The following is a 56,856-nucleotide window of genomic DNA, read 5'->3' on the forward strand; positions in this document are numbered from 1 at the left end:
TTTCCTATTTTATTTATAAAATACGGGAATAATGCAGATTGAGATTTACCGTTGGGTGGGGGCGGGTTTATTTAGATTATGAATTACCGTCAGAGATTTGTGGTGAACCCGCCCCTACGATACAAATCAAATTATTTCCTATTTTATTTATAAAATACGGGAATAATGCAGATTGAGATTTACCGTTGGGTGGGGGCGGGTTTATTTAGATTATGAATTACAGTCAGAGATAGTTGGTGAACCTGCCCCTACCAGGTTTTATTGATTATTGCACCTCAATTTCTTCACAAACCAATTCAGCAATTTTTTTCGCCGCCCCCGATTCTCCTCGAACCGCACGCAAACGATCGCCCATTTGTGCTAATTTATCAGGATGGCTCAAATAGTCGATCGCCAATTGAGCAATTACTTCCGGTTCCAGCTTCCCAATCAACTCCGGCACAATCTCTTCCTGTGCCCAAATATTCGGCCAAGCATAAAGCTTTCCCTTTCCCAATTGCCAGATTAGCCAATTAATCGCCGTAGCAAAAACTGAACCGACTAACGGTAAATTTGCCAGCAATCCCGGCAAACCATCCCACGCTTTCATCGCATCCAATTGCTGCGTCGGAATCAAAACAATCATCGGTACAGCTAAGGAACCCAATTCCGCAGTATTCGCTCCCACAGTAGTTAAACACAGGCTGCATTCTGATAGCAAATCGTAGGCGGGCGTCTGCGTCCAAAGTTCTACTTGCAAGTTATTTTCTGTCTGCAAAAACGGCGTTTCTGTTAAATGAAGTTCGGCGCTAGCGTTCTCAAATAAATGCAGGCAAGGATTTTGTTTCGGATCGGCAAAACGTGCTAGAGTTTGCACATCTATCGTAGGAGCAACGGGAATTACAAAGCGAGTTTGAGGGCGAAGGCGATGGATGGATTGGGCGATCGACAAACATAACGGTACACCTAAAGCTAATTTAGCCGCTTTAGAACCGGGCAACAATCCAATTAATTCTATTTTCCGTAGGGGCGGTGCCCCCGTGCCAGCCCTGCCCGATTTCCCGTTCCCTACTTCCGCGATCAAATCTCCGACAACTGTAAATTTCTTAGCATATTTTTGGGGAATTTTAGCAAAAACTTGTGGTTTCATCGCCGCAAATTTATCAATCCAGCGATACCAGCGCGCGTCCCATTCAGCATAAATAACAGTGCGATATTTTAGCCTTTTTCCAATAACAACCGTAAAAAATTGATCGCCGCCTAAAAACAAAACAACTCCTGTTTCATACCAATCCCAATTTCCAGCAGTTTTGCCCGATAATAAGAATGGAAAAAAATGCTCCGGTGCTTGCACTCTGTCAACTTCTGGGTAGGAAGATGCGATTTGTGCTTCTTTCCCGGTGGCGTGCGGACAGGGGGACAGCACCACAGAGATTCGCGCTTGAGTGCCCGCGTTTGCCAATTGCTGGCGCAAAGCTTGCACGGCGGGACGCACCCAAGTTGCCAATTCTCCGGGGCCGTTGGAGAGGATTAAAATATCTACTGCCATAGGATTTAAGATTTGAAAGGATGCAAGGGAGAATTTATGACAAATTTAATTGATGCCGTCAAGACGGGTGATGTTGCCGCTGTAGAAAGTGCGATCGAACAGCGTGCAGATATCAATGCCAAAGATGAGGAAGGTGCGACGGCTTTGACAACTGCGGCTGAGGCTGGCAATTCGGCGATCGTCAAAAAATTGCTGGCGGTTGGTGCGGATGTCAACAGTCAGGATAATGACGGGTGGACGCCGTTAATGAGTGCCGCTGCTGCCGGACATACGGAGATTGTACAGCTTTTGCTGGAGGCGGGGGCGGATGTGAATGCTAAAACTAATTTTGGTTTGACGGCTTTGATGAGTGCTGCAGGTAGCGGGCGCACTCAAGTTGTGGAATTTTTAATCGATAAAGGAGCTGATATCAAAGCGTATGATAATAATACTTGGACTGCCTTAATTTGGGCGTCTTCCGAGGGTCACAAAGATGCGGTTGAGGTTTTGAAGCTAGCGCGCGATCGCCATTAGAACTATTGCCAAAATACAATGCACCCCACCCCAACCCTCCCCTTAGTAAGGGGAGGGGGCAAGATTATTCTTGTTTCCCCCCTTAATAAGGGGGGACTAAGGGGGGTGAATTTGACTTTTGCCAGATATAATAGATTAAAAACTTAGAAACCGGGTTTATTCGAGAAACCCGGTTTCTGGAGGGTACAATTAATGAATAAATTTGCCCTTTTCCTATCATGGTACTGTTCGATCGAGAAATGCGTTTGCCAACTAGCGCCGAACTTCCTTCTTCGGATGATACTCCTGTGGATAACGAAAATCAAAACTTTCTTCCCAACTTACTGTTATTCTTGCTCAAATTTCACTGGCTGCAGCGGAACGACTGGTTTTTTGCCGTGGATATGGGAGTTTATCACACGACGTGAGTAAGTCATCTGGTTCCAATCGTTCCTGACGGCTTCTTGAGTTTGGGTGTCGAAAGATTCAAAGGCGATACTTTGCGCCTTAGTTACGTCCTGTGGGAAGAAAATAATATTCCCCCGATTTTTGCCCTAGAGATTGTTTCTCAAACTTACGGCGGTGAATACGATAAAAAAATTGATATTTATGCCCGGTTGGGCGTGCTGTACTATGTGATTTACAATCCCTACTACTGGCGACGAGACCAACATCAACCGTTTGAAGTTTATCGTTTGGTAAATGGCGAGTACGAACAGCAAATTGGTGAACCTTTCTGGATGCCGGAAGTGGGTTTAGGCATTGGTCGAGGTCGTTACAGCGATGGGGAAACACCGTTGGAGGTTTTGTACTGGTTTGACGAACGAGGTAGTAGGTATTTGACGGCTGAAGAATTGGTAGATCAATATCGCGATCGCTTCGGCGAGTTGCCGGAATAGGCAAGTGCGATCGCCCATTTTTTGAAAGTGCGATCGTAGCAACAGCACACCAATGCCACCCCCGAATAGGTGCGATAATTCTATCCAATTAAAAGTGTTGCAAAAGGCGATTCTGGTAATAGATTCAACTTGAGATTTCCGCCACCTTCAATAACCGCGATCGTGTCAAAGCGACTAACTTGAGTAACTCCATTTTGAAAATCGGTTGGAAAGCCGTTCGTTTGGATAGCTAAATCTCGATTATTGTTGATCGGAACAATCAAGAATTGCTCTAAATCATACCCTGCTAGCTGGATGCTGTCCTGACCTTGGGTAAAGTTCCGAATAGTAGCAAAACCCGACCCGATGTAGAACTGTGCGATTCCGGCCGGGTTCCCCTTACTGCCTACTAAAGGTGTACCAAGTACAAATGTATCGCGGCCACTACCGCCAAGGAGAGTATCGAATTCATTGTTGCCGTCACTTTCATAATTTCTACCGGAACCAAAGCCATTACCTGTACCTAAACCTACTTCAACTCCAATTAATTCAACTTTCCCCATCCCGGAACCAGTCAGGATGTCATTCCCGGAAGTTCCGACAAAAGTAGCAGACCGATTTGGCTCGTTTTTGCCGAAATTGACGTAATGTTCGCGACCAGTTTTCAAGGCTCCCGATTCTACAAACGGCAGAATGTCGAGGTTTTTTTGTAAGTATTCCGGTTCCAATAAAGAAGTCCCAAACTGACCGTCTTTGATGCCGAATTCAATGAAATGCTGGTAGCCATTTTTAAAAGTTCCATTCTGAATAAACGGCTGCAACTGTCGGTTATTTGCTACATAAAACGCTTCGTCATACTCAGCGGATACGCGAGTGCGACCTTCTTCGTAACCGAACTGGATAAAGTGGTCTAGCCCGGTCGCAAAAGGCGCATTTGGGTTGTTGGGGGTGCGGACTAAGGCAGCGATGTCGGGGTTGCCCGCAAGGTAAGTAGCTTCGTCAAAATATCGCGATACTTTAGTTAAGCCCCCGGCTTGACCGAATTTTTCAAAGTGTTCTTTTCCAGATTGGATAACTCCTGCATCAATGGCTGGTTTCACCCAAGGATATTGAGCAAGGTAGTATTTTTCGTCAAAAATTGCGTAATTAGCCATGTTTTCCCACTGCGGCTTTAATGAGCTGTTTATGCAATTTATCAATAATCTGAAACTGAGACAATTACCTGATCGGGTGATTTTTTCCAAGTGTCAGTCAAATCTCATTTAAGCTCTATAAAGATGTCGTAATTCATCGTTGTTTATTGGAGAAAGTAAAGTGCGATCGCGGAATGCGAGTTGTTGGCATAGGAAAGTGCGATCGCACTCCCCAGCAGCAATCAGGCAAATCCTGAATACCTTCGATATTTCTACCCAAGTAAAGCTCTAAAAAAACTAGAGTCTGGTAATGGATTCAACTTGAGATTTCCGCCACCTTCAATAACAGCCAGCGTGTCAAAGCTACTAATTTCTGTAACTCCATTTTTAACGACGGGCAAGCCGTTGGTTTGAATAGCTAAATCTCGATTATTGTTAATGGGAAACACCAATAATTCCTCTAAGGAAGTCCTTACTAGCTGAATATTATCCTGACCTTGGGTAAAGTTCCGAATTGTCGCAAAACCCGGCCCGATGTAGAACTGTTGGAGGTTCGACAAGCCCCCCATCGTGCCTAGTGGCAACTCTGACAAGTCGCCGAGCACGAATGTATCGCGACCGCTACCGCCAATTAGAGTATCGAATTCATTGCTGCCGTCACTTTCATACCGTCGAAGGCCCCTAGGGGCTTCTACTTCAACTCCAATTAATTCGACCTTCCCCACCCCTAAACCAGTGAGGATGTCATTGCCGGAAGTTCCGACAAAAGTCACCGGCCGACCGGTCGGATCGAATTGCCCAACCTTGAAATAGTATTCGCGAGGGGTTTTCAAGGTTCCAGATATGATCAGCCCAGCGGCCTCGTTATTGAAGAATTGTGGTTCAAAGAAAGAAGTAGGCAACCGACCGTCTTTTACCCCGAATTGAATGAAATGCTGGTAGCCATTTTTAAACGTTCCATTCTGAATAAACGGCTGCAAATCTCGGTTAGTTGCTACATAAAACGCTTCGTCATACTCAGGCGATACGCGAGTGCGACCTTCTTCGTAACCGTATTGGATAAAGTGATCTAAGCCTGTAGCAAAAGGCGCATTTGGATTGTTAGGAGTGCGGACAAAGGGTTTAAGGTCTGGATTTCCCTCAAGGTAAGTTTCTTCGTCAAAATACCGCGAGATTTTTGTGAGGCCGGCGGCTTGACCAAATTTTTCAAAGTGTTCTCTTCCAGATTTGATGATGCCTGCATCAATGGCTGGTTTCAGCCACGGATATTGCGAAAGGTAGTATTGTTCGTCGAAGATATCGTAATTCATAGTTGGCTGTTTAAAGTAAAGTGCGATCGTACTTTTTTATAAAACCATCGCCCACCACCAATAAAAAATCATTAATCATCAGCCTGAGCTAATGACTAATGACCAATGACTAATGACCAGTGACCAATGACTATCCAATCAAGAAAGTACCATTACCGTTAGATTCTTGGAAGCTTAAACCCAAGCTTGCTCCTCCTTCAATCACGCCTAGCACGTCTCCAAAACGCTGGATTGACAAATTGCTACCAACCGGAGTCAGGCTGTAGCCGTTTAAAGAAGTTCCTTGCAGTTGGATAAAATCGCTTTCTATGTCGAAGTTGCGAATGGTAGCTTGACCGTTACCCAAATACAGCGGTGTCGGGGTGACATTCCCGGCTGTAGCAGGAACTCCGAGTACGAATCTATCAGCTCCCGGACCACCAATCAGGACATCGAATTCATTTGTGCCAAAGCTTTCATACTGCCGATTGCCTTGGGGATCAATACCTACTTCCACTCCCACAAGTTCGACATCGCCCACGCCCACACCAGTTAAAACATCGTTGGTACGGGTGCCGACAAAAGTCGCGTCGCGGGCAGGCTCAAATTGTCCAAAATTGAAAAAGTGTTCGCGCCCTGTTTTCAAGTTTCCAGAGTTGACAAACGGCACGATGTCGGGGTTTTCTTTTAAGTATTCCGGTTCAAAAAATGAAGTCCCAAACCGACCTTCTTTTGCCCCGAATTGAATGAAATGGTCGAAGCCTGATTTGAAAGTTCCGTTTTGAACGAACGGTTGGAGTTCAGAGTTGTTTGTTAAATAAAAGCTTTCGTTGTATTCGGGTGATACTTGGGCGCGGCGCTGTCCTTCATCGTAACCGAACTGGATAAAGTGATCGAGGCCTGTAGCAAAAGGTGCGTTTGGGTTGACTGTGCGGACAAAGGCTGCGAGGTCTTGATTCCCAGCAAGGTAAGCATTTTCGTCAAAATAACGCGATACTTTGGTTAGACCGCCGGCTTGACCAAATTTTTCAAAGTGTTCTCTCCCAGATGAGATGACTCCGGCGTCAATGGCTGGTTTGACCCAAGGATATGAAGCCAGGTAGAATTGTTCGTCGAAAATTGCGTAGTTAGCCATGTTTTCCCCCTAAAGTTTTGATGAGTTTGATCGTGAATATTCATTAGTTTTCGATGAACTGGAGCGCCGATCAGGAATTTACACCAAACGGACGTTATAAAATGGTTTTAAGTTCCTGGTATAATATCACTTTTTGTGACTCAGCAATTATCCGAAGGCTACATTATGCCTTCAAAAATTATACCTTTTTCCCCTCAGTTAATTGCTCTATCGCAAGTGTGATCACTTCTACAAAAGTGGGAACTTTTTTCAGGATTTTTTTCTCAATTTTTTGTTAATTTTAAATTATTTTTATCCTAATAATTAATCGTATACATATAATTACAATAAAGTCAAGTAAACTTTTGTAAATAAAAATTGGAGTATTTGCTCAAGGAATTTATAAAAAAATGTAACGAAAATTTGACCTAAATTTGTCGAATTGTGTCATGTGCAGGCTCAAATCGCCTAATGGCAAGCGTTTTCTGGTAAAAATGCTTATGGGATAAAAAAATTCCCGATTCCCGAAAACAGCATCTTAAAGGAGCCTAACCGGATGTTCACTCACGTCAAGCCCACCATTCGCCACGTTGTGCCGGAAAACTTGCAGGGGCGATCGCTCATGAAGGTGGTCTATGTCGTACTGGAACCGCAGTATCAAAGCGCCCTGTCGGCAGCGGTTCGATCGATAAACCAGAAAAATCCGAATTTGGCAATAGAAATCAGCGGCTACCTGATCGAGGAACTCCGCAGCCCGGAAAATTACGAGGCCTTCAAGCGGGATGTGGCGGATGCCAATGTATTTATTGCTTCTCTAATTTTCATCGAAGATTTGGCAGAAAAAGTTGTAGCGGCGGTGGAACCGCTGCGCGACAGCTTGGATGTCGCCGTCGTCTTCCCGTCGATGCCAGGGGTGATGCGACTCAATAAAATGGGCAGTTTCTCGATGGCACAGTTGGGACAAAGCAAAAGTGCGATCGGCGAATTCATGAAAAAACGGAAGGAAAAATCCGGGAGTTCCTTCCAAGACGGAATGCTGAAACTGCTGCAAACTTTGCCGAAAGTGCTGAAATATTTGCCCATCGACAAAGCCCAAGATGCCCGCAACTTCATGCTGAGTTTCCAGTATTGGCTGGGAGGTTCCCAAGAAAACTTGGAAAACTTCTTGCTGATGCTGTCACATAAATATGTCTTCAAAGGCCAGTCACAGCCGACTTTCCAAGAACCTGTTGTCTACCCAGACATGGGAATTTGGCATCCTTTGGCATCGTCGATGTTTGAAGATGTAAAAGCATATCTGACTTGGTTTAATGCCCGTACAGATATTTCTGCGGATCTCAAAGATCCCCTCGCACCCTGCATTGGTTTAGTGTTGCAACGCACTCACTTAGTCACAGGTGATGACGCGCACTATGTAGCAATGGTGCAGGAATTGGAGGCAATGGGGGCGCGGGTGGTGCCGATTTTTGCCGGCGGTTTGGACTTCTCGAAACCTGTGGAAACTTTTTTCTTGGAAGTCGGGGCAAAAGGTGTGACACCTCTGCCGATTGTTGATGCGGTGGTTTCTCTGACTGGTTTTGCTTTGGTGGGCGGCCCGGCGAAACAAGATCACCCGAAGGCGATCGAATCTTTGAAAAAATTAAATTGCCCTTACATGGTGGCTTTGCCGCTGGTTTTCCAAACGACGGAAGAATGGGAAGATAGCGATTTAGGCTTGCACCCGATTCAAGTTGCTTTGCAAGTTGCGATTCCTGAGTTGGATGGTGCGATCGAACCGATTATTGTGTCGGGACGTGATGGCGCAACTGGCAAGGCGATCGCCCTGCAAGATCGAATTGAAGCAATTTCCCAGCGCGCCATGAAATGGGCAATGCTGCGCCGCAAACCAAAATTAGATAAGAAAGTTGCGATCACAGTTTTCAGTTTTCCTCCAGATAAAGGCAACGTCGGAACAGCAGCTTACTTGGACGTTTTCGGCTCGATTTACGAAGTATTGAAAGCCTTAAAAGGTAATGGTTACGACTTGCCAGAATTGCCGGATTCCGCCGAAAAACTGATGCAAGAAGTCATCCATGACGCAACAGCCCAATACCAAAGTCCCGAATTAAATATTGCTTACCGGATGTCCGTAGCTGAATACGAAGAATTCACTCCTTACTCGGAACGGTTGCAAGAAAATTGGGGGCCGCCTCCGGGACATTTGAACAGCGACGGACAAAATTTGCTGATTTTTGGCAAACATTTTGGCAATGTGTTTATCGGAGTGCAACCTACTTTTGGATACGAAGGCGATCCGATGCGGTTGTTATTCTCTCGTTCTGCTAGCCCGCACCACGGTTTTGCTGCTTACTATACATATTTGGAGCGCATTTGGGGTGCGGATGCGGTGCTGCACTTTGGCACTCATGGTTCGCTAGAATTCATGCCCGGTAAGCAGATGGGAATGTCTGTCGATTGTTATCCTGACAGTTTGATCGGCAAGATTCCTAACCTCTATTATTACGCTGCTAATAATCCGAGTGAGGCAACAATTGCTAAGCGCCGCAGTTATGCTGAAACAATCAGTTATCTGACTCCTCCGGCTGAAAATGCTGGGTTGTACAAAGGTTTGCAGGAACTCAGCGAGTTAATTGCTTCTTATCAAACTTTGAAAGAGACTGGGCGCGGTGTGCCGATTGTGGATGCGATCGTCGAAAAATGCCGTTTGGTGAATTTGGATAAGGATATCGCGTTACCTCCCGAACAAGAACGAGGGGTTGCTGCGGATATGACTGCCGAGGAACGGGATAATTTAGTTGGCTTGGTTTACCGCAAGTTGATGGAGATTGAGTCGCGGTTGTTACCTTGCGGTTTGCACGTGATCGGTAAGCCGCCGACTGCTGAAGAGGCGATCGCAACTTTGGTTAACATTGCCAATTTAGACCGGGAAGAAGACGGATTAATCAGTTTGTCGCGGATTATTGCTCAAAGTCTCGATCGCAATATTGACGAGATATACACCAACAACGACAAAGGCATTTTAGCAGATGTTGAATTGTTACAAAACATCACCTTAGCCTGTCGGGATGCTGTTGGCGCTTTGGTGAAGGAACAAACCGATGCTGAGGGTCGAGTTTCGCTGGTTTCCAAGTTGAATTTCTTCAACATGGGCAAGAAAACACCTTGGATTGAAGCCTTGCACGCAGCGGGTTACAAAAAGGTCGATCCAGAACTGATTAAACCGCTGTTTGAGTATCTAGAATTCTGCTTGCAGCAAGTTTGCGCCGATAACGAATTGGGCGCATTATTGCGCGCCCTAGAAGGCGAATACATTATCCCTGGCCCAGGCGGCGATCCGATTCGCAACCCGGATGTTTTGCCGACTGGGAAGAATATGCACGCTTTGGACCCGCAGTCAATCCCCACCACAGGGGCGATTAAGTCTGCTAAGGTTGTAGTCGATCGGCTGTTAGAAAGACAGCGCGTTGATAACGGCGGAAATTACCCAGAAACCATCGCCGTTGTGTTGTGGGGAACCGACAACATCAAGACTTACGGCGAATCCCTCGCCCAAGTAATGTGGATGGTGGGAGTGAAGCCAGTTCCCGACGCTTTGGGCCGGGTAAACAAACTCGAATTGCTTTCTTTAGAAGAGTTGGGACGCCCTCGGATCGACGTAGTAATTAACTGTTCTGGCGTATTCCGCGACTTGTTCATTAACCAAATGAATTTGTTAGATAAAGCCGTGAAAATGGCAGCGGAAGCCGACGAACCGTTAGAAATGAATTTCGTCCGCAAACACGCATTGAAGCAAGCGGAAGAAATGGGAATCAACCTGCGACAAGCAGCAACCCGCGTATTTTCCAATGCCTCTGGTTCCTATTCATCTAACGTCAACTTGGCGGTGGAAAACAGCACTTGGGAAAGCGAAGCCGAGTTGCAGGAAATGTACTTAACTCGCAAATCCTTCGCCTTTTCTTCCGACAATCCCGGAACAATGGAACAAGACCGGAAGATTTTTGAATCATCCTTGAAAACTGCGGAAGTCACCTTCCAGAACTTGGATTCTGCGGAGATTTCGCTAACCGACGTGTCGCACTATTTCGACTCCGATCCGACTAAATTGATCGGCAGTTTGCGCGCAGATGGGAAGAAACCGGCTTCCTTTGTTGCTGATACAACCACAGCCAACGCGCAGGTGCGGACGCTATCAGAAACCGTGCGTTTAGATTCGCGGACTAAGCTGCTGAATCCGAAGTGGTACGAGGGGATGTTGTCCCACGGCTATGAAGGCGTGCGGGAGATTTCTAAGCGTTTGGTGAATACGACTGGATGGAGTGCGACGGCGGGCGCTGTGGATAATTGGGTGTATGAGGATGTCAACACTACGTTTATCCAAGATGAGGAGATGCAGAAGCGTTTGCTTAACTTAAATCCTCATTCGTTCCGCAAGATTGTCAGCACTTTGCTTGAGGTGAATGGCCGGGGTTATTGGGAGACTTCGGAGAATAATTTGGACAGGTTGCGTGAGTTGTATCAGGAGGTGGAAGACCGGATTGAGGGGGTAGAATAAACCTCCTAATTTCGGACGCTCGCCTTTAATCTGTAGGGACACAGCATTGCTGTGTCCTTATATTTTTGGGAGGGTTTTGATGAGTAGGAAGCGATCGCCCTCAAGACTGACTTGATATGTTACCATCGTTAATAAAGGTCGTTTAGCCACGAGAAAATACCGCTATGACTACCCTCACCCTCAACCTCAATCCAATTATTAAGCTAACAGACGATCAGTTTTTTCAACTCTGTCAGGAGAATGAAAATATTAGATTGGAACGCACAGCGAAAGGAGAATTAATTATCATGTCACCAGCAGGAGGAGAGACGGGAAACAGCAATGCAGGATTAACAGCACAGATTTGGATTTGGAATGAGTCACATAAATTGGGTAAAGTGTTTGATTCCTCAACCGGATTCAAACTTCCCAATGGGGCCGATCGCTCTCCTGACGCTTCTTGGGTAAAATTAGAACGCTGGAATGCACTAACTTCTGAACAACAAAAGAAATTTCCCCCCCTTTGTCCTGATTTTGTCGTTGAGTTAATGTCTCCCAGCGATAGTTTGAAAGAAACTCAGGATAAGATGAAAGAATATCGAGATAACGGTGCTGTTTTAGGTTGGTTAATTAATCGCAAATCGCGGCAAGTAGAAATTTACCGTCTGAATCAAGAAGTTGAAGTGCTAGAATCTCCAGCAAATGTATCAGGTGAAGATGTTCTCCCCGGATTTATTTTGAATCTTGAATCAATCTGGTAATGTACGCGCGTGCGAAGCTATCCTGCAGGGAATCGCACCTGTCCAATGTTCAATAGAGTAAAATAGAGTTAAAGTTCTCGTGGAGTATTTGCAATGGTTCAAACCCTGGCGTACAGTAAAGAAGAGCTTGCAGGTTCTCACCTGGTTTTACATGATATCAGTTGGGAAACCTACGAACACTTGTTAGAAATATTTGCGGAACGTTCAACGCCGCGCATGACTTACTACCAAGGGACTTTAGAACTAATGGTACCTTCACCAGAACATGAGAGGTATAGCTGGACTCTCTGTCGGCTAATTGTAGCGCTGTCTGAGGAAATTGGGATTGAAATTATGGGATTAAAATCATCTACTTGGCGTTCGGAACCCAAAAAAGCTGGTAACGAAGCTGATGAATGTTTTTATATCCAAAATGAAGCTTTAATGCGGGGAAAGTTAACTATCGATCTCAAAAATGACCCGCCGCCAGACTTAGCTGTGGAAATGGATTTGACTAGCTCATCTATCAATAAAATGGCGGTTTATGCGGAACTTAAAGTGCCGGAGGTTTGGATTTGGAAGAAGGGGAAACTAATAATTAATATTTTAAATGATACGGGTTATGTCGAGTCGGAAACCAGTTTGGCATTTGGCTCGTTTCCTGTCAAAGAACTGGCACAGTTTATGCACCTAGACTCAGACAAGGGAGAGAATGCGAGAATTAGAGAGTTTCGGGAATGGGTGCGATCGCACTTACAGCATATTCCAGGTTTGTGAAGTACACCTCAGAAACCGGGTTTCTTTACAGTTCTAGCCTTTAAACTGATTCTGTTCAAGAAACCCGGTTTCTCTGTACTACACATATATGGAATATGCTGTAAATTAAATCCGGGTTTGTTACCTCGACATCTTGCACCATTTTTAATAACCTGTAGGGGCGGGTTCGCCAATAGCCTGAAAGATTGCAGACAGATTAAATAAACCCGCCCTCGTCCCCTACTCCCCACGAATAACCCTGTCTGGTAAAATAAAGACGGCGGTTGAAACCGCTTCTACACCAACAAAGTCCGGATGGTGCGCGGACTAAGAATACTGAGTTTTCACATACTGTTTCACCACTGAATTCAAACTAAACAAAGTTATCTCTTCCTGTTCCTGCGTATCTAATAAAAACCGATTTCCAAGAGATCGCACTGCATTTACTATTTCTGACGGCGAAAATGGTATTTTGTTGAAAATTTGCGACACAGCAACGGGTTCAAGTTGATTAGCCAGGTGAACCATCACTGCTAACTCTGCCGCAGTCAAACGCCCAAAAGGTTGAGATAACTGAGATTGCAACCCTTCATCTAAAATCGGCATCTCGCAGTGCAAAAATTCAGAAACTCTCCCCCCAAATAACTCTTGAATCAGCGTTGCAGTGAACTCCAACCACAGAGGATTGCCTTGATAAATGTCAATCAAAGTTGACCATGTTTCCTCATCGAATAACTTTTGGGAGTTCAAAATTTCTTTAGCTGCTTCTCCCAAACTTCCCAATACAAAACATCGCACGGGATGATGATCTTTTGATAATCTGGCAATTTCTCTGGGTTTTTCCCAACTATTCAATATCAAACTACTTTGATGACAGACTTCGGCAATTAGTTTAAAAAATAACTGATAATCTTCATATCCAGTTTTATATTGTCCCGCTAGTTGCCCGCTGCCGAAAAGCATCTGTACGTCATCGAGGACAATCAGACAGCGGTTTTTTCGCAGGTAATCGAGGATTTGGGCAATTTTGGTTTCGATGCTTTGGGGAATTTCTGATTGTTGGGAAAAGATTTGCAGCAGGTTGGTGAGGGTTGGATCGAGGGTGGGGGAAAAGCGGAGGCTGCGATAGATGACGTAATCGAATTGGGTTTTGATGCGATCGATCAGGCTTAGGGAGAGGGTTGTTTTGCCGATGCCGCTAATACCTAAAATGGTAATGAGGCGAATCTCTTGATTAATTACCCAATCTTTGAGAGTAGAGAGTTCGTTATTTCGGCTGTAAAAATAGGGAAATTTAGGGGCGTTATTGAGGTGAAGTTTAGGGCTAAATATTTTTTGCTTTGAGGGTGAGTTATTTTTGGGATGATTAGTTTTGTTACAGACGCTAATGTTATTAGTAACCCCTACAATACCACTAACAATTACACCAGAAACTTGATTAAAATTTGTTTTTTCTAAAATAGCTTTAACGTTAGCTTTTCTAACCTTTTCTCCTAATAACTCAGACAAAAGTTTCCATAAATCAGAAGCGGTATCACCGACATGACTTTCACTATATCCAGATTTGATAGCAATTTCAGAATAAGTTTTATCTTGTAAAGTACCTTCTAAAACAGATTTTTGTATAAAATCCAGATGTGACCCTGTTTTCTCAAAAAGTAGCTCATCTAAAATATCAACAACCTGGGCTATGTTCATAAATTAAAAAGATGTGATAATTTTAGTCATTATATCATAAGTTTCCTAAGTTTCCTAAGTTTCCTAATTTAATTGTCATTATTAAGTCCCGAAGTTTCCTAAACAGGTACTTGGTTGATGTAGTTTAGAATATTTTAAAACGTATGTATCTTACCACACAGGAGTTTTTTAAATGAAAATTAAAACTTTTGTAATATTAGGTTCCCTGTTTGCCAGTTTGGGATTTTTTTCAGCAACAACAGTATTAGCTCAAGGCAAAATTGTAAATTATCAAGGGAAACAATATCTTGTACTACCAAAAAGTGAAGAACTAGGACCAAGTGTGCGCTGTAGCCGTGATGGTGAAAGCTGCTATTCTTTAGGTATAGTTGATTGCAACGAAACGGCGTGTATATATGGATTGTCTCTGATCACTACGAGAACTATATTTCATAACCCTATCCATGCAGATGCTTGCTGGCGTGTCGGTTCTACCTATGAATACATCCTTGCAACCAGTGGTGTTGACTGTAGAATATATGGAGTGTCTAATCGAGTAATTCAAGAAAAAATGAGGCAGGGAGAAGATACTAAAAGAAGATTAGATGATGCTTATCGAAGGCTTCGAGAATTAAGCAATTAATCAGGTGACTTTGCACTAAATTACCTTCAGATTCAATAGGGTGATCCGTCCCTCAAACTAAACGTAGATTGATGTTTGCGTAGTTCAAATAAAATCACAGGCGATCGCCCTGATTTTCCCAAAGTGCGATCGCCCTTATCTTCCCAAAGTGCGATCGCCCTTATTTTCCCAAAGTACGATCGCCCATCTCTTCCTCAAGTGCAATTAAACTTGACCAGGCAAATCCAACGCAATTAATAAAGCTTGATTCAGCAGAAGTATTGCTTCATCACTAAGCATTCCTCGTAAACTCAATAAACGAGATTTAGATAATACCCGTACTTGATCTGCCATAGCGATAGAATCATTGGTTAATCCACCGTCGGGAGCTTTAATTAATACCTGAGTGGGATAAACTCGTTTACCAGTTTGATAAGTAGTGCAGGGAATAGCCAAAACTACAGGGCTATATGTATTGATTGTAGCTCGACTAACGATGATAACAGGACGGGTTCCTCCTTGTTCAGAACCCTCAACAGGTTCAAGTCTAGCATCATAGACTTCTCCCCGGTTCATACAGGAGATTCTCCCAATTGCAACGCTTCCCAACTCGCTACCGCAAACTCAGCCTCCATCTGTAGCACTTGAGCTTGATACTCTGGATCTTGTACCATTTCAATCAGTGCTGCATCAATTTCCGATCGTTTACCCTGAGTTTGGGTTGTTACCCGATCGCGCATCAATGCTGACAATACTTCTAAAAGCTGCTGTTGCTCGTCAGGAGTGAGATTTTGAGCCTGACTCAGTACCTCGCTATAAGTAGACATAGGCTTTATGTTGAGATTTTTTGGCTGATTGTTATTATAGCAATTTAGGATCGAGGGAAGTGCGATCGCCCTTATTTTCCCAAAGTGCGATCGCCCTTATCTTCCTCAAGTCCGATCGCCCTTTTCTTTCCAACACCAAACTAATTAACACCCTATCTAAGCGGTTTTCTAAACCGATGTCCATCAGGTTCTACAACCACAAATGCCCCTTTTAGTTCTACTTCAGAGTAATTTTCTATAACTCCTCCTAGTTCCTTATGAACTTCATTTAACGCAAGCACGCCCGAATATCATCCATTTCCAGATCGGGATAGTAGTCTCGGATAATTTCTCCAAAAGAAAGCCCTTCATTTAGTAATTCGAGAACGCTCTGTACAGTAATGCGCGTACCCATTATGCAAGGCTTACCGAAGTGAATTTGAGGGTTGACGGAGATTCTGTCCATTTTGACCACGCAGCTCTATGTCTCTTCTATTTTAAGTCATCAGGTAGGCGATCGCAACCTGTATTTTTTCACCAGTGGCATTATTTACCAATCAGCCGATCGTACTCTGCGTGCGTACCAATCCAAAACCACAAAATACCTGTTTTAATTTCAATACCCAACGCCCGATAAGCTTGTCCGGCCCTTACAGACCAATAATTACCAACCTTCTTAAAATGCAGAGAAGGATGAGACGGATCTGCCTTCAGCAACTCATAACACTGATCTGCTGTAGCTTGTACACTTGATGGCAAAGCATTGTAACAATCCCAAAACTTTCTCCTTCGTATAGTGCATTAAATCGCTCGATAATTACCACTCTCACAATCTGCGATCGCTTCTGCTGCTAAAGCATCCAGTTTACCCTCAGCAATATCTTTCTCTAACTGAACATCCCATCGTTGGTAATCCAAATTTAGAAACCACTCTAACAACTCTCCAATCTTGTTGGGCGGAAGTTGGAGAATCGCATTTTCTATCTGTTCAAGAGTCAACATAGGCTATCTTAACTTACACTAAAGTTCGTTGATTTTTTTGCTGGTTATTTATTATATCTCAATTCGGGATTCGGGGAAAAGCGATCGCCCTTATCTTCCCAAAGTACGATCGCCCTTATTTGTAAACATCCCCCCTAGAATTAATCGCAGTCACAACATATACTTGGTTTTCCCTGTCTTCTACAAAAAGTATCCGATATTTACCCACTCGCAGCCTTAATTCAGGACGACCTTTAAGTTGCTTAATGTCAAGCCCTCTATCGTCACTTACTAAAGTATCTAAAGCATTGACAATTCGTACTTGGTCATCCGGTTGCATTCGCGATAAATAGCGTTCTGCTGCTTTCAGGAGAATGTAGTCAGTCAATTTTTTTCTCCAAATAGCTTCAATTTGAGTTCTTGGGAGGATATCCCCCGATCGCGACCAGCTTGGTAATCTTGCCAAGCAGCCTCGCTCTCTGCTATTTCTTCTGCTGAAATTACTTCATCATCTTCGGCAACTTCTTCCCGTAACTGAATCATCTTTTTCAAGTCTTCTAATAACCGCAGTTGGTCTGCAAGCGTGAGGCTTTTAACTTGATTCAGTACCTTGCTATAAGTAAACATAGACTTGGTTGTAAGAGTTTTTGCTTGCTCTCTATTATATCTCCATTTAAAATTATGGAAAAAGCGATCGCCCTTTTATTCCCAAAGTTCGATCGCTCTTATACTATCTTGCACAATTTGTTAGCTGTTGCGAATTCACCTCAAAGGCGATCGCAAACTCCGCTTGCGGCAGCAATCTTTTGATAATCCGCAAGTGTTCCTCGGCATCGTTTCGGCGGCGAAAACGCGCCACAGTCAGGCGTTGCAGGTTGGGCAGGTGGCGGTAAATCACCCACGGGTAAAGTTGTTGTTTGTAGTTCATCCTAGTTCTGCAATAGATTGCGGACAAAATGAGACACTAGAAAGGCAGGACAAGTTAACCCCTAACTAGCTTTTAGTGGTTTGTCCTCTCTTAGTTACTTTAACGCCATTATGACGCGCCATTAATTGTATGTCAATATGACGCGCCAAATTTTATGAAAAAAGACAGAAGGCCTCAAGATAGTGATTCACCAATAGAGACGCTGAGAATTGAGCGGACGCAGCTTTCTCAGGCGGAATTTGCGGTGCAGTGCGGTATCCCCTTGCGAACTTATCAGCGGTGGATTTCCGGCGAAACAGAAGCAAAACCAACGCCTCGGCAGTGGAAAACCATGATGCGATTGCTACAAATTGAATCAGCCCTGGAAATTCCCGATGATTTCGGACCGATCGCTGTGAAGGAAAATGAAGATTAGAAAACCATCGCTTTCTGGGCGATCGTACCCGGTATTATGACAAAGCGAAGACAACCTCAAGAAGAAGCTGGCGAATCACCGCTGAAAAAGCTCAGAGATGAGTTAGGAATGTCCCAAGAAGAATTTGCTAGGCAAATTGGGACATCGGTACGCACTGTGAGTCGCTGGGAAGCCGGAGATAACGTGCCGACATTCACAATTGCCCAGATGAAAGCTTTGGCAAATTTTTTGCGATCGCGCGGGTTAACTCTTGATGACCACGAATTTCAAAGGTGGTACCCGCCACGTGATTTATCCGTGGAATCAATCCAAAATCTCAAACTTGTGCTGAGCGAAGTCGAAGTATCGAAAATCAGAAGAGCCCCCGCATTTATCCGTGGGGTCGCCTCTAAAATCTAAAATCTAAAATCTAAAATCGATTGACTTGCCCGATCGCTTTGGCCCGCCTGAGTGAGTATCCGATCGCCCTTTATGCTATCCTATAAGTATATACGCTTTGTATATACAGTTTTAGGCACTTTGAATATGACTATCTCGCCCAAACGACTTGAAGAATTAGAAAATATTCCAGAATCTGCGATCGATACATCTGATATTTCTGAATTAGATGCGAGTTTCTGGTCACAAACAAAACAGGTAAAACCACTGACCAAACAAGCTATTTCTTTAAGAGTTGATAGCGATGTATTAGATTGGTTTAAAAGCCAAGGAAAAGGCTATCAATCTCTAATGAACGCTGTGCTGCGCTCTTATGTTGAACATCACGTAAAAAGCAGTGAATAAATAAATGTGCGATCGCCCTGATCTTCCCAAAGTGCGATCGCCCATCTTTCTTAAACCTCAAACGGGTTAATCAGTGTGAGTTCAGCAATCCACAGAAAATCCCCTATATTTCTTGTTACTAAAGTTCTGTCATATACCAAAGCCGTTGCCGCAATAATAGCATCCCCAAGTGTCATGCTCCTTATCTCTCGCAACAGCACTGCGCGATCGAGTACAGTGTTAGAAATTGGTACAACCTCCACCACACCAAAGAATTCCTCAAAGTACAATCTATACTCTTCAGTTAGCCGATGATAACCCAAGACTTCAAGGTAACTTATTGCCGACACAATTATGTCATTTTCGCCAATAAAATGCCTAATCTGCGAGTTTTCTGGCTGGGAAGCGTAGATAATAATATTACTGTCTAGCAACATTCATTATTCATCCCTACCTGGAAGTGGACGGTCTTGACGCAAATCTCGCTGCCATTCCACTGGATCGCTAATATCAGCAAATACATTGTTTGCTGCAATTTTTTCCAATACTTCAACTATTCTATGACGGCGAAACTCCGCACTTAAAGTCGATCTATCTTCTTGTAAAGTAACGTAAACTCTGACAGGCCTATCGCCCTGTGTTGGAACCTCATTAACCCATTCTAAAAGGTTTCCCTTTAATATAGCCTCAAATATTCGCTGCATAGCTAATATCAACTATTCTTTATTTTTAATATTATAACAATTTTGAGCATTAAAGCTACCTGTTTGATTATACCAGATAGTCTGAAATTTTGGTCCTGCGGCCCTGATTTTCCCTGCAGTGCGATCGCCCTGAACTTCCCCTGCATTGCGATTTAGTTTTGAGGAATAATGTTGCCAGTAACTTTAATGTGATCACCTACGCTTCAAGCTCAGCACGCTGAGAAAAAAGCTCGACAAAACCATCTGCAAACCGACAGTCAGGCAAGTGAGCGAGGGAATAACCAAACGCAGAGTTTTAGAAGGGTCGAGAGTACCAAAAGCCGTTTCGCTCCAGATAGTTAATGACAAGAACGAGCCAACTATTCCGATTAAAATCAGCGTGACTCCGACAATCAATCCTGTCTCTAGGGTGACATAGCGAAATATTTTGTTTAGTTTGGGGTCTTCGGGCAGGAATTTCTCGCTGATGGCGAAAACTTTGGTGAAAAAAGCGAAAGTTACTGCTTGAAAACCGATGATAATTGCGATCGCACCATAAAGCAGCGTGTGTACATCAAAGCTGATACTCCCAATCTTTTGAGTACCGGGTAACAGCCAAATGCTAACAATTAGACCCCAAATCATCAGCGCAGTACCCGGATACAAAAACAGCCACCGAGGACTGTAAAGCAGCAAAAATCGCAGGTGCCGCCAGCCATCTCGCCAAGTTCTCAAGTGCGGCGGCCGGCTGCGGCCGTCGGGAGAAAGTACGGTTGGAACTTCAGTTATCCGCAGCTTGTATACAGAGGCCTTGACCACCATTTCGCTAGCAAATTCCATCCCCGTTGTTTGCAAGTCGAGTTTCAAAATTGAGTCTCTCCTAAAACCCCTGAGTCCGCAGTGAAAATCGCCGACGGGACTTGCAAAAAATAGCCGCCCAACCCATGTCAGCACCGGATTTCCTAAATATTTGTGCAGCGGCGGCATTGCACCCGGTTTGATGCCCCCTTGAAAGCGGTTTCCCATCACTAAGTCGAAACCTTCTCGCAATTTGTTGACAAAAAAGCCGAGGTTGGAAAAATTGTAGCTGTCGTCAGCATCGCCCATGATAATATAAACTCCGCGCGCTGCAATGATGCCTCCCATCAGGGCGCTGCCGTAGCCTTTGGCTGCTACGGGCACGACTCTCGCTCCCATTCTGGTAGCGATAGCTTGAGAACCGTCAGTGCTGCCGTTGTCTGCTATGATGACCTCGCCTGCAATATCAAGTTCGCGCAGGGACTTCTGTGCCTTCTCGATGCAGATTTCTAAAGTTTCTGCTTCGTTCAGACAAGGCATGACTATCGATAGTTCTAGAGTGTATTCTCCGCTTGGGTTGGTCTGCTCTGCCATATATTTGTTCGACTCTCGATCGCGATCGACCATACTTGATTTTCCCGTATCTCTGCTTAAAATATTAGTGGTGAATAAAACCTAGCCAAACTTAATTAAAGTTTTTCAGGTTTTTGGGAACGGCAATTTTTGATTGTACTATAGGTTAGTAAATTTATGAATAGAAGCGTTTTTCTGTTATTGCTTGCCGCAATATTGTGCGGCGTCGCAGGTCAATTTAGTCTGAAGGCAGGAGCTAAAATATTAGGGCCCATTGGCGCTGCTAATTTAATAGAAAAAATTATAGCAATGGCTACTCAGCCGTTGATAGTAACTGGTCTTTCTTTGTATGCAATTTCTTCGATCGGCTTTATTGTAGTTTTGTCGCGGGCAAACCTTAGCATAGTCTCGCCTTTACTGTCAATTAGTTACCTATTTACTGTTTTAGGTGGCAAACTGATATTTCACGAGCCTTTGCCGCCGCTGCGGTTGGTAGGCGTGGCGCTAATTATGACGGGAGTAATTTTTGTACTCAGAGGTCAAGCTGGGGGAGTGACTGGAGGCAACTAATACGATTTTAGATTTTAGATTTTAGATTGACGATTGACGATTGGAGAATTTTAAATTAAGTCCACAGGTGAATATCACGGATATTTAACTGAGTTCTAAAATTTAGATTCGGAAGTTAAGTCAGGGTTTCTATCGGTTGTGGGGCGGTGGAAAGGGTGTATGTGAGTTTTTTTCCTAAAATAATGCTGCTGTATGTCTAATATTTATGAGCCTGTGAATCCCAATCAATTATTGAGAGATCGCACCGCAGTTCTTGCTACCATGCACCAAAAAGAACGGGTGATGGCTCCCGTTTTGGAACGAGAATTTGGCGTAAATATTCTAGTACCTGCGGCGCTTGACACAGACAGTTTCGGCACATTCACCAGAGAAGTTAAACGCTTAGGAACACAAATAGAAGCGGCTCGCCATAAAGCACAAAAAGCCCTAGAAATTGCGGGCGAAACTCTTGCCTTTGCCAGCGAAGGTTTTTTCGGCCCTCACCCAATGATGCCCTATCTGCCAGCTAACAGAGAAATCGTAATTTTATTAGATCGAGCCAACAATCTAGAACTCATCGGCGACTCTTTCTCGGTTGAAACTAACTACAGTCACCAGTTAGTTTCCAGTATAGAAGAAGCAGATGATTTTGCTAAAAAAGCTGGATTTCCCGAACACGCACTGGTGGTTATAGTTGGCGATGCTGCCCTCGGTAACGGCGAAATTGTCAAGGGCATTAAGACAGAAAAACAATTTTTTGACGCTGTGACAGCAGGCTTAAAAAAATCGTCAACCGGCAGAGTTCACATCGAAACAGATATGCGGGCGATGTACAATCCAACTCGGATGAAAAACATCGAAAATGCAACTCTGGATTTAGTTAAAAAATTTAAGCAATTCTGCCCGGAGTGCGGTTGGCCGGGATTCGATATTGCTGAGACGAAAATCGGATTGCCCTGCGAACTTTGCTATTTTCCGACTCAGCTAGTGCGATCGGCAATCTATAAATGCAAAAACTGCGGTTATACTAAAGAAAAACTATTTCCCGACGGTCGAGAGACTGCCGATCCTTCCCTGTGTCAATATTGCAACCCTTAGAAAAATAATTGGCTAAACTTAGTAAAATTTGTCACAATATTATTGATAGTTCCCTAATTAAATTCACTAATGATAGCCGTAGAAACAGAACGCAACTGGAAACCCGTTATTAAAGAATTCGAGGCTGTAGTCGGCAAAAATGGCGTCGTACAGCGCCGCGAAGAATTGATTGTCTACGAGTGCGACGGACTCGCCAGCTATCGCCAGCGACCCGCCGTGGTGGTATTGCCTCGAACTACGGAGGAAGTGGCGCAATTGGTCAAAATATGCGATCGCAACTCAATTCCCTGGGTTGCTAGAGGCGCAGGCACCGGCCTTTCCGGCGGCGCTTTGCCTGTAGAAAACTGCGTGCTGATTGTCACTGCCCTGATGCGAAAAATCCTGAAAGTAGACTTAGAAAATCAGCAAGTAGTCGTGCAACCGGGAGTAATTAATAACTGGGTAACGCAAGCAGTTAGCGGCGCGGGTTTCTACTACGCGCCTGATCCTTCCAGTCAAATTGTTTGTTCGATTGGCGGCAACGTTGCCGAAAATTCCGGGGGCGTTCACTGCCTCAAATACGGAGTCACGACGAATCACGTTTTAGGATTAAAATTGGTACTTCCCGACGGTTCAATAGTCGATGTTGGTGGTGAAATTCCCGAAATGCCCGGTTACGATTTAACTGGTGTATTTGTCGGTTCCGAAGGCACTTTAGGAATAGCCACAGAAGTTACTTTGCGAATCCTGAAAGCGCCAGAATCGATTTGCGTTCTCCTAGCGGATTTTTCCAGTATAGAAGCAGCGGGCGAATCAGTTTCCGATATTATCAGTGCTGGCATTATTCCCGGCGGCATGGAAATTATGGACAACATCAGCATCAATGCTGTGGAAGATGTGGTAGCAACTGGATGTTATCCCCGCGATGCGGCGGCAATTCTCCTCGTAGAAATTGACGGTTTAGAAGTGGAAGTGGCCACAAACAAACAGCGAATTGCTGATATTTGCAAGCATAACGGAGCCCGAAATATCACCACGGCAACTGACCCGGAAACGCGCCTAAAAATTTGGAAAGGGCGGAAAGCTGCTTTTGCTGCTGCGGGTCATCTCAGCCCGGATTATTACGTGCAAGACGGCGTAATTCCGCGAACGCAAATGGCTTATGTTTTGAAAGAAATTGAGGGCTTGAGCGAGAAATACGGTTATCGGATTGCTAATGTATTTCACGCGGGAGATGGTAATTTACATCCGCTGATTCTGTACGATAACTCGGTAAAAGGTGCGCTGGAAAAGGTGGAAGAATTGGGCGGGGAAATTCTCAGGCTTTGCGTGAAAGTTGGGGGAAGTCTTTCGGGGGAACACGGCATCGGTGCTGACAAGAAGTGTTTTATGCCGGATATGTTTTCGGAGGTTGATTTGGAGACGATGCAGTGGGTGCGTCAGGTGTTTAATCCGAAAGGTTTAGCGAATCCTGGGAAGATGTTTCCGACGCCGAAGACTTGCGGGGAAGCGGCGAGGGCTAAGGTTGAAACTTTTAAGAAGTTGGAGGGTGCGGAGGTTTTTTAATTCGCTTTTTATGCGGGTAATGTGAGCAGAAAAACACCCTGAAGTTGTTTCTAGAATGGGGAGGCAGAGCCTCTAAGGAATCAGAATTAAATAACTTCCACTATTGAAAGTGGGATGGGCGTCCCGCCCGGCCAAAAAGGACGGGCGGGACGCCCATCCCACAATAACAATTAAAATTGTAAGTTATTTAATTCGCGATCCTAAGTATGCGTTCCCACCCAGAGTCTGGGAACGAGAAAAAACGATTTTTCTCGTTTTGTAGGAGTGCGAGTCCCCCTCGCTTGTTTGCCTATATATCAAGTTGGTAACGTGTAGATTGCACATTCCGCGCTAAGGTGCGATCGGAATTCTGATAGCAAATTCCGTGCCCTTGCCCAATTCCGAATTACAATATAATTCGCCTTTGTGTCTTTCTACAATAATTTGATAGCTAATTGACAAACCCATTCCCGTGCCTTTGCCAATGGGCTTGGTAGTAAAAAATGTATCGAATATCTGCTGTTTGACTTCCTCAGTTATTCCAGGGCCGTTGTCGGCAATTTTAATTTCTACAAAATTGCCGACAACTTCCGTACCAATCATAATCTGGCTGGGATTTTCTAGCATTTCTCGACAATTTTGCCTACTGTTCGCATCTTCTAAAGCATCGATCGCATTGCTGAGGATATTCATAAAAACTTGATTGATCGGCCCAGCGAAACACTCAACGGTTGGCAATTTTCCGTAGTGTTTTACAATTTGAATTGGCTGCTTTTCTCCGTTCCCTTTCAAACGGTGATTGAGAATTAACAGCGTGCTGTCGATACCTTCGTGGAGGTTAACGGGTTTCATCTGTGAATCGTCATGCCGCGAAAAGTTCCGCAGCGACTGCACAATCTGGCAAATGCGATCGACACCAACGCTCATTGAAGATAGTATTTTAGGTAAATCTTCAGCTAAAAAATCTAGATCATTTTTTTCTCTTTGCTCTTGAATTTCTGCGACTGGATTAGGATAGTGTTGTTGATAGAGTTCGAGGTGATCGAACAAGTCTTGAGTATAATTGGTCAGATGAGCGAGATTGCCGTAAATGAAGCTGACTGGGTTGTTAATTTCGTGAGCGACGCCGGCAAGTAGCAATCCCAAACTAGACATTTTTTCGCTTTGAACTAATTGGGAATTAGTGGCTTTTAGTTGCTCCAGTGTGGCTGCTAGTTGAGCTGCTTGTTCTCGGCTTTGTGCTTCGGAATTATGCAAGGCTTCTTCGGCTTGTTTGCGCTCAGTGATGTCTCTCTGTACGCCAATAAAATGAGTTAATTGGCCCATTCGATCGCGCACGGGAGATATGGAGAAACAATTCCAGAAAGCGGTTCCATCTTTGCGGTAATTCTTTAATATTACCTTGCATTCGCTTTCTGCTTGCAAGGCTTGGCGAATTATTTCTACTGCCGCCGGATCCGTATCGCTTCCGTGCAAAAATCGGCCGTTTTTTCCGATAATTTCCTGCCGCCGATAACCTGTCATGCTTTCAAATGCGGGATTGCAATAAATAATTGGATTTTCGGGGTCAGTGGCGTCAGAAATCGTAACTCCGGTGCTAGTAGCTGCGATAGCTCGATCGTACAACCAAAGCATTTCTTCTGCGCGCTTGCGATCGGTAATGTCCCGCAGCGTAGCTAAATAAGCCATTTCTCCGTCCCATTCCGTTTCCACCACCCGCATTTCTACTACAGCATTTGCTTTTTGCTTGCGAATAGCTTCAACTTCTGTTTGCACGACGCGAGTTCCTGGTGCTTCTGTTTTTCCAACTTGGGGAATAATATCCGTCGCCATCTCAAGGTCACAAGCGGAAACTTCTACTACTAAATTGCCAAAAAATGCTTGCCCTAAAAGTTCATCGGCGGTGCAGTTAAACAGCGCTTCTGCTGACTGGTTGGCAAAACAGACAAGTCCTAGCTTGTTAACGATTGCGATGCCGTCGGCATTTTTTTCGATCACATTCCTAAACCGAGATTCGCTAGCTTTCAAATCCTGCTTTAGCTGTTCCATTGCTCGCTCCATCTGCTGCAATTCGCACAAACTAACACTATAAGCTTCGGAAATATTGGTCTCTGGTGAATTCTGGATTCTTTTTTTTGAAATCTGTTGGTAGCCTGTTCTATTAGTCAGATTGGGAGCAGTTTGTTTATGATTCCTGCTAATATTACTGAGCTTATTTTCTGGATCTGCTTCTTGAAAAAACATATGTTAACCCTACCAAATTATTGTTTAGATTAATGTGTGGCGATCGCCCTATTTTTCGGGAAATTTAGGGAGAGAGCAATTTACACCCGATGCTAGCACATTACTTTTAGAATTCATCATAAAACATCGTTAAAATTCAAGAGCGATCGCCCTATAATTATCTATTAAGTTTTATTAAGTAATTTCAACAACATTGACACTTACGTAGCGACACGAACTGTGGAAGCTGGATATGGCTTCAATCCCCCTCGCACTCACAAAATAATCAGTTCCACGCGCAAGTTCTAGATATCTAGAAACCACTGGTCAGTATAAAATATTATATAAATTTGACAAAAAATATGGTCACAAATAAGCGAACTCATCTTTGATTATTAAAAATAATCATAATTAGCCATGACCAAATCATCTCCCTGCGGGCCGATTTGGTATAGAATATAACCTATCTATTTTTGCGATCGCAACTTCAAACCAATGGCACGTCTAGCACTTCTGAGCACATCCAATAAAACCGGACTAATCGACTTAGCGCGCAGTCTAGTAGAAGAATTTGAATTTGACATAATTAGTAGTGGCGGGACAGCAACGGCTCTCAAAGAAGCAGGCATCCCAGTCACCAAAGTTGCAGAATATACTGGTTCCCCCGAAATTTTGGGAGGGCGAGTCAAAACACTTCACCCACGAATCCACGGTGGCATTTTAGCACGCCGCGACGTACCGGAAGACCTCGCAGATTTAACCGCAAATCAAATTCGGGCGATCGATCTAGTTGTAGTCAATCTGTATCCCTTTGAAGAGACAATTTCTAAACCAGGAGTTACTCTAGCAGACGCAATTGAGCAGATAGATATCGGCGGGCCGGCAATGTTGAGAGCTTCCGCCAAAAACCATGCTCATTTGACAGTTTTGTGCGACCCAGAACAGTACAATACTTATTTAAAAGAACTGCGGGAAAATGGTGGCGAAGCATCCTTAGAGTTTCGGCAAAAATGCGCTCTAGAAACCTTTAAACATACAGCCAACTACGATCGCGCGATCGCAACTTATCTCAGCAGCAGCCAATCCGCTGAAAAATCTTCGCTACCAGACGAGTTTAATTTATCAGGAAAAGAGTTGCAAACTCTCCGCTACGGCGAAAATCCCCATCAAGCCGCCACCTGGTATCAAAGCGGAACTACACCGACAGGCTGGACGACTAGCACCATCCTGCAAGGCAAAGAATTAAGCTACAATAATTTAGTAGATTTAGAAGCAGCAAGGCGGCTAATCGTAGAATTCCCCGACACACCTGCCGCCGCTATTCTGAAGCACACAAATCCTTGCGGTACAGCCTTGGGAACAACTATTTCTGAAGCTTATCAAAAAGCCTTCGACACCGATTCAGTCTCAGCTTTCGGCGGAATTGTCGCCCTCAATCGCCCGATTGATGCTGCTACCGCAACGGCGTTAACTCAAACATTTTTAGAATGTATTGTCGCGCCGGGGTGCGAGCCAGAAGCAGAAGAAATTATCAAAAAAAAGGCGAAAGTTCGAGTATTAATTTTGCCAGATTTGACTCAAGGGCCGCCACAAACTGTTAAAGTTATTGCAGGCGGTTTGCTGGTGCAAGACTCAGATAATATAGTAGAAGAAACTAGCAAATGGCGGGTTGTTACTGAGAAACAGCCGACGGCGGGAGAGTTGGAAGAATTGCTGTTTGCTTGGAAAGTAGCGAAACACGTCAAATCTAATGCGATCGTTGTGACGCGCGATCGCACTACAATCGGTGTCGGCGCCGGACAAATGAATCGCGTGGGTTCGGTTAAACTAGCATTGGAACAAGCAGGAGAAAAGAGCAAAGGAGCGATTTTGGCTAGCGACGGTTTCTTCCCCTTCGACGATTCCGTAAAAACGGCGGCTGAGGCGGGCATAATTGCGATCGTCCAACCGGGAGGAAGTATGCGCGATCGAGATTCCATTGAAGCCGCCAACCAACTCGGAATCACAATGGTTTTCACTGATATCCGCCACTTCTTGCATTAGGAATAAGACCTAAAGCAATTTTCAATTGTGTGCCATATTGTAGGGATACAATAGTGTTTATTGGTCTTAACTTAAGTCGGAAATTATTTGTATCTCTGGTTTTACTCTAAGTCTCGATCCCCCTAAATCCCCCTTAAGAAGGGGGACTTTGAGAAGAATCCTTTCCCGTCTTAAGACGGGAGACTTTGACACTCTTGTCTCCCCCTTAACAAGGGGAACTTTTACACTCTTGTCCCCCCCTTTTTAAGGGGGGTTAGGGGGGATCGGGAAGGCTATGACACCAATCAACACTGTTATGTCGTACCAAATTCCCAGTTGCGTCCTTCAAAAATTATGACTAGCACAATTCAACCGCAAATTAAACCCCAAGACATAAAAGTCAAAATCCTGCTCACCGGGGGACATCAATGCACCGTCACCCTCAAATCTGATACACCATTATTGCACAGCCTGATCAAAACATTAGTCGATCGCACCCAACAAACACTGGGTTTTTCGCCCTTATTTCAAATCCCCATAGACGACGGGCGTTCCGCCCTTTCTTTTCCCGGCGAACACCTAGTCGGATTAGTCACAGAACCCCCAATTTACTTGCAGCAACTGCAACCGCAGCAGCCTGCAACTCCTGTAGAAATTCCCGCCGAAATTCCCGCCGAAATTCCCGCCCCTGCGCCGCCTGTAAATGACGACTTAATATCTCGCTACGCCCAAATAGACAACTTTTTGACCCCTGCCGAAAAAAACAAACTCCTTAAATATGTCTTAGCAAAAGAATCAGAATTTGTGACAACCAGCACCTCAACTAATGCCGAAGACTACCGCCGTTCGATGGTACTCCACTCGTTCCCCGAATTTTCCGAACTGATGGTTAATCGCATCAAAGCAATTCTCCCCGACGTGCTGCAAAAATTAAATATTCCCTCATTTCCGCTTGGTGAAATAGAAGCTCAGTTAACCATGCACAATGACAACAACTTTTATAAGCTTCACAACGACAGCGGCTCTCCAGATACCGCCACCCGGTTTTTCACTTACGTTTACTATTTCTATCGAGAACCCAAAGCTTTTTCAGGTGGCGAATTGCAAATTTACGACAGCAAAATTGAGAACAATTTTTATGTTGCAGACAAGACATTCAGAACTGTTGAACCTCGCAATAACAGCATAGTATTTTTTCTGAGTCGCTATATGCACGAAGTTTTGCGAGTTAGCTGTCCCTCAAAAGCTTTTGCTGATAGCCGATTTACTATTAACGGCTGGGTACGTAAAGCAAATTGAGGTTAATATCATGTCGGGTCGAGCTACCGCGATTTTTGTAGGGGCGGGTTCCACCAACCATAATCGCCAATAATTGACAATCTCAAAAACCCGCCCCGACCGGGATATTATGGTTAATCGATCGGACATGATATAATTCATTGTCCGGGACGCACTAATCACCTAATTATGTCATTCTGAGTGAAGCGAAGAATCTCAAATTATTGCCACACCATTACAATGGGTAAGTCCCGATATCTGATACCAATTTCATAAAGTTATGCTACATAGAAAGTTTTACTCCCCCCCTTAATAAGGGGGGGTTGGGGGGGTAGATATGTAGCGCTATTTTATGAATTTGGTAGGAGATTCTTCACTTCCCAAAGCCTACCCTCAGAATGACAGAATTATCTTACTCAAAACTATTTCATTCTTACTCCAGTGCTCCAGCACTTTTGAGCAATTTTACCACACTGGAATAACCCTTAAACTCAGCCAGCATTAAAGCTGTATAATTTCCCGGATTTTTGTGGTTTAGTTCTGAACCAGCATCAATTAAAATCTTTACTGCATCAGGATAACCCCGATGTGCGGCCCACATTAAAGCAGTTGCGCCCGAATCATCCAGCACGTTGACATCGGCACCTTTTTCGACTAATAATTGGACGATCGCCATATAACCGCGATCGCACGCCTTCATTAAAGCCGTTTTCCCCAAATCCGCCGGGACATTGGGATCAGCACCGCCCTCAAGCAAAGCCTTCACAGTCTCGGTATGTCCGTGAAAAGCAGCCAGCGTCAAAGCCGTCTCCCCAAAGTTTTTCGCATTCAGAAACTCATCCCGATTTGAGTTTACTTTTTGCAGCAAAGCCGATACGATCGCACTGTGGCCGTGAACAGCCGCCACCAGTAAAGGCGTATCGCCCAACCTATTTCTAGCACCGACACTAGCACCTCGGTTTAAGAGCAATTCCACCACATCTTCGCAGCCTTCAACCACCGCAAAATTCAAAGCAGTTTCATCATCTTTATCCTTAGCGTTGATATCCGCGCCAGCATCGAGTAAGATATGGGCGATCGGCGCATTTCCCCCAGCAGCAGCCGCCATCAAAGCCGTGCCCCCATCTCCATTTTTTACATTCGCATTAGCACCCGCACCAAGCAAAGTTTGCACCACATCAGTATTGCCAGAATCCGCAGCCAAAGTTAAAGCAGTTTCTCCGTTTTTGTCGGGAATTTCGACATCAGCACCAGCAGCCAACAGCGCCTCGACAACAGCCAAATTTCCCGCCGTCGCAGCCAGCATCAAAGCAGTTTTGCTCTCTAGATTTTTAACATTAGCATCCGCCCCACACTTGAGCAAAATTCGCACAATTTCAGCGCTACCTTGACGGACAGCTAAAAACAGCATAGAATTCTCAGCAACCGCACCCGCATCCACCAAAGCTTTGACAACAGCTTCGTGACCCGATAAAGCAGCTATTTTCAGAGCAGAATCTCCATCTTTATCTCGGACATTTACATCAGCATTAGCATCAAGTAACATCCGCACAACATTGATATCTCCTTTGAGAGAAGCCGCCATCAAAGCCGTACTTCCATCATCATTTTTAGCATTAACATCAGCACCCGCCGCCAGCAACAGTCGCACAGAGTCAGCCTGTTTGTGAGCCGCCGCCAGCATCAAAGCCGTTAGCCCAAAACGCCTGCTCACCTGGTTGACATTAGCGTCATTGTTTAGTAAACTACGCACGATTTCTGTATAGCCCTTTTGGGCAGCAAACATCAAAGCCGTCGTCCCCTCAGAGTCTTTGGCGTTAGCGTTAACACCCTTAGCGAGTAAAGCTTGGACGTGAATAATGTTGCCAGTCTTGGCGGCTTGAATCAATACAGCGTCTTGTTTAGTGGCAGCCATAATAGTCTCTCATACCGTATATTTTTACCGTCGCACGAGACGGCCTGACTGGTATGCTAAGTTTTATGAAGTATGTTTGCTAATCCTCAGAACACCATGAATCTCGAAATTCCTCAGTCAGTGAAAGTTTGGAGCCAATTCTTCCACCCAGTTTTAATGTGGGTACTGCTGGCCATCTCATTTTATGCTTTGTATCTCGGCTTGCAAATCCGCCGTACCAGAAGTGCGGAAGGCGAAGTCAAAAAAGAGTTAATTAAGGGTAAATTCAACATCAAGCATCACCAGATGGGTTCTTTGCTGCTAGCCTTGATGGTAACGGGTGCAGTCGGCGGAATGGCCGTCACCTACATCAACAACGGCAAACTATTTGTCGGCCCGCACTTGCTAGCAGGGTTGGGAATGACGGCAATAATTGCGATCGCAGCATCGCTGACTCCTTTGATGCAAAAAGGCAATGATTTGGCCAGAAACACTCACATCTTTCTGAATATTGTGCTCTTGGGGCTGTTTGGCTGGCAAGCGGTATCAGGCGTAGAAATCCTGCAAAGAATTATCAGCAAAATGTGATAATTTGAGTAAAATTGCTAATTGCTAATTGCTTTGGGGCGATTAGCGATTAGCAAGTAAATTATCTTATTTTAGTAGTTTAATAGCCCAAATTTTTTTGATATTTTAATATATTAAAATTAAATTTATCAAAAATTTATAAAATTAATTAGGTAATTTTTTGAATCCACAATAAGAAAACACCTGCTATTAAACCTGATAAAACGCTTTGTCTACCCAACAATAATCACGGCTATTTCATTATAAATAATTCCGGTTCTTCTTTACTTAGTATGCCAAACTAATAATTAAAATGCCAAGTAAGCAAACATCTATTTTTGTAGCTTGCAAAATTTATAAAGCGATAGGCAGAACGTTTTATTAACTTAAGCTTTTTGTTAATACCTTCAACAATACCACTTGTTGTCCTATTATCAAAGTAAGCAATTATCTCGTCAAACCAATTAGTAAGAGTCTTAACAGTATCTGGAAAATATTGTTGAGTTCTTTCCTGGCAGATACCAATTCTCAACAATGCCCTCAACCAATTTGTTTTTTTTACTCAAATATTTGTCGGAAATTTTCTTGTAATTTATGCCTTTCTGCAAGATTGGGACACATATTTTTAACCTCAATTTATTTGACTGATTTAGCTATTGATTTAGCATACCAAGTAAGGAAGAACCGTTTTTCATTTCTGACTCAAGTGAATTAGAATCAGACATCGATTTAAAAGTAAATTAGAATAGTTAAAGAGAAAAATCAGTTGTAAGTTGATCTCTGTAGGAGTAAAGATTGTAATCTTAAAATTTTTTCCTTATAACCGATAACTCATCAACTTATTTATTTTTGATTCCTAAGATACAAGGGGCGGGTTTCACCAACAATATTTGCCTAAAATCCATAATTTCGTAAACCCGCCCCCACCCAACGGTAAATCGCAATCTACCTATTTCAAGGTACAAAGGGCGGGTTTACAACATTTTGGGTTTTTAAATCAAAATCTTGGCGAATCCGCCCCTACGGGCTTAATACAGCGTATTCCAGGTTTATGAAGTACACCGCGCTCTCACGGGGTTTCTTTACAGTTCTCGCCTCATTACTGATTCTGTTGCTCGAAACCCGGTCGATCGCGATCTACATCTACATGGAATAAGCTGTAAATTATGGGAAATTAAACAATCTCGATCGACCCACACCTACCAACTAAGGCAAATCAGTGCTCCCCATCAGATAAAGGTCGCACTCCCGGGCCACGCCCCGCCCTTCGTTAATCGCCCAAACCACCAAACTTTGTCCCCGGCGACAATCACCAGCCGCGAAAACTCCCGGAATGCTGGTTGTATATTTTTCGTGCTCGGCTTTCACGTTGCTGCGGGCGTCACGTTCCAATCCCAAGTCATCCAGCAAGGGCTGTTCCGGGCCGAGGAAGCCCATCGCTAACAAAACAAGCTGTGCCGGCAACACTTTTTCGGTGCCGGGGATGTGGTTCGGAATAAACTGCCCTTTCTCGTTTTTCGCCCACTCCACCTCAACGGTGTGCACAGCTTTGACATTGCCGTTTTCGTCGCCCTCGAACTTTGTCGCCGTGGTGAGATAGCCGCGGGGGTCATCGCCGAATTTGGCTGCGGCTTCTTCTTGGCCGTAGTCGAGACGGTAGACTTTTGGCCATTCAGGCCAGGGATTGTTGGCCGCGCGTTCCGAGGGCGGTTTGGGCAGGATTTCTAGCTGTACGAGGCTTTTGCAGCCGTGGCGGATGGAGGTGCCCACGCAGTCGGTGCCGGTGTCGCCACCGCCGATGATCACGATATCTTTGCCTTCGGCGGAGATGAAGTTGCCGTTGGTGCTCTTGTCGAGAACTGCTTTGGTGTTCGCAGTCAGGAAGTCCATTGCGAAGTGGATGCCTTTTAATTCCCGGCCGGGGATGCCCAAGTCGCGGGGTTTTGTCGCGCCGGTACAGAGCACAACGGAGTCGTATTCTTTTAGCAGTTGTTCTGCTGGTAAGTCTTTGCCGACTTCGGTGTTGCAGACGAATGTCACGCCTTCGTCTTCGAGGACTTTCAGGCGGCGCATTACGACTTGTTCTTTGTCTAGCTTCATGTTGGGGATGCCATACATTAGCAGGCCGCCTGGTCGATCGGCTCTTTCGTATACTGTTACCCAATGACCGGCTTTATTTAGTTGCGCGGCGGCGGACAAACCGGCGGGCCCGGAACCGATGACGGCGATTTTTTTGCCGGTGCGTTTGGCGGGTGGTTCGGCGGCAATCCAGCCTTCATCCCAGCCTTTATCGATAATCGAGGCTTCGATGTTTTTAATCGTGACTGGCGGGTTGTTGATGCCGAGTACGCAAGCGCCTTCGCAGGGGGCGGGACAGACGCGGCCGGTGAATTCGGGGAAGTTATTCGTTTTGTGGAGTCTGTCTAGGGCTTCTTTCCAGAGTCCGCGATATACTAGGTCGTTCCATTCGGGGATGAGGTTGTTAATCGGGCAGCCGCTTGCCATGCCGCTGATAATTGTCCCCGTGTGGCAAAACGGAATGCCGCAATCCATGCAGCGCGCGCCTTGGGTGCGGAGTTTGTCCTCTTCCATCGGCAGGTGAAATTCGTCCCAGTTGTGGACTCTCTCGACTGGTGAGAGTTCGGAGGGCAATTCGCGCAAGAATTCGATAAAGCCTGTTGGTTTTCCCATAGTGGTGTTCTGGTTAGAATTTACTATTCTGGTAGTTTGTCAAAGCTGAAGCCTGTATGCTTATGAACTAACTATTGTCATATAAATTGTGGGCGATCGCACCTAAGATTGAGCAATTTGTACATGAAATCTTTAATATCGCCGGGAGTCGGGGAATTGTCGGCAGCGGTAAAATATAGATATATCGACAGCAAAGAAACCGGGTTTTTTACGGGAATTAAAGGTTTTAAAGGTTTTGATGCAGTATTTTCGTCCATCAAACCCGGTTTCTACGTAATTTCAGCATGGCTTATTCTGGGACGATCGCATTTACGGCTACAGCCACATCTGAAAACCCTCGCGGGTTAACTCAGACGGCCCGCCAGCGTCAACTTCCAAGCGCCGTCCCCATCAGGATGGCTCGAAATACAATACAAAAAGTTACAGACCTTGCAAAATATTAATTTCAGGATATACTACTGTAAATCGGTCAGATATATGGAGTTAATACCATCAACTCCTAAAATAGGTACACAAAGTCATGAGCATTACAATTGAGAACGTATCGAAACACTTCGGCTCCTTCCACGCCATTGACAACGTGAGTTTGAAAATAAAAAACGGCTCTCTAGTCGCGCTTTTAGGGCCTTCTGGTTCGGGGAAATCGACTCTGCTGAGGATGATTGCGGGACTCGAACCGCCGGATAGCGGTCAGATTTACCTGATCGGGGAGGATGCTACCCAGCAGTCGGTGCAGGAACGGCATATTGGTTTTGTGTTTCAGCACTATGCTTTGTTCAAACACATGACTATTCGGAAAAATATTGCTTTTGCGATGGAAATTCGCAAAGTTCCTAAAGACTCTATTCGCAGGCGGGTTGATGAACTTTTGGATTTAGTTCAGTTGAAAGGTTTGGGCGATCGCTATCCTTCGCAACTTTCCGGCGGCCAGCGGCAGCGGGTGGCTTTAGCCAGATCTCTAGCAGTTCAACCGAAAGTGCTGCTGCTAGACGAACCTTTTGGAGCATTAGATGCTAAAGTTCGCAAAGAATTGCGATCGTGGCTGCACAACCTTCACAAAGAAGTTAACATCACCACAGTTTTTGTGACTCATGACCAAGAAGAAGCTATGGAAGTAGCCGATGAAATTGTGGTGATGAACCAAGGTAGAGTCGAACAAGTTGGCACTCCTGCTGAAATTTACGACAAACCGGCAACAGCTTTTGTGATGACTTTTATTGGGCCTGTCAATGTGTTGCCCAATGCTGCGGGTTTGTTCGCGAGCAACGGTACAACGCCTCACAAGAACGGAGCAGCTCATTCTGAAGTAGTATTTTTGCGCCCCCACGATGTGGAAATTCAAACTAAGCCACAGTCGGGTTTTGCATTAGCAAAAGTCAGCCGCATCATTCATTTAGGGCGGGAAATACAAACCGAGTTAGTGTTAGAATCGGAGCAGGTAGTAACAGCTTACGTTAGTCGCGAGCGCTTCGATTCTCTACAGTTAACGCGAGATCAGCAGGTTTACGTCAAGCCCAAACACGCGATGACTTTCCCTGTTTATTCAATTTAAATCAGCGGCTGCATCTTACTCAAAATACTATCGGGGAGCTTCTACAAAACACTGCTGCCACATCGTTACCAGGCTCGTGCCTGGTAAAGCTGTCTCATGGCTCTAAATCGGAGATAGAGCCTCCTGAAATTCATTCCCAGGCAGAGCCTGGGAACGAGAAAAAGAGAAAAAAGAGAAATCTCAGGCAGAGCCTGGGACGGAGAACTAGAAACAAGATAGGTGAAGAATATGACTGCTAACAAATTCTTGAATTTAGCAACTAGCACTTTACTTGCTTATCGCCGTTACATCCAGGCAGGATTAACACTTTGTGCAGGATTGGGATTGTCTGCGATCGCCTCTTCAGTTGCGTACAATTGGGAATACAAATCCATGCAAGTCGAACTGCAAGACCGGCTGGACAAAATAGCTACAGACATTCAGAGGGATGTTAGCGGCAATTTAGAAATAATTCGGGCTGCTGGAGCATTTTACAGCGTATTTGACGGCGTTAAAAAACCAGAAATGAAGACATTTGTTGGTCCTGCCCTCTACCGGCATCCGAGCCTGAAGGCGATCGCTTGGCTGCCCCGTGTTTCTTACTCTCCCGAATTCCTAACAGATGAAATAGATTTAGGTTTAGACTTAAAAGCCAATCGGGTAGCGTTAGAAAACGCCACAAAAAGACAAGAAATTACCGCGACTGATCGCCAAAAATGGTCTTCCCAAAATCAACCCACCGTCTTCGTCTTCATGCCAATTTTTACTCAAAGTTCTGCTGACGATGGCGCAGAATTGCCGCCAAATTTACCTGATCGCTCACCAGAAAATTTGAAAGGTTTTACTTTTGGCGTTTTGCTGGTTGATGCGATTGTCAAATCGGCTTTACAGGAAACTAACCTCAACTTTGTTAACGTTTATCTTCAAGATGCCATGGCTCCTGAAACCGAAAAATTTCTTGCTTTTTATGAAGCCAAGACAAAAAGGATAATTACCGATGAAAACATTAAAAATAACATCCAAATTGGGGAAAGAGCTTACTGCCCGGACGGCAGCAGTTGCACCCGCATTCTCAATATTGAAAATCGCAGGTGGTTGCTGCAATTACGGCTAACACCCGAGTACATTAATCCTCTAAAATTTTGGCGTTCTTTGACTGTTTTGATTTTGGGGATAATCTTAACTTTGGTGGCGACACTTTATCTCATGAGCTTGTTAAATTATACCGAAAAAATTGAAAAAATAGCAGCAGAACGCACGGCTAAATCTAAACAACTAGAGCAAACTTTGCAAGAGTTGCAACAAACTCAAGCTCAACTGATTCAGCAGGAGAAAATGTCTAGTTTGGGTTTATTAGTTGCTGGTGTCGCCCACGAAGTCAACAATCCTATAAATTTCATTTATGGCAATATCCACCACGTCAGGGCATATAGTAGCGATTTGTTAGAGTTGGTAAAACTTTACCAAAAACACTCTTTATACCCTCAGTCGGAAATTTCCGAATATTTACAAAATATTGACTTTGACTTTCTCAGCAAAGATTTGCCCCAACTGTTGTCTTCGATGAAAATAGGAGCCGATCGCATTGTTCAAATTGTTCAATCTTTGCGGAACTTCTCTCGCTTAGACGAAAGCGAAATGAAACCTGTCAATATCCATGAAGGCATTGACAGCACTCTGCTAATTCTGCAAAGTCGCCTGAAAGCTACAGCCGATCGCCCGGCGATCGAGATTATTAAAAACTACAGCCATTTACCTTTAGTAGAGTGCTATGCCGGACAATTAAATCAGGTGTTTATGAATATTCTGGCTAATGCGATCGACGCCCTTGAGAGTTACAACCTCGATCGCGGGCCCACAGCAGCGAAAGCCAATCCGATCGCGATCGCCATAACCACAGAATATTCGATCCCCGACAAAATAATTGTGCGGATATCTGACAACGGCCCCGGTATGGCAGAAAATGTCAAAAAACGGCTGTTCGACCCCTTCTTTACGACGAAACCGGTCGGAAAAGGGACAGGATTGGGACTGTCCATCAGCTATAAAATTGTCGTAGAAAAGCACAAAGGTACGCTGCGCTGCGATTCGACACCGGGATTGGGGACGGAATTCTCGATCGAGATTCCGCTGCGACAAGAAGTCAGACAAGCACTACCGTTTGTTTCGCGGAAAATATCGGAGGCAGCTTAGAAGGGGCTGGGAAAGGAAAATTTTTTTCTCATTAACTACTGTAATTCGGTCGGATTACAGTATTATATGTAATAATGCCAAAACCAATACTGCTTTAAGCAGCTTAAACCGTCGGCACTGCCGATACTGTATAACCCAAGCACGGCGAGACTAAATATGTTCAGTGACTTGCAAATTATTTACGAACGCGACCCCGCGGCGCGCAACTGGCTGGAAGTATTATTTTGCTATCCCGGACTGCAAGCACTTTTTTTGCACCGGATAGCAAACTGGCTTTATTCGGCTGGCCTGCCGTTTATACCGCGCTTGATTTCCCAAATGAGTCGCTTTTTAACAGGTATTGAGATTCACCCAGGAGCAAAAATTGGTAGGGGGGTGTTTATCGACCACGGTATGGGGGTGGTCATTGGCGAAACGGCGATCGTTGGAGATTATGCTGTAATTTATCAAGGAGCGACCATTGGCGGCACGGGTAAAGAAATAGGAAAACGGCATCCAACGCTGGGAGAAAATGTAGTGGTAGGAGCAGGTGCTAAAGTTTTAGGCAATATTCAAATTGGCAATAATGTTCGGATTGGTGCGGGTTCGGTAGTGCTGCGGGATGTCCCTAGCGATTGCACAGTTGTGGGAATCCCCGGCCGCATCATCTCTCGGAAAAAGCAGGTGGAAGATGCTCAAAATTCTCAAGGTCTACCGGATTTGGAAGCTCAAGCGATTCGAGCTTTGTTCGATAGAATTAAGAATTTAGAAGAGCAGGTTGCTTTTTTGAAATCTCAATTATCTCCGCTAACAATAACTGGATCAGAGCAAAAAGAGGCAGAAAAACATGAATTATTTATGTATTCTAATTTATTTATTACAGATTTTTTAGACGGTGCAGGAATCTAGTTAAATTTCAATTTATATAGATTTTTTCCGACAAGACTATCCTGCTACCCTGGTACAAACTAACTTTAATTTATTCAGTAACTGGCTATGACTATTGCTTCTCTCTCCACTAAAACATTTGATGAAACGAGCAGACATATATTCTCTCGCCGCTCGCACTTGCCGAACAGAAGCAATGCTTTGTGGCGAATTGAAACTGGAGTAGTGCGAACTGTAACGTGGCTTGAAGATGGCACAATTATCACCTTGGGATTGTGGGGGCCTGGTGATACGATCGGCAAACCGATATCAAAATGCGATCCTTTTCAAATTGAATGCCTCACTAAAGTCGAGGCAATTCTATTATCTGGCGATCGCTGGCTCAATAGAGATATTTTGCTCACTCACATTCAGCAGGCTGAAGCTTTTATGGTAATGCGAGGTTACAAAAGAGTTGATTTTATGCTCTATCAACTATTAACTTGGCTGGCTAAGAGGTTTGGTTCTGAGGTAGAGCAAGGACATCTGATAGATATGATTTTAACGCATCAGGACATTGCAGAAATCATCGGCACAAGTCGCGTAACAGTCACTCGCACCCTCGGTCATTTTGAGCAGCAAGGCTTGATAGATCGTCTGCCACTCCACCGGATTATTCTGCAACCTTCCGAGGTGTGGCACTACGAAATCTAAGGGTAGAATCAATGTCTCGCACGCGCGTGCTCGCGAGCACGCGCATGCGAAGCTATTCCGAAGGGAATCGCCCCAAAATTCCTGTATCCTTCGCTACTAAAAAAAACTATTGACTTTCTGAGACTGTCTGTGCAACAATCAACAGCTATACCTATAATATACGGTAAATAAATCAACTTTAAGGTGATTACTGGAGAGAGCGATCGACTCTCTAGCAGCGAGGAGCTTTTTGTGCTTTTCGACAGAGACAATACAAGAGGAAAGAAAATGAAAACTAAATCCCTGAAAGCTCGATTTAAAAGAAACAAAATAGGGGCATTAATTGCCGTCCTAGCGGTGCTGGCGATCGCAATTCCTCTGTTCCCATTTTTCCAAACCCAAGCAGCGGAATCAAAAAGTAAAATTCAATTCGTTTCCCCCGCATGGGTTGCCCAAAACGCCAGCGACAAAAACCTGCGAATTCTCGATGTCCGTACCAATCCAATGGACTACTTTATCGGGCATCTTCCCAACGCAGTCAACATCGCCGACAACACCTTGCGCGGGCCGGACAGTGGTTTGCCAGTACAGTATCTAACGCCGGATAAACTGGGGCAATTACTGTCGCGGGCAGGAGTAACAGACAACAGCCGCGTCTTAGTTTATTCCGACGGCAGAGACATTCTCGGCGCGACAATGGTTGCTTACGTATTGGAGCGATTGGGACACTCGGACATCGCAGTTATCGACGGAGGTTATGCGGGTTACAAAGCAGCTCAAACTGTGACGAAAGAGTTTCCAAAATACGCGGCTGGTACACTGACTGTGCGCGACAACAAATCAATTCGTGTTACCCTAGATGAAGTCAAAAATTTAATTGGCAAAACAGGCGTCACATTCATCGATCCCAGACCGGAAAAACTATTTCAAGGGGAAGAAAAAATCTGGACGCGCAACGGACACATTCCCGGCGCTCGCAACCTTCCCTGGCCGACTTTTACCGATGCTGAAAACCCTCACAAGTTGAAGTCTCTCGACGAAATCAAGCAGATTTTGGCAGCTAAAAAGATCGATCGCAACAGCGACATCATCGTTACTTGCAGTACGGGGCGGGAAGCAACGCTGCAATATGTAGTTTTGAAACACTTGCTGAACTATCCGAAAGTCAGAATCTACGAAGGTTCTTGGACTGAATACAGTCAGACTAATTTACCTGTAGAAACTGGTCCGGAACAAGCAGTGTAGAAAACAAATCTGTAGTTAACAGCAATTTTGGCTAAAAATTGACCGAAGAGGTAGAATGAAAACAGCAATTATCTCGATATCAATGCTCGGAATAATCAGCTCGATGGGCTTGGGTTTATCAACAATAGCTGAGCACCGACAAGCAGATAATTCCGTTGCTTGCACTCCTAGCGAACAACCCGATGAAAAATCGGAGACTTCGCCGCGAAACACTTAGCGCTAAAATGGAGGCTCTGCCTCGCTTTACAGTTGTTTCTCGAGTCAAGTATCTTATTGTGAATAACACCGCAGAAATTGCTTTTTCACCCCTGACAAAAACTTCGCCACCCCGATCGCAGCGTCCGATCTTAGCTCTGATACTGACGCTATTTGCTGCTGGTGCGGCCGGTTTGAGCGCCTACGGCTGGCGGCAGAGCGTTTTATTTCTGATTGGAGGCTTGCTGGGCGCGAGTTTGTATCATGCAAGTTTTGGCTTTGCTTCTGCTTACCGCAAATTATTTGCCGATCGCGATATTACAGGTGTTTTAGCGCACTTGTTGATGTTAGGAATTGCTACTGTACTTTTTGCTCCCGTACTTGCATCAGGAGAGGCATTCGGACACAAAATAGCCGGGGCTGTTGCGCCTGTTGGCTGGCAAAATGCGATCGGCGCTTTTCTATTCGGAATTGGAATGCAATTGGGCAGCGGCTGCGCTTGCGGCACGCTTTGGACAATTGGCGGCGGCAGCACGTCAATGCTGTTAACGCTGCTGACTTTTTGCATCGGTTCTTTTGCAGGAAGTTTGACCAGACACCTGTGGAATTTGCCATCGCTGCCACCGATATCTTTAGGAAAAACTTTGGGATGGATGCCCGCAGTCATCTTGCAGCTAAGCGTATTTCTGTTAATTGCGATCGCCCTCTGGCAGTGGAATCGCACCAATGGCAAGCAACCCTTAACAGCAGATTTTATCATTAAAACTCCTCAATCTCAAATCAAGAATCAATGGCTTTACGGGCCTTGGTCTCTCGCTGCCGGAGCCTTTTCTCTTGCCTTTCTCAACTGGGTAAAACTGTTAATTGACGGCAGGCCTTGGGGAGTGACTTGGGGGTTTACTTTGTGGGCCGCAGAACTTGCTACTGCTTTTGGGTGGAATCCCGCAAATAACCCGTTTTGGAATACTCCCGACAAGTTGGAATCCTTGCAAAAAGGCATTTTTGCTGATGTTACTTCCGTGATGAATTTTGGCATTGTTTTGGGAGCAGTTTTAGCGGCGGCTTTGGCTGGAAAATTCACCGTCAAAACAAACCTTTCGTTACCCAAAGTTACAGCCGTTTTGAGCGGCGGTTTCATGATGGGTTATGGAGCGCTGCTGGCTTTTGGCTGCAATGTTGGCGCTTTTTTTAGCGGTATTGCTTCTACCAGTTTGCACGGTTGGCTGTGGATTGCGACTGCTTTGTTGGGCAGCGTTGCGGGAATTAAATTGCGATCGCTCTTGCGACTTGAGAATTAATTTCCAACATGAATAGGCGATCGACCTGCGGGTAGGGACAAAGGCCAAGCCTTTGTCCCTACCCGCAGGTCGCGTTTTCCCGCCAAGCGCGCCTAAAACAATAAACCACTGTTTACCTATAGACATTAAGTATTTAATAGTGTAATGTATGAGATTAAGTAGAGAGAGGTGGCAAGCGCACTCAAAGATCGATCGCCAAACTTTTAGCACAACAGTCTCTCAATCTCGCCACTGTTGCCATTAATAAAAATTGCCACATCAGCGAAATCTTATAGATTATCCTGGCAAATCTCATCAGGCTGCATTTGCTCTATATCAAGCGCATTAAACTTAATTGTGCGCTCAATCCATCTGAGAAAAAATAAAAGGAACTAAGAAGCATCAATGCGGTATCATAATCTCCCAGATATTGTCTTGCAGCCATTAAATAAAAAACCTGGTTGGCCAGTATTTTCTATTAAATCAGCCGCTCTGCTAAAATCGTCCCTGTTCAAAGCTTTTACTTTCTTTTTTGCAGTAGGTTTAGGCTTGAGCTGGTTAATTCCTCAGCCTGCAATCAGCCAGGCAAAACCAAAAGATGTCGAACTCACCTTAGTTTCCTTTGCTGTTACCAAATCCGCTTACGACAAGATTGTTCCCCGCTTTGTAGCGAAGTGGAAACGAGAAAACAACCAGAATGTCACTATCAGCCAAAGCTACGGGGGTTCAGGTTCCCAAACCCGCGCTGTGATTAGCGGTTTGGAAGCCGATGTCGTACACTTAGCCTTAGCTTTTGATACCGATCGCATCCAAGAAGCCGGTCTAATTAAACAGGGTTGGGAACGAGAAGTACCCAATAACGGGATTGTTAGCAAATCAGTTGCAGCATTAGTAATGCGAAACGGAAACCCCAAAAAAATCCAAGGCTGGGCCGATTTAGCCAAACCGGGTATCAAAGTAATTACTGCTAATCCCAAAACCTCTGGTGTCGCGCGCTGGAACTTCTTAGCTTTGTGGGGTTCCGTAACTCGAAACGGAGGAAACGAACAAGCAGCCCGCACTTTTGTCAGCCAGGTTTACAAAAACGTGCCAGTGCTTCCCAAAGATGCCCGCGAAGCATCTGATACCTTCTACAAACAAAACCAAGGCGATGTACTGATCAACTACGAAAACGAAATTCTCTTGGCGAAGACGCAGGGCGAAGCTGAACCTTTCATCATCCCCCAAGTGAATATTTCCATTGACAACCCCGTGGCTGTAGTTGATAAATACGCTGCCAAACATGGAACTACTAAGGTGGCGGAGGCTTTTGTGAAATATCTTTACACGCCGGAAGCTCAGCGAGAATTTGCTAAAGCGGGTTTTCGACCTGTTAACTCGACGGTAGCGGGAGAATTTAGCAGTAAATTTCCCAGAATTGGCAAACTGTTTACTGTCGCCGATGTAGGCGGTTGGAATGCGGTGCAAAATAAATTCTTCGCTGACGGTACAATCTTCGATCAAATTCAGAATGGTCTGGGCAACAGATAATTTGTATCGAATGTGCGTTAATTAAATTTTCTCATCGACTCGTCAATAAGTTCAAAAGCAAGTGCGATCGTCGCACTTGCTTTTTTCTTTGTGTTGATTTCTTCTCACTGCCAACAGATCCGATATCTCGCACCTGTTGAGTGCCGTTAAGTAGCTGAGTATGAAGAAACTTAACGATGAGACAGCATATATCCGCCTACCTACTTAGTAGTTACTTTAAGGGGGCGGTATTGCCTCTAATATACTCGCTCCCTGCAACATTTGAGACTTTCGGGCTCTACCCGCTTCTGGGTATTCCCAAGACGGTGCAAAGGGTGGAACCAAAAACGGACAAGCTTTCCACCCACCCTTTACCCCCACGCCGAGCATCCGGCAGTTTCCGCCCCTGTGCCCGTGCTGCTCGTAATACCGACAGTGCCGACAGCTTAAACCTACATTTACGTTGCTCACGGGATTTCTCCAACCGTTTTTGTAATAAAAATATACTAACACCTGTATATCTACCGGAATTATGTACTATTATATAATGTACAATTTAAACTCGATCGCCAGTGGGGAATGTGGAACTATCTTCTAGAGTAGAATACGCCCTGTTAGCGCTCTTGGAATTGGCGAGTCACCACCCGAATGATTCGCCCCTAACAGTGAACGAACTTACTGCTTCTCAAGAGATACCGGAACGTTATCTAGACCAAATTCTTGCCGTGCTCCGGCGTGCAAGTATTGTCCAGAGTTTGCGGGGTGCTAAAGGCGGTTATTTGCTGGCGAAAGAGCCTTGGCAGATTACTTTGCTAGAGGTGTTTTCGACACTCGAAGGCGAAGGGAGCTGCAAGACCCAAAAAGTTTCGGAATCTGTAACAATAGAAAAAACTGCGGTGCTAGAAATCTGGCAGGAAGCTCAACAGGCATCTTGGGCTGTTTTGAGCAAATACACATTACAAGATTTGTGCGAACAGCGGGATGTTCGCAAACAAGCACATCCCATGTACTACATTTAATTGGAGAGAAATTAAGCCATGAAAATTGCTAAGGATGTTACAGGAATAATTGGCAGAACTCCTTTAGTTCAGCTCAATAAAATTCCCCAAGCCGAAGGAGTAGTTGCTCAAATTGTGGCCAAATTGGAAGGGATGAATCCGGCTGCTTCGGTGAAAGATCGGATTGCAGGGAGCATGATTCAGGCTGCAGAAGATGCAGGGTTAATTCAACCGGGGAAAACTATTTTAGTTGAACCGACTTCAGGAAATACTGGAATTGCTTTGGCAATGATCGCGGCGGCGAAAGGGTACAGTCTGATTTTAACGATGCCGGATACGATGAGTTTAGAGCGCCGATCGATGCTGAAAGCTTACGGAGCTCAGTTGGAATTAACTCCGGGACATGAAGGGATGTTAAGCGCGATCGCCCGTGCGGAAGAAATTGTAGAAGAAACCCCCGACGCTTTCATGCTGCAACAGTTTCGCAACCCCGCTAATCCGAAAATTCACCGGGAAACCACGGCTGAGGAAATTTGGGAAGATACAGAGGGTAAAGTAGATTTTTTAGTGGCTGGAGTTGGCACCGGCGGTACGATTACGGGAGTGGCTGAGGTAATTAAACAGCGGAAACCGAGTTTTAGGGCGATCGCAGTTGAACCCGCCACCAGCCCCGTGCTTTCTGGAGGTAAATCTGGTGCTCACAAAATTCAAGGGATTGGCGCAGGATTCATCCCAGAAGTCTTGAAACCAGAGTTAATTGATGAGGTTATCGCAGTTAGCGACGCAGATGCGATCGCCTACAGTCGCCGACTTGCCAGAGAAGAAGGATTGTTGTCAGGAATTTCTGCCGGCGCCGCTTTGTGTGCTGCAATTCAAGTCGGCAAGCGTCCCGAAAATGCTGGAAAATTGATAGTTTTTGTGCAGCCTTCTTATGGCGAACGCTACCTCAGCACAGTCTTGTTCAAAGATTTAGAATTGCCTTCAGTCCGCGAACTCGAAGCATTAGTCAGCAATTATTAATACGTAGTAGGGGCAATCCCCGTGGTTGCCCTTGCAAAGTAGGGGTAGGTATTCTTGGCACTACCCCTACTTTTCAGACTTGATACAACTTCCAACTCGCCATTGCCAACATTCCGTAAATCACAAACTTTAGCGGGCGTTGAGGCATAATTTGGCAGAATTTAGCCCCTACCAAAACTCCCGGCACCGAACCCAACCAAATTGGCAATACTAAACTCCAGTCTACTGTTCCGAGGCTGAGGTGTCCCAGAGATGTAAACATCAACAAAATTGCCGCCTGCGAAATATCTGTACCCACCAATTTAGAAGTATCCAGGCGGAAAAAAGCAATCAGCAACAATGCAAACATCGAACCGGAAGAAACGCTAGTGATTCCCACTATGCAGCCTAAAATTGCTGCTGCACCCACAGTACAAAAACGACCATAATTAGTATTTAAGTCCCATTTAGGAGGCGAAGGCAATTTAAACTTAGGGAAAAATGTTTTGACCACTAATTGGGTCAGGGATAAAGCGACAATTAGTGCGATAGCTACTCCGAGAAGGCGCAGCAATATGCTGTCTAAGTCCTGACTTCCGCTGGATTTGATGTAGTGTAAAACCCACACGCCAGTCAGGGAACCGGGTACGCTACCCAATGCCAGCCACTTAACTACTTGCAAGTCGAGGGTTTTTTGCTGCCAGTGTTTGAAGCCACCAACAACTTTCATCAGTGTAGCAGCTACGACATCCGAACTAATGGCAATTGATGCCGGAATCTGGAAAACAAAAATTAACATTGGTGTTATGAGCGACGCTCCGCCAACTCCGGTCAAACCAACAATAATGCCAACAAAAAAGCTGAGAAATGATAGTAATAAGTAGTTCACTGTTATGCCCAAAAACTGTGTAATTAAGCCCTGCCAACCAACAAATAGATAACTGGCGCGGCTCCGGCAACACAGCTACACAGGCAAAATCTTACTCGCACTCCAATCTTTCTAGCCAGGAATTTTGCTATTCAACGCTTGAGACTTACCGCGCGTTCAGCTACAAAATTTTTGGTAAAAGTAAGTAAATGCCAATAAACAAAACTACATAATTTGTAGTGTAAAAGCTCCCTGATTTTCTGATATCTACCTGTGTAACTGATTAAAAACCCTCGATTTATTTATGGGGTTTATATTCGACTTTCTACCTTGAAGTGACGAGCGTCACAGGTAAAGCAGAGCTGAGGTTAACCGACTGTTGGCTGGAAAAGAAATCGGGAGTATCGAGAACATTAAAATGAATCAATGCCACAATGACAACTGTGAAGGCGGTTGATGATATTAAACCCGTCAATAACTCTTTTTTGAGGTTTTTTTCCTTGGGTTTGTCTGTAACAACATCTAAAGTTCCTAGCTGCATCAACAGAATTCCCACAATATTGGAAAGCCAGTAGCCGACAATTGTGCAAGGAAACAGCAAATCTGGGGAAAGCCAACTAAAGATATACCCAAAGGCGTAGGCAATTGGCAGATTGAAAAATATGTCGTTCCACCAACACAGCGGTGATAGCAAATATCCAATTGCCAGAAGCAACCCGCCTCTGATCTTTTTAAACCAGACTTCGTTAAAGCCTTTAGCTTGTGGCAACTGTTGGCTTAGTTGTCCTGCAATCTGGTACTCTTCAATGACTTTTTTAGCGTTTTCCACGTTAATAGCTCATTACTCGATCGACTTACCGTAGTTTAACAGCAAAGCTGAGTTATGTCTAGTAAGTCAATCGAGTTACCGTATTTTCTTGGTGATCGGCTGAATATACTTTGTTTCCGGTATAAAAATATCTATCCGGGAGAGGTTGTTGAGAATGCTGCCTGGTGTCGGTTTAGGCTGCGATCGAGAAATTGAAAGCTTCAGGCAAATGCTTGACAGTTTGCCAAAGATATGCAATATCGATACCCCAGTAAAATTGCAGGTAAACGAGCAAAAGCCCGATCGCAACTGTCACGCCTAGCAATTTAGGGACTATTTTCGCGACAGTCTCCAGCACTACGAATGCGGCCCAGATAGCAGCACCTAAGATGAGAATGGAAGCACTCGTGGCAACTATATCGCTATTCATGATTAACTCCTGTTGACAATCAATCGGGTATTACAAAACTACTTGGGCTCAGGGCAGTTGCCAAAATTGAATAAATTACTCCAATTCCCAATAAGCCCACAGCGGAACTGAAAAATAAAACCATGGCGTCTGGGGGATTGTAGGTATCGTGGTCAATTTGGTGGCGAACGGTGAAGTAGTGCTTAGTTGAGATTAAGACTGTCACCCAACCTATTAGAGAGAAGATTAAACCCAACTTCCACCCCATCGCCTGACGGTAATGTACGGGCATTTGCACGACGCGAAGTCGGATGATGACGACGCCAAAAGCCATGAGGGCGATCGCGGCCCGCATCCATGCTAAGAAGGTGCGCTCATTTGCCGATCGATCGATCACCCGCGACAGATTGGGCTGCTTTGGTTTCTCATCATCTACTTGCATCGGTTTGAACGATAATTGCACGCGATCGAACTCTTTAATATTCATATTAAACGGCTACCATTATTCAGGTGCCATCAAACCTTCTAAGCTAGAAGGAACGGTGAACATATAATAAATTACCCCAGCGCCTAAAATGGCGATCGCCAGACTGAAAAGAATTACCCAGCGATCCGTAGGTTCATAAGTATCGTAATCAATATCGTGGCGGACGCCGAAGTAGTGCTTAGTTGAGAATAACACCGTCAGCAAACCCACTGCTGAAAAAAGCAAACCCAACTTCCAACCATTGCCGGGAGTTGGCAGCAGAGGGGCATGGAAGGTGCGAAGGCGGACGATAACTACGCCAAAACCCATCAGCGATATTGCTGTCCGCATCCATGCTAAATAGGTGCGCTCGTTTGCCAAGTGATCCCGCACCCGCGACGGATTTGGTCGCCTAATCTTTTCTGTATTTACTTTCGTGGATTTCCAATTTAATAGCATAGATTAGCCTTTTAATATTAACTCCAAATATGAAGGTAAACTGATAGATTTCCGCTGGGACGATTATCCGCCGGGGATAGCTCCCCGGCGGGTTGTTGCGTTGGAACAGGCTTTACACAGCCGATCGCATTACAACTTCACCAAAACTAATCATTTTCCTCAGTTGGTGCGTTGGGAACTTGCGTATCTATGTAAGCCTGAGTCACATCAGGAACAAACCAATTCGCATCCCCAGGCTGGAAAACCTTAGCAGTAGGAACGTTGAATTCTACAGCCCCCGTATCGGGATTAGCTCTGGCTACAACTTGAGTTCCGTCAACTATCTTAACAGCTATACCGCCCGTCAATTCTTCTGAAGGTTGATCGGTAGTTCTTAAATCGGTTGCTTTGATATCGCTGGGTAGATAAATTCCATCGCAATCCCATTTATGTTCAGTTGTTTGGCCGTCAGCTAGAAAATAAAGGGCATTCTCGTAAGTAGAAGAAGCGGCTTTTTTGCCTTTCGGGCCGTAGACAGCCAGGGTTTTTCCTGTCTCGTTGCGGCACTGACCCCAAGGCTTTCCCGTTTCTAAAGTGTATTTTTGAAACTCCAATTGAGCGATTTTTTGCTGAAGTTGCTCAGGGGTATAAGTCGGGGCGGTATCGGGTGCATCTTTCGCTGTCCTGAGAGTGTTCAAAGCTTGAGTCACCTCTATGTAGTCGGGATTGCTCGCATATTTTGGCGTTTTTGGAGCGTCTGCCCAGGAGGGGGGAACGAATACTAAATTGGCGGTCATTACCAAGAGCACTAAAACAAATTTGAAGATTTTCACAATTTTTGTCCTTTTCTAGATTGTCAGGTTTTTTTCAACTTTCTGTTGGCTTGCTATCTTAAGACTTAGGCAAAAACGAACTATCTTTAACTGGTTGGCCTGAGAAACCAAATTTGGCAGAATCGCAAAATCTGGTTTTTTAGGATTAGACCTATTGTCAAAGTCGATCGGTGTGGGGTAGTGGCAAAGTGTTCGGGCGATATTTTAAGGATTCCTCCTCAAATTTTTAGCTGAGTTGGATTCACCACTACAGGATTTAGTGAAATGACAGGTATATTCTTGCCTAAGTCTGGCAACTTGCTAGCTCACAAAATGGCTTGAACTTTCGTAAAAATTCGAGGCTAAATTAGTTTGAAGCTGCTTTTAGCTCGGTTAATTAGTTCATTATTAACTTAGCATATTTGGTGATATATGGCAAGTAATTTAGACACCATTTTAAGAAAACAATTGGTAAGGTAAAAATGAGGGGTTATAAATTATGAACATCGGAAAAGTTATCTGCCTAGAGAGGGATATAAGTAGCGGAACCGAGGCTAATTCTTAGTTAAATTGAAATGCCGGGAGCAGGTGATAAGTACCGCTTTCAATCAGAATAAATATTCCCAAGCCAATTAATACAAAAGGGACAACAGCCTTGGTATAGCGAGTCAAAATAGGGGCGATCGCCCTTTGGCGAGTTAATCGGTAAGCGACATAAGACCAAACACCTACCATCACCGAGAAAACCGCCAAAATCACCACCAAGCTCGGCAAATCGCTGCTAGCAAACAGCGGCAAATAAATGCCGATGTTGTCTCCGCCATTGGCCACTGTTACCGCAGCCACATTCAAAGTTTGGGGATTGAAAAGATTGGAGAGTTTTGACAGCACAGATGAGTTAGATTGACGGTTAAATTCGCCAGATACGGCTTGTACGTCATTTTCCTCATTATCTCTCCTGACTAAGTGACTGATGCCGATCGCGATCGGAACCAAACCCAGCAAACCAATCCAAGCTTTCGGCACAATTAAACCACCAAAAAAACCGGGCAAACTAGCAGCGATGAGTGCTGCAAATCCGAGGTACTTACCGAAAAAGATATGCCGGGGGCGGAAAGTATCATTTACCTGGGCGAAGAACAGCATCGAAAGCACCATATCGTCGATATTGGTTGCGGCAAAAGATGTAATCCCGGCAATAATCGCTGCTGCAATCCAATTCATGTGCTGTTCCTGCAATTTTTCTAAACTTCAGTTTCGCTGGCGTTACTTCTACTCATAGTTATCAAACAGAAACAGCAACCAACTAAAGATATTATACTTAAAGTTGGACTAGCAAGAGTGCCACTTTTTACCAGAATCGCCATTCCCAATCCGATCAAAACAAAAGGCACAAGCTGATTGCCGTAGCGAGTCAAATTATCCGCAATCGCCCGCATCTGAATTAACCGATAAGCAGCGTAGCACCAAACGCCCACCATCCCGAAGAATACAGTGAGAACCACCGCCAAACCTTCTAGAGTATTGCTAGCAAAAAGTGGCATATATATCCCGATATTGTCGCCCCCATTTGCCACCGTCACCGCTGCTACGCTGTAAGTTTGAGGAGACAAAAAACTTCTAAAAAAAGATTTCTCAGATTGCTCTACTTCTGTCTCAACTTCGGAATCGTCGGTTTCTGGATTCAGCAAGCGGCTAAGCCCGATCGCAATTGGCAGCAAACCCAGCATTCCGATCCAATCTGGCGGAAATATTAAGCTGCCAAAAAAGCCGGGAAGGCTAACAAAAACCAGTGCAGTAAAGCCCAGAAACTGACCGAAGACGATATGCCTGCGCCGAAATACTGCATTCACCTGCGAGAAAAACAGCAGCAGAATCAGAATATCGTCTAGATTCGTAGCCGTAAAAGCTGTTATTGCCGTAGAAATTGCTGTTAGTAATTCATTCATTTCTGTGTCTCCTCAGATTTTTTATTGGTTGTACTTGCTGGGTTCGTATCTTCGGAACGGGCAAGATTCCCGTTCCACAAAAATTAAATTTTATTGTGAGCTGTTGATCGAAGCAACGCCTTTGAAATGCTGATTGACAATGCTGCAATATCTCAGTAAAAACCCAGTTGCTTAAAAACTATTTCTCCGAACAGCGCACTGGTAACTGCTAATCAAAAACGCTCACTGTCAAAGGGGACGGCTTTCAATCGAACACCGCCGTAAATTGCATTTTCTTCCTCGAACTTGGCATGAATTGCGTCAATACCCTGCTGCATCGATCCCGCGAGTTCAGGAGAACGCAGCCGTTGCCAGAAAAACCATCCGCAAGTAGCCGCCAAGTACATCAAGAACAAGTAAGGAAAGGCATTGTAAGGAGCTTCTGGAGGTGGGAACGTAGTGCTGCCGGGAATGCCAACGCTGCCCGCAATCGGAATCATCATAAATGCGATCGCCACCACGGAGAACAGCACATCTCGCAGGCGCAACTTACCAATTTTGTGCAGGTAAACCGGAGCTGCGATCGAAATTAAGACGTACACGGTTAAAAATCCGTAGCTGCAAATTGCCCCCAAATAACCCATACAATCGAACAGTTTGATGTTAAACATAGACATCACAGCCGGCACCAAAAATGTCATAAATGTACACAGGGTTACTGCAACGTGGGGAGTTTTATTAGACGAATGCGCTACACCTAATGAAGAGTGAAACAAACCGTGGCGCGCCATCATAAAAAACACTCTCGCCGCTGGATTGATGCTGCCGAGCACGCAAGCAAAAAAGCTAAATAAAGCGCCGAAAGCCACTAACTCTCCCAACCAACCCATGCCCACTTGTTGCGCCAGAAAAGTCAGAGGTTCTTCACTATTAGTAATAGAAACTCCAGTACCGCTAAAACCCAAAACCTCAATATAGGTCATCAGAATGAAGAATAAGCCTGCCATCACAGCGCTGCCCATGACAGCCCTGGGGATATTTTTTAAGGGTTTTTTCGCTTCGTCGCCCAGAGATGTCGCACTTTCAAAGCCAGAGAAACCAAACATTACTAAGACAAGTCCTGTCGCTATGTTCCCCGGAGTTACGCCTTCCAAAGTCAGTTGGGACATATCCAGGGCAAAACCTTTGTGCGCCCAGATGATCATTCCTAAAAGTGCGATCGCGGCCACTGATGCCCCCTCTAGCCACAGCATCGCCATAGCTGAGAGTTGGATATCTTTATAACCTGCATACCAAGCAACCCCGGCCCCGATCGCTAACAGCGTAATCGGCGAGGGATGGATGCCTAAATGACCGATGAAAGTACCCGTAAAGTTGGCAAAACCACACAAAACGGACATTGCAGTAAATAGATAAGCCAGTACCAAACTCCAGCCACAAATTACGCCGGCAGTCGGGCCTAGTCCTTTAACAATATAAGAATAAAGAGAACCGGCAGAAGCCGATCGACTCGCAAATTGGTTGATATTGATGCTGACAAATACTAAGCCTATCAAGCCGATGAGAAAGCTCAGCCAAGCCCCGTTACCCGAAAGAGCGACAATTAACCCTAGATTAGATGCGGGTATAGTTGTAGGTGCAATGACAGCAAAGGATTGAGCTAAAACCTCCCCAAACGAGAGGCAGTCCGGCTTTAAGCCGTGGGGACTGTGATTTTTTGGCGTTTTCTTAGTCATTTATCTTCTCTCTTGTTGTCGATCGACTTTTGGCGATCGGCTTAAACTTGTCGGTGCTGCTTCAGCATCGGGCCCTGCGTTAGAAGCTTAAGTATCACCTTAAGGCTCTTGACAGGTAGAATCAAATGGTCTTGTTTATCGAATTAATAAATACAAGTGATGCAGTGCCGTGGCAAAAGAACTGTTGGAAGACGAGACCTATCTGTCGCCACCAGCCCAAACCCTTGATGTTAAAAGGAAAATTTAAATAGCGGCTAACAACCGTGCTTTTCTGGGAATTCCAGTCTGTACCAGATACTCGAAAAGTTCAGGTCAAAGTTTAGCCGCCAAAGATTTTTATTTCAAAAAAAAACTGTCTGTATTTAGTAAAAGGGTACTCAGCATGGCCGGAATGACGCTTGATCAACTGCGAGTTTTTCTAGCTGTCGCGGAACACCTGCACTTCAGCCGCGCAGCGGAAGAACTTTACATCACGCAACCCGCTGTCAGCGCGACAATCCAAAGCTTAGAGGCGCAATACGGAGTAAAACTATTTCACCGCATCGGCCGCCGCATCGAAATCACAGATGCGGGGAAGTTGCTGCAAGTTGAAACTCAGAAAATTCTCGACCAAGTTGCTTTGACTGAGAGAGGTTTGCGGGAGTTGAATGACTTGCAGCGAGGCGAATTAAACTTGGGTTGTAGTCTGACCATTGGCAATTATTGGTTGCCTGATAAACTTAGCAAGTTTAAACAGCAATATCCTGGTATTTCCGTGAATTGTACTCTGGCAAATGCCGAAGAAATTTGTGCAGGGACGGCGACGGGAACATTTGATTTAGGTTTAGTGACGGGAGACATCAAAGCTTCGCTTAAGAACACTCTGGAGGAAGAAGTTGTAGGCAGCGAACGCTTGCTGATTGTAGTTGGCCAATCTCACCCTTGGTTTGAACGTGCAGAAGTGAGTTTAACGGAAATTGCGAAAACGGATTGGGTGATGCGAGAAGCTGGTTCTGGAGTTCAGCAAATGTTGGAACAAGCTTTGCAAAGTTGGGGCGTTAATCCCGATGAATTGAATGTAACTTTAGTTTTGAACAGCAGTGAAATGGTAAAAGCAGTGGTGGAAAGTGGCACAGGTGCAGCGGCTATTCCTGAATTGATGGTAAAAAAAGAATTGCAGCTATCTACACTACGAGCGATTAAAATTATAGATAGCCAACCAAGTTCTAATGTATGTTTGGAAATAATTAAACCCGTTTTAAAACTGAAGCACCGACAGCGTTTTCAAACTGGAATTACTAAAGCTTTTGAACAGATATTAACTTAAGGTGCTGGTAATTGGTAATTCAGGACTTACGCACCAATACTCAAGAAAGCGGGTTTTTTACCCACATAAAAAGCTAAACCCCGTGTATTTTCGTAAAGAAACCCGGTTTCTGGCTACCCCTGCGTGCAGGATTATAATTATCTCTCAACCAATTTCCTCAAGTCCAATATATTTTTACCCCCATCACCAACAATCAGCGGCAATTTCCCATCCCATTTTTCTATAGCCTGCCTTTCCAAAAGTTCCGGAGTCAAATTGTCCCGCAGCAACCTTTGCACTTCGGCTTCTCCCTTGGCTAAATTCACCTTAGCGTCCGCCTGTTTTGCTGCTTTTAGCGCTAAAAACTCCCCTCTTTTTGCCTCCTGTTCGGCAATTTGTTTCGCCTCCACCGCCTCGCTAAACCGCTCAGAAAAGTGAACGTGTACTAAAGAAATATCGTCAACGGCAATGTGATATGTAACTAGCCTCAAGGTCAAAGAATCATCAACTGCGGCTTTAACTTCTCCCCGCTTAGTAATAATTTCTTCAGCCGTGTATTTAGCCATAACTGCTTTTAATACTTCTTCAACAGCCGGCTCGATAATGCGAGCCACGACTTCTTTCTCGTCACCTATTTGTTGAAAAATAGCATTGGCTTCTTCTGGGATAATATGCCAGTTGAGCGCTACATCCGTGAAAACATCTTGCAAATCTTTTGAGGAAGCTTCAGCGGAACTTTCCTGTTTTTGTACCCTGACGCTCAACTTTTTTACACTATAAACTGTGGGGACTATTACGTGAAGTCCTTCTCCGAGTACCTGTTCTTGGACTTTACCAAACTGCATCAGCACGCCTCGTTCTCCAGCGTTGACAATGATAAAAAATCTGGATAAAATAGCTAAAAACACTATCAATAGAGCTAGTTGAATAGCTAGGTAAAAATCCTTATTTTTTTTATTGCTTGATTTGAGTGAGTCAACGTTTTTGCTGGATTCTACAACCATATTCCACCCCGATCGCACTTAATTCTCTGCTCAATATTGACTTAATAGATATTCTATTTTCCTGCTATCAACAATTGTTCAAAATCCGCTGATGCCAAAGGAGGACTAAACAAATATCCTTGCATTATATCGCACTTATAGCGCCATAGAAAATCTTTTTCGGCTTCCGTTTCAACTCCTTCGGCAATTACCTCAAGACAGAGACTGTGCGCCATTTCAATAATAGCTTTCACAATCGCTGCATTTGTGCAACCATCGGTTATATTGCTGATAAAACAGCGGTCTATTTTTAAAGTATCGAAGGGGTATTGCGTCAGATAGCTTAAAGAAGAATACCCCGTTCCGAAATCGTCAAGAGATATACAAACTCCCAAATTTTTCAAGTGTTGCAAAGTGGCGATCGCACTTTCGGCATCTTCTACCATCAAACTTTCTGTCAGCTCTAATTCTAAACTGCTCGCTTCCAAACCAGTTTCTGCTAAAATTTGGGCAACTCTGCTGCTGAGATCCGGTTGGTGAAATTGGCGCGGCGACAGATTCACCGCTACCCGCAGCCCCGAAAAACCAGCATTTTGCCAAACTTGCATTTGCTTGCAAGCTGTCTGCAAAACCCACTCACCTAACTCTACAATGAACCCAGTTTCTTCGGCATGGGGAATAAATTCTGCGGGCGAAATCAGCCCTTTTTCTGGATGTACCCAGCGCACTAAAGCTTCTGCGCTCATAATTTTACCAGTCTGGACATTGACCTGCGGCTGATAGTAAACTTGGAATTCTTCTCGTTCCAGTGCGTTGCACAAACGAGTTTTGATCTGCTCTAGTTTGTCGGCAGTCTTTTGGATAAATTCGCTGCTTTGCGATCGCAAAGTATTGTACTGTTCAGCAACAGCTTCTTGTTTTTTCAAGCGGCTCGATATCGCGCCCACAAGTTCAGCTTTACTAAAAGGTTTAGTCAGGTAATCATCTGCCCCCAATTCCATACCTTGCCGCATTTCAGAGCGATCGGCTTTACCGGTGAGAAAAACAAAAGGTACTGTAGCAGTAACAGGATTAGAGCGCAAGGC

General features: G+C 44.7%; 62 protein-coding genes (1 of these 62 only partly in view). 29 read left to right on the top strand and 33 right to left on the bottom strand.

Going from position 1 to position 56,856, the window contains the following annotated elements; all coding sequences use genetic code 11:
* Positions 1-265 precede the first annotated feature (265 nt).
* Positions 266-1,528, bottom strand: a complete 1,263-nt coding sequence (locus QUA88_RS07570; RefSeq protein WP_333271080.1) for a lipid-A-disaccharide synthase — start codon at positions 1,526-1,528, stop codon at positions 266-268.
* 36 nt (positions 1,529-1,564) lie between these two features.
* Here QUA88_RS07570 and QUA88_RS07575 point away from each other — a divergent pair, with 36 nt between their 5' ends.
* The 3 genes from QUA88_RS07575 (at position 1,565) to QUA88_RS07585 (ending at position 2,919) form a co-directional block, all read left to right on the top strand.
* Positions 1,565-2,041 (top strand): ankyrin repeat domain-containing protein, encoded by a 477-nt coding sequence (locus QUA88_RS07575; protein WP_333054080.1) that lies wholly within the window; start codon positions 1,565-1,567, stop codon positions 2,039-2,041.
* A gap of 218 nt (positions 2,042-2,259) precedes the next feature.
* The gene (locus QUA88_RS07580; RefSeq protein WP_333054079.1) at positions 2,260-2,448 is read left to right on the top strand and encodes a hypothetical protein; all 189 of its coding nucleotides are present in this window, start codon (positions 2,260-2,262) and stop codon (positions 2,446-2,448) included.
* An 18-nt stretch (positions 2,449-2,466) separates the two neighbouring features.
* Positions 2,467-2,919 (top strand): Uma2 family endonuclease, encoded by a 453-nt coding sequence (locus QUA88_RS07585; protein WP_333212365.1) that lies wholly within the window; start codon positions 2,467-2,469, stop codon positions 2,917-2,919.
* Between the two features lie 80 nt (positions 2,920-2,999).
* Here QUA88_RS07585 and QUA88_RS07590 read toward each other — a convergent pair whose 3' ends face one another.
* The 3 genes from QUA88_RS07590 to QUA88_RS07600 form a co-directional block, all read right to left on the bottom strand.
* Complete coding sequence (locus QUA88_RS07590; protein WP_333054078.1) at positions 3,000-4,052, bottom strand: calcium-binding protein; 1,053 nt, start codon at positions 4,050-4,052, stop codon at positions 3,000-3,002.
* A gap of 251 nt (positions 4,053-4,303) precedes the next feature.
* Positions 4,304-5,341: a calcium-binding protein gene (locus QUA88_RS07595; protein ID WP_333271085.1), complete on the bottom strand. Its 1,038-nt coding sequence runs from the start codon at positions 5,339-5,341 to the stop codon at positions 4,304-4,306.
* A gap of 130 nt (positions 5,342-5,471) precedes the next feature.
* Positions 5,472-6,455, bottom strand: coding sequence for a calcium-binding protein (locus QUA88_RS07600; protein ID WP_333054076.1), 984 nt, complete (start codon positions 6,453-6,455; stop codon positions 5,472-5,474).
* A 535-nt stretch (positions 6,456-6,990) separates the two neighbouring features.
* On the opposite strand from QUA88_RS07600, the gene QUA88_RS07605 reads away from it, so the two are divergent.
* The 3 genes from QUA88_RS07605 to QUA88_RS07615 all read left to right on the top strand — a co-directional run bounded on the left by QUA88_RS07605 (position 6,991) and on the right by QUA88_RS07615 (position 12,482).
* Entirely contained in the window at positions 6,991-10,986 is a 3,996-nt protein-coding gene (locus QUA88_RS07605) for a magnesium chelatase subunit H (protein ID WP_333271088.1), read from the top strand.
* A gap of 164 nt (positions 10,987-11,150) precedes the next feature.
* A complete protein-coding gene (locus QUA88_RS07610) occupies positions 11,151-11,726 on the top strand; it encodes a Uma2 family endonuclease (RefSeq protein ID WP_333199755.1) in 576 nt (191 codons plus the stop codon).
* Between the two features lie 93 nt (positions 11,727-11,819).
* The gene (locus QUA88_RS07615) at positions 11,820-12,482 is read left to right on the top strand and encodes a Uma2 family endonuclease (protein ID WP_333271091.1); all 663 of its coding nucleotides are present in this window, start codon (positions 11,820-11,822) and stop codon (positions 12,480-12,482) included.
* Between the two features lie 306 nt (positions 12,483-12,788).
* Here QUA88_RS07615 and QUA88_RS07620 read toward each other — a convergent pair whose 3' ends face one another.
* The gene (locus tag QUA88_RS07620; RefSeq protein ID WP_333271094.1) at positions 12,789-14,159 is read right to left on the bottom strand and encodes an NB-ARC domain-containing protein; all 1,371 of its coding nucleotides are present in this window, start codon (positions 14,157-14,159) and stop codon (positions 12,789-12,791) included.
* Positions 14,160-14,331: 172 nt separating this feature from the next.
* On the opposite strand from QUA88_RS07620, the gene QUA88_RS07625 reads away from it, so the two are divergent.
* Together QUA88_RS07625 and QUA88_RS07630 are read left to right on the top strand one after the other, a co-directional pair.
* Positions 14,332-14,781 carry a hypothetical protein gene (locus QUA88_RS07625; RefSeq protein ID WP_333212331.1) on the top strand — a complete coding sequence of 150 codons (450 nt, stop codon included), beginning with the start codon at positions 14,332-14,334 and terminating at the stop codon, positions 14,779-14,781.
* Between the two features lie 75 nt (positions 14,782-14,856).
* Complete coding sequence (locus QUA88_RS07630) at positions 14,857-15,018, top strand: hypothetical protein (RefSeq protein ID WP_333212333.1); 162 nt, start codon at positions 14,857-14,859, stop codon at positions 15,016-15,018.
* On the opposite strand, the gene QUA88_RS07635 is transcribed toward QUA88_RS07630, so the two are convergent.
* The 9 genes from QUA88_RS07635 to QUA88_RS07675 all read right to left on the bottom strand — a co-directional run bounded on the left by QUA88_RS07635 (position 14,986) and on the right by QUA88_RS07675 (position 17,475).
* The gene (locus tag QUA88_RS07635) at positions 14,986-15,336 is read right to left on the bottom strand and encodes a type II toxin-antitoxin system PemK/MazF family toxin (protein ID WP_190739752.1); all 351 of its coding nucleotides are present in this window, start codon (positions 15,334-15,336) and stop codon (positions 14,986-14,988) included. The two genes, QUA88_RS07630 and QUA88_RS07635, sit on opposite strands and share 33 nt — an antisense overlap.
* The gene (locus tag QUA88_RS07640; protein ID WP_333212335.1) at positions 15,333-15,587 is read right to left on the bottom strand and encodes a hypothetical protein; all 255 of its coding nucleotides are present in this window, start codon (positions 15,585-15,587) and stop codon (positions 15,333-15,335) included. The genes QUA88_RS07635 and QUA88_RS07640 overlap by 4 nt, the downstream gene beginning before the upstream one ends.
* A 34-nt stretch (positions 15,588-15,621) precedes the next feature.
* Complete coding sequence (locus tag QUA88_RS07645) at positions 15,622-15,771, bottom strand: hypothetical protein (protein WP_333212337.1); 150 nt, start codon at positions 15,769-15,771, stop codon at positions 15,622-15,624.
* A gap of 84 nt (positions 15,772-15,855) precedes the next feature.
* Entirely contained in the window at positions 15,856-16,032 is a 177-nt protein-coding gene (locus tag QUA88_RS07650; protein WP_333212339.1) for a DUF433 domain-containing protein, read from the bottom strand.
* 80 nt (positions 16,033-16,112) lie between these two features.
* Positions 16,113-16,325, bottom strand: coding sequence for a ParE family toxin-like protein (locus QUA88_RS07655; protein ID WP_333212341.1), 213 nt, complete (start codon positions 16,323-16,325; stop codon positions 16,113-16,115).
* Between the two features lie 42 nt (positions 16,326-16,367).
* Positions 16,368-16,568, bottom strand: coding sequence for a hypothetical protein (locus QUA88_RS07660; protein WP_333212343.1), 201 nt, complete (start codon positions 16,566-16,568; stop codon positions 16,368-16,370).
* A gap of 115 nt (positions 16,569-16,683) precedes the next feature.
* Entirely contained in the window at positions 16,684-16,935 is a 252-nt protein-coding gene (locus QUA88_RS07665; RefSeq protein ID WP_333234005.1) for a type II toxin-antitoxin system RelE/ParE family toxin, read from the bottom strand.
* A complete protein-coding gene (locus QUA88_RS07670) occupies positions 16,932-17,174 on the bottom strand; it encodes a hypothetical protein (protein ID WP_333234004.1) in 243 nt (80 codons plus the stop codon). The genes QUA88_RS07665 and QUA88_RS07670 overlap by 4 nt, the downstream gene beginning before the upstream one ends.
* A 103-nt stretch (positions 17,175-17,277) precedes the next feature.
* Positions 17,278-17,475, bottom strand: coding sequence for a hypothetical protein (locus QUA88_RS07675; protein WP_333212349.1), 198 nt, complete (start codon positions 17,473-17,475; stop codon positions 17,278-17,280).
* A gap of 154 nt (positions 17,476-17,629) precedes the next feature.
* On the opposite strand from QUA88_RS07675, the gene QUA88_RS07680 reads away from it, so the two are divergent.
* The 3 genes from QUA88_RS07680 to QUA88_RS07690 all read left to right on the top strand — a co-directional run bounded on the left by QUA88_RS07680 (position 17,630) and on the right by QUA88_RS07690 (position 18,673).
* On the top strand, positions 17,630-17,890 hold the full coding sequence (locus QUA88_RS07680; RefSeq protein WP_333112273.1) for a helix-turn-helix domain-containing protein: 261 nt from the start codon (positions 17,630-17,632) through the stop codon (positions 17,888-17,890).
* Between the two features lie 36 nt (positions 17,891-17,926).
* Entirely contained in the window at positions 17,927-18,289 is a 363-nt protein-coding gene (locus tag QUA88_RS07685) for a helix-turn-helix transcriptional regulator (protein WP_333271101.1), read from the top strand.
* Positions 18,290-18,415: 126 nt separating this feature from the next.
* Positions 18,416-18,673, top strand: a complete 258-nt coding sequence (locus tag QUA88_RS07690; RefSeq protein ID WP_333212354.1) for a BrnA antitoxin family protein — start codon at positions 18,416-18,418, stop codon at positions 18,671-18,673.
* Positions 18,674-18,723: 50 nt separating this feature from the next.
* Here the strand turns inward: QUA88_RS07690 and QUA88_RS07695 are convergent, their stop codons facing one another.
* The 3 genes from QUA88_RS07695 to QUA88_RS07705 form a co-directional block, all read right to left on the bottom strand.
* Entirely contained in the window at positions 18,724-19,089 is a 366-nt protein-coding gene (locus tag QUA88_RS07695) for a type II toxin-antitoxin system VapC family toxin (protein ID WP_333212355.1), read from the bottom strand.
* Positions 19,090-19,092: 3 nt separating this feature from the next.
* Positions 19,093-19,356: a hypothetical protein gene (locus QUA88_RS07700; protein WP_333212357.1), complete on the bottom strand. Its 264-nt coding sequence runs from the start codon at positions 19,354-19,356 to the stop codon at positions 19,093-19,095.
* 192 nt (positions 19,357-19,548) lie between these two features.
* Entirely contained in the window at positions 19,549-20,760 is a 1,212-nt protein-coding gene (locus tag QUA88_RS07705; RefSeq protein ID WP_333212359.1) for a glycosyltransferase family 2 protein, read from the bottom strand.
* Between the two features lie 123 nt (positions 20,761-20,883).
* Between QUA88_RS07705 and QUA88_RS07710 the strand changes: the two genes are divergently transcribed.
* From QUA88_RS07710 to glcD, 3 genes are all read left to right on the top strand, one after another.
* The gene (locus tag QUA88_RS07710) at positions 20,884-21,276 is read left to right on the top strand and encodes a transporter (protein ID WP_333054053.1); all 393 of its coding nucleotides are present in this window, start codon (positions 20,884-20,886) and stop codon (positions 21,274-21,276) included.
* A 192-nt stretch (positions 21,277-21,468) separates the two neighbouring features.
* Complete coding sequence (locus tag QUA88_RS07715; protein WP_333054052.1) at positions 21,469-22,353, top strand: DUF6671 family protein; 885 nt, start codon at positions 21,469-21,471, stop codon at positions 22,351-22,353.
* A 69-nt stretch (positions 22,354-22,422) separates the two neighbouring features.
* Positions 22,423-23,898: a glycolate oxidase subunit GlcD gene (glcD, locus tag QUA88_RS07720; protein ID WP_333054051.1), complete on the top strand. Its 1,476-nt coding sequence runs from the start codon at positions 22,423-22,425 to the stop codon at positions 23,896-23,898.
* Positions 23,899-24,228: 330 nt separating this feature from the next.
* Here the strand turns inward: glcD and QUA88_RS07725 are convergent, their stop codons facing one another.
* Entirely contained in the window at positions 24,229-26,121 is a 1,893-nt protein-coding gene (locus QUA88_RS07725; protein ID WP_333231998.1) for a PAS domain S-box protein, read from the bottom strand.
* 474 nt (positions 26,122-26,595) lie between these two features.
* On the opposite strand from QUA88_RS07725, the gene purH reads away from it, so the two are divergent.
* Entirely contained in the window at positions 26,596-28,143 is a 1,548-nt protein-coding gene (gene purH, locus QUA88_RS07730) for a bifunctional phosphoribosylaminoimidazolecarboxamide formyltransferase/IMP cyclohydrolase (protein WP_333054049.1), read from the top strand.
* Positions 28,144-28,476: 333 nt separating this feature from the next.
* Positions 28,477-29,421, top strand: coding sequence for a 2OG-Fe(II) oxygenase (locus QUA88_RS07735; RefSeq protein WP_333054048.1), 945 nt, complete (start codon positions 28,477-28,479; stop codon positions 29,419-29,421).
* 412 nt (positions 29,422-29,833) lie between these two features.
* Here the strand turns inward: QUA88_RS07735 and QUA88_RS07740 are convergent, their stop codons facing one another.
* Positions 29,834-31,315 carry an ankyrin repeat domain-containing protein gene (locus tag QUA88_RS07740; RefSeq protein ID WP_333054047.1) on the bottom strand — a complete coding sequence of 494 codons (1,482 nt, stop codon included), beginning with the start codon at positions 31,313-31,315 and terminating at the stop codon, positions 29,834-29,836.
* Positions 31,316-31,411: 96 nt separating this feature from the next.
* On the opposite strand from QUA88_RS07740, the gene QUA88_RS07745 reads away from it, so the two are divergent.
* Positions 31,412-31,882 carry a DUF4079 domain-containing protein gene (locus QUA88_RS07745; protein WP_333054092.1) on the top strand — a complete coding sequence of 157 codons (471 nt, stop codon included), beginning with the start codon at positions 31,412-31,414 and terminating at the stop codon, positions 31,880-31,882.
* A 280-nt stretch (positions 31,883-32,162) separates the two neighbouring features.
* On the opposite strand, the gene QUA88_RS07750 is transcribed toward QUA88_RS07745, so the two are convergent.
* Together QUA88_RS07750 and gltD are read right to left on the bottom strand one after the other, a co-directional pair.
* Complete coding sequence (locus QUA88_RS07750) at positions 32,163-32,405, bottom strand: transposase (protein WP_333240593.1); 243 nt, start codon at positions 32,403-32,405, stop codon at positions 32,163-32,165.
* Between the two features lie 662 nt (positions 32,406-33,067).
* Positions 33,068-34,552: a glutamate synthase small subunit gene (gene gltD / locus QUA88_RS07755; RefSeq protein WP_333209463.1), complete on the bottom strand. Its 1,485-nt coding sequence runs from the start codon at positions 34,550-34,552 to the stop codon at positions 33,068-33,070.
* A 123-nt stretch (positions 34,553-34,675) separates the two neighbouring features.
* Here gltD and QUA88_RS07760 point away from each other — a divergent pair, with 123 nt between their 5' ends.
* The 9 genes from QUA88_RS07760 (at position 34,676) to QUA88_RS07800 (ending at position 44,062) form a co-directional block, all read left to right on the top strand.
* Positions 34,676-34,900 carry a hypothetical protein gene (locus tag QUA88_RS07760; RefSeq protein WP_333054044.1) on the top strand — a complete coding sequence of 75 codons (225 nt, stop codon included), beginning with the start codon at positions 34,676-34,678 and terminating at the stop codon, positions 34,898-34,900.
* A 172-nt stretch (positions 34,901-35,072) separates the two neighbouring features.
* Positions 35,073-36,104: a sulfate/molybdate ABC transporter ATP-binding protein gene (locus QUA88_RS07765; RefSeq protein ID WP_333271107.1), complete on the top strand. Its 1,032-nt coding sequence runs from the start codon at positions 35,073-35,075 to the stop codon at positions 36,102-36,104.
* A 228-nt stretch (positions 36,105-36,332) separates the two neighbouring features.
* Complete coding sequence (locus QUA88_RS07770) at positions 36,333-38,276, top strand: ATP-binding protein (RefSeq protein ID WP_333210108.1); 1,944 nt, start codon at positions 36,333-36,335, stop codon at positions 38,274-38,276.
* A gap of 156 nt (positions 38,277-38,432) precedes the next feature.
* Positions 38,433-39,164 (top strand): serine O-acetyltransferase, encoded by a 732-nt coding sequence (gene cysE / locus QUA88_RS07775; RefSeq protein WP_333231990.1) that lies wholly within the window; start codon positions 38,433-38,435, stop codon positions 39,162-39,164.
* 87 nt (positions 39,165-39,251) lie between these two features.
* The gene (locus QUA88_RS07780; RefSeq protein WP_333083957.1) at positions 39,252-39,836 is read left to right on the top strand and encodes a Crp/Fnr family transcriptional regulator; all 585 of its coding nucleotides are present in this window, start codon (positions 39,252-39,254) and stop codon (positions 39,834-39,836) included.
* 267 nt (positions 39,837-40,103) lie between these two features.
* Positions 40,104-41,060: a sulfurtransferase gene (locus QUA88_RS07785; protein WP_333231988.1), complete on the top strand. Its 957-nt coding sequence runs from the start codon at positions 40,104-40,106 to the stop codon at positions 41,058-41,060.
* A gap of 55 nt (positions 41,061-41,115) precedes the next feature.
* On the top strand, positions 41,116-41,277 hold the full coding sequence (locus QUA88_RS07790; protein WP_333210116.1) for a hypothetical protein: 162 nt from the start codon (positions 41,116-41,118) through the stop codon (positions 41,275-41,277).
* A 58-nt stretch (positions 41,278-41,335) separates the two neighbouring features.
* Positions 41,336-42,553, top strand: a complete 1,218-nt coding sequence (locus QUA88_RS07795) for a YeeE/YedE family protein (protein ID WP_333231986.1) — start codon at positions 41,336-41,338, stop codon at positions 42,551-42,553.
* Between the two features lie 384 nt (positions 42,554-42,937).
* The gene (locus tag QUA88_RS07800; RefSeq protein ID WP_333210120.1) at positions 42,938-44,062 is read left to right on the top strand and encodes a sulfate ABC transporter substrate-binding protein; all 1,125 of its coding nucleotides are present in this window, start codon (positions 42,938-42,940) and stop codon (positions 44,060-44,062) included.
* A 216-nt stretch (positions 44,063-44,278) separates the two neighbouring features.
* Here QUA88_RS07800 and QUA88_RS07805 read toward each other — a convergent pair whose 3' ends face one another.
* Entirely contained in the window at positions 44,279-44,512 is a 234-nt protein-coding gene (locus QUA88_RS07805; protein ID WP_333231984.1) for a hypothetical protein, read from the bottom strand.
* Between the two features lie 110 nt (positions 44,513-44,622).
* On the opposite strand from QUA88_RS07805, the gene QUA88_RS07810 reads away from it, so the two are divergent.
* Together QUA88_RS07810 and cysK are read left to right on the top strand one after the other, a co-directional pair.
* Positions 44,623-45,060 carry an Rrf2 family transcriptional regulator gene (locus QUA88_RS07810; RefSeq protein ID WP_333210124.1) on the top strand — a complete coding sequence of 146 codons (438 nt, stop codon included), beginning with the start codon at positions 44,623-44,625 and terminating at the stop codon, positions 45,058-45,060.
* Between the two features lie 18 nt (positions 45,061-45,078).
* Positions 45,079-46,059, top strand: coding sequence for a cysteine synthase A (cysK, locus tag QUA88_RS07815; protein ID WP_333210126.1), 981 nt, complete (start codon positions 45,079-45,081; stop codon positions 46,057-46,059).
* Between the two features lie 73 nt (positions 46,060-46,132).
* Here the strand turns inward: cysK and QUA88_RS07820 are convergent, their stop codons facing one another.
* The 9 genes from QUA88_RS07820 to QUA88_RS07860 form a co-directional block, all read right to left on the bottom strand.
* Positions 46,133-46,927 carry a sulfite exporter TauE/SafE family protein gene (locus tag QUA88_RS07820; RefSeq protein WP_333210128.1) on the bottom strand — a complete coding sequence of 265 codons (795 nt, stop codon included), beginning with the start codon at positions 46,925-46,927 and terminating at the stop codon, positions 46,133-46,135.
* 304 nt (positions 46,928-47,231) lie between these two features.
* A complete protein-coding gene (locus QUA88_RS07825; RefSeq protein WP_333210130.1) occupies positions 47,232-47,735 on the bottom strand; it encodes a hypothetical protein in 504 nt (167 codons plus the stop codon).
* A 172-nt stretch (positions 47,736-47,907) separates the two neighbouring features.
* Complete coding sequence (locus QUA88_RS07830; protein ID WP_333114783.1) at positions 47,908-48,144, bottom strand: hypothetical protein; 237 nt, start codon at positions 48,142-48,144, stop codon at positions 47,908-47,910.
* Positions 48,145-48,163: 19 nt separating this feature from the next.
* Positions 48,164-48,610 carry a DUF202 domain-containing protein gene (locus tag QUA88_RS07835; protein WP_333210132.1) on the bottom strand — a complete coding sequence of 149 codons (447 nt, stop codon included), beginning with the start codon at positions 48,608-48,610 and terminating at the stop codon, positions 48,164-48,166.
* A 15-nt stretch (positions 48,611-48,625) separates the two neighbouring features.
* On the bottom strand, positions 48,626-49,048 hold the full coding sequence (locus QUA88_RS07840) for a YidH family protein (protein WP_333083967.1): 423 nt from the start codon (positions 49,046-49,048) through the stop codon (positions 48,626-48,628).
* Between the two features lie 146 nt (positions 49,049-49,194).
* The gene (locus QUA88_RS07845) at positions 49,195-49,860 is read right to left on the bottom strand and encodes a hypothetical protein (protein ID WP_333210134.1); all 666 of its coding nucleotides are present in this window, start codon (positions 49,858-49,860) and stop codon (positions 49,195-49,197) included.
* 540 nt (positions 49,861-50,400) lie between these two features.
* Positions 50,401-51,063, bottom strand: a complete 663-nt coding sequence (locus QUA88_RS07850) for a cadmium resistance transporter (protein WP_333210136.1) — start codon at positions 51,061-51,063, stop codon at positions 50,401-50,403.
* A 20-nt stretch (positions 51,064-51,083) separates the two neighbouring features.
* Positions 51,084-51,788, bottom strand: coding sequence for a cadmium resistance transporter (locus tag QUA88_RS07855; RefSeq protein ID WP_333210137.1), 705 nt, complete (start codon positions 51,786-51,788; stop codon positions 51,084-51,086).
* Positions 51,789-52,000: 212 nt separating this feature from the next.
* Positions 52,001-53,503 (bottom strand): APC family permease, encoded by a 1,503-nt coding sequence (locus QUA88_RS07860; RefSeq protein WP_333210139.1) that lies wholly within the window; start codon positions 53,501-53,503, stop codon positions 52,001-52,003.
* A gap of 391 nt (positions 53,504-53,894) precedes the next feature.
* On the opposite strand from QUA88_RS07860, the gene QUA88_RS07865 reads away from it, so the two are divergent.
* A complete protein-coding gene (locus tag QUA88_RS07865) occupies positions 53,895-54,809 on the top strand; it encodes a LysR family transcriptional regulator (RefSeq protein WP_333210141.1) in 915 nt (304 codons plus the stop codon).
* A 137-nt stretch (positions 54,810-54,946) separates the two neighbouring features.
* Here the strand turns inward: QUA88_RS07865 and QUA88_RS07870 are convergent, their stop codons facing one another.
* Both QUA88_RS07870 and QUA88_RS07875 read right to left on the bottom strand, forming a co-directional pair.
* Entirely contained in the window at positions 54,947-55,792 is an 846-nt protein-coding gene (locus QUA88_RS07870; RefSeq protein ID WP_333210143.1) for a prohibitin family protein, read from the bottom strand.
* 53 nt (positions 55,793-55,845) lie between these two features.
* Positions 55,846-56,856, bottom strand: the 3' portion of a protein-coding gene (locus tag QUA88_RS07875; protein WP_333231979.1) for an EAL domain-containing response regulator. The gene runs 195 nt beyond the window's last position; the window shows 1,011 of its 1,206 coding nt (coding positions 196-1,206); the start codon falls outside the window, past its right edge; its stop codon occupies positions 55,846-55,848.

The sequence above is a fragment of the Microcoleus sp. D3_18_C2 genome (genome assembly GCF_036702395.1).
Classification (GTDB): domain Bacteria; phylum Cyanobacteriota; class Cyanobacteriia; order Cyanobacteriales; family Microcoleaceae; genus Microcoleus.

Bases quoted from the DNA above. Each gene is read 5' to 3' on its own strand.
- QUA88_RS07570 (WP_333271080.1), bottom strand. From the start codon at position 1,528: ATGGCAGTAGATATTTTAATCCTCTCCAACGGCCCCGGAGAATTGGCA.
- QUA88_RS07575 (WP_333054080.1), top strand. From the start codon at position 1,565: ATGACAAATTTAATTGATGCCGTCAAGACGGGTGATGTTGCCGCTGTA.
- QUA88_RS07580 (WP_333054079.1), top strand. From the start codon at position 2,260: ATGGTACTGTTCGATCGAGAAATGCGTTTGCCAACTAGCGCCGAACTT.
- QUA88_RS07590 (WP_333054078.1), bottom strand. From the start codon at position 4,052: ATGGCTAATTACGCAATTTTTGACGAAAAATACTACCTTGCTCAATAT.
- QUA88_RS07595 (WP_333271085.1), bottom strand. From the start codon at position 5,341: ATGAATTACGATATCTTCGACGAACAATACTACCTTTCGCAATATCCG.
- QUA88_RS07600 (WP_333054076.1), bottom strand. From the start codon at position 6,455: ATGGCTAACTACGCAATTTTCGACGAACAATTCTACCTGGCTTCATAT.
- QUA88_RS07605 (WP_333271088.1), top strand. From the start codon at position 6,991: ATGTTCACTCACGTCAAGCCCACCATTCGCCACGTTGTGCCGGAAAAC.
- QUA88_RS07610 (WP_333199755.1), top strand. From the start codon at position 11,151: ATGACTACCCTCACCCTCAACCTCAATCCAATTATTAAGCTAACAGAC.
- QUA88_RS07615 (WP_333271091.1), top strand. From the start codon at position 11,820: ATGGTTCAAACCCTGGCGTACAGTAAAGAAGAGCTTGCAGGTTCTCAC.
- QUA88_RS07620 (WP_333271094.1), bottom strand. From the start codon at position 14,159: ATGAACATAGCCCAGGTTGTTGATATTTTAGATGAGCTACTTTTTGAG.
- QUA88_RS07625 (WP_333212331.1), top strand. From the start codon at position 14,332: ATGAAAATTAAAACTTTTGTAATATTAGGTTCCCTGTTTGCCAGTTTG.
- QUA88_RS07635 (WP_190739752.1), bottom strand. From the start codon at position 15,336: ATGAACCGGGGAGAAGTCTATGATGCTAGACTTGAACCTGTTGAGGGT.
- QUA88_RS07640 (WP_333212335.1), bottom strand. From the start codon at position 15,587: ATGTCTACTTATAGCGAGGTACTGAGTCAGGCTCAAAATCTCACTCCT.
- QUA88_RS07645 (WP_333212337.1), bottom strand. From the start codon at position 15,771: ATGGACATCGGTTTAGAAAACCGCTTAGATAGGGTGTTAATTAGTTTG.
- QUA88_RS07650 (WP_333212339.1), bottom strand. From the start codon at position 16,032: ATGGACAGAATCTCCGTCAACCCTCAAATTCACTTCGGTAAGCCTTGC.
- QUA88_RS07660 (WP_333212343.1), bottom strand. From the start codon at position 16,568: ATGTTGACTCTTGAACAGATAGAAAATGCGATTCTCCAACTTCCGCCC.
- QUA88_RS07670 (WP_333234004.1), bottom strand. From the start codon at position 17,174: ATGTTTACTTATAGCAAGGTACTGAATCAAGTTAAAAGCCTCACGCTT.
- QUA88_RS07675 (WP_333212349.1), bottom strand. From the start codon at position 17,475: ATGAACTACAAACAACAACTTTACCCGTGGGTGATTTACCGCCACCTG.
- QUA88_RS07680 (WP_333112273.1), top strand. From the start codon at position 17,630: ATGAAAAAAGACAGAAGGCCTCAAGATAGTGATTCACCAATAGAGACG.
- QUA88_RS07685 (WP_333271101.1), top strand. From the start codon at position 17,927: ATGACAAAGCGAAGACAACCTCAAGAAGAAGCTGGCGAATCACCGCTG.
- QUA88_RS07690 (WP_333212354.1), top strand. From the start codon at position 18,416: ATGACTATCTCGCCCAAACGACTTGAAGAATTAGAAAATATTCCAGAA.
- QUA88_RS07695 (WP_333212355.1), bottom strand. From the start codon at position 19,089: ATGTTGCTAGACAGTAATATTATTATCTACGCTTCCCAGCCAGAAAAC.
- QUA88_RS07700 (WP_333212357.1), bottom strand. From the start codon at position 19,356: ATGCAGCGAATATTTGAGGCTATATTAAAGGGAAACCTTTTAGAATGG.
- QUA88_RS07705 (WP_333212359.1), bottom strand. From the start codon at position 20,760: ATGGTCGATCGCGATCGAGAGTCGAACAAATATATGGCAGAGCAGACC.
- QUA88_RS07710 (WP_333054053.1), top strand. From the start codon at position 20,884: ATGAATAGAAGCGTTTTTCTGTTATTGCTTGCCGCAATATTGTGCGGC.
- QUA88_RS07715 (WP_333054052.1), top strand. From the start codon at position 21,469: ATGTCTAATATTTATGAGCCTGTGAATCCCAATCAATTATTGAGAGAT.
- glcD (WP_333054051.1), top strand. From the start codon at position 22,423: ATGATAGCCGTAGAAACAGAACGCAACTGGAAACCCGTTATTAAAGAA.
- QUA88_RS07725 (WP_333231998.1), bottom strand. From the start codon at position 26,121: ATGTTTTTTCAAGAAGCAGATCCAGAAAATAAGCTCAGTAATATTAGC.
- purH (WP_333054049.1), top strand. From the start codon at position 26,596: ATGGCACGTCTAGCACTTCTGAGCACATCCAATAAAACCGGACTAATC.
- QUA88_RS07735 (WP_333054048.1), top strand. From the start codon at position 28,477: ATGACTAGCACAATTCAACCGCAAATTAAACCCCAAGACATAAAAGTC.
- QUA88_RS07740 (WP_333054047.1), bottom strand. From the start codon at position 31,315: ATGGCTGCCACTAAACAAGACGCTGTATTGATTCAAGCCGCCAAGACT.
- QUA88_RS07745 (WP_333054092.1), top strand. From the start codon at position 31,412: ATGAATCTCGAAATTCCTCAGTCAGTGAAAGTTTGGAGCCAATTCTTC.
- gltD (WP_333209463.1), bottom strand. From the start codon at position 34,552: ATGGGAAAACCAACAGGCTTTATCGAATTCTTGCGCGAATTGCCCTCC.
- QUA88_RS07760 (WP_333054044.1), top strand. From the start codon at position 34,676: ATGAAATCTTTAATATCGCCGGGAGTCGGGGAATTGTCGGCAGCGGTA.
- QUA88_RS07765 (WP_333271107.1), top strand. From the start codon at position 35,073: ATGAGCATTACAATTGAGAACGTATCGAAACACTTCGGCTCCTTCCAC.
- QUA88_RS07770 (WP_333210108.1), top strand. From the start codon at position 36,333: ATGACTGCTAACAAATTCTTGAATTTAGCAACTAGCACTTTACTTGCT.
- cysE (WP_333231990.1), top strand. From the start codon at position 38,433: ATGTTCAGTGACTTGCAAATTATTTACGAACGCGACCCCGCGGCGCGC.
- QUA88_RS07780 (WP_333083957.1), top strand. From the start codon at position 39,252: ATGACTATTGCTTCTCTCTCCACTAAAACATTTGATGAAACGAGCAGA.
- QUA88_RS07785 (WP_333231988.1), top strand. From the start codon at position 40,104: ATGAAAACTAAATCCCTGAAAGCTCGATTTAAAAGAAACAAAATAGGG.
- QUA88_RS07790 (WP_333210116.1), top strand. From the start codon at position 41,116: ATGAAAACAGCAATTATCTCGATATCAATGCTCGGAATAATCAGCTCG.
- QUA88_RS07800 (WP_333210120.1), top strand. From the start codon at position 42,938: ATGCGGTATCATAATCTCCCAGATATTGTCTTGCAGCCATTAAATAAA.
- cysK (WP_333210126.1), top strand. From the start codon at position 45,079: ATGAAAATTGCTAAGGATGTTACAGGAATAATTGGCAGAACTCCTTTA.
- QUA88_RS07830 (WP_333114783.1), bottom strand. From the start codon at position 48,144: ATGAATAGCGATATAGTTGCCACGAGTGCTTCCATTCTCATCTTAGGT.
- QUA88_RS07835 (WP_333210132.1), bottom strand. From the start codon at position 48,610: ATGAATATTAAAGAGTTCGATCGCGTGCAATTATCGTTCAAACCGATG.
- QUA88_RS07840 (WP_333083967.1), bottom strand. From the start codon at position 49,048: ATGCTATTAAATTGGAAATCCACGAAAGTAAATACAGAAAAGATTAGG.
- QUA88_RS07850 (WP_333210136.1), bottom strand. From the start codon at position 51,063: ATGAATTGGATTGCAGCAGCGATTATTGCCGGGATTACATCTTTTGCC.
- QUA88_RS07855 (WP_333210137.1), bottom strand. From the start codon at position 51,788: ATGAATGAATTACTAACAGCAATTTCTACGGCAATAACAGCTTTTACG.
- QUA88_RS07860 (WP_333210139.1), bottom strand. From the start codon at position 53,503: ATGACTAAGAAAACGCCAAAAAATCACAGTCCCCACGGCTTAAAGCCG.
- QUA88_RS07865 (WP_333210141.1), top strand. From the start codon at position 53,895: ATGACGCTTGATCAACTGCGAGTTTTTCTAGCTGTCGCGGAACACCTG.
- QUA88_RS07870 (WP_333210143.1), bottom strand. From the start codon at position 55,792: ATGGTTGTAGAATCCAGCAAAAACGTTGACTCACTCAAATCAAGCAAT.